The sequence below is a fragment of the Flavobacterium facile genome, from assembly GCF_036321945.1.
In the GTDB taxonomy this organism is placed as follows: Bacteria; Bacteroidota; Bacteroidia; order Flavobacteriales; family Flavobacteriaceae; genus Flavobacterium; species Flavobacterium facile.
On record NZ_JAZAYT010000035.1, the window covers coordinates 519,044 to 576,714 of the forward strand.

Below are 57,671 nucleotides of genomic sequence, written 5' to 3' on the forward strand. Positions count from 1 at the left end.
ATTTAACGATGTAAAACGAATCGTATCGCCAATTAAATAGCGCCATAAACCGGAATTAGTAGTAATAACTAAAGCATAATTTTTTCCAATTTCTACTTCGCTCAACGGAATTACTTTTTGATCTTCTTTTCCGAATGTATCCATTGGAATAAATTCGTAAAAAATACCATAATCTAACATTAACAATAATTCGTTAGAATCATTTCGATCTTGTAATGCGAAAAATCCTTCAGAAGCATTATAAATTTCATAATATTTGAAATCTGATTTAGGAAATAAATTTCTGTATTGCTCTTTGTAAGGATCAAAACTCACTCCTCCATGAAAATATACTTCCAAATTGGGCCAAATTTCTAAAATATTAGTTTTATTGTTTTCTTCTAAAGTCTTGTTTAGTAAAACCATCATCCAACTCGGAACTCCGGCTAAACTGGTAACATTTTCTAAACTACTTTCTTTAATTATGGCTGGTAATTTGGTTTCCCAATCACTCATTAGTGAAGTTTTATTGCTCGGTGTAGAGCTAAATTCCGCCCACATTGGCATGTTGTCAATCAAAATTGCAGATAAATCTCCAAAAAAAGTATTGTTGTTTTCATATAATTCTTTGCTGCCACCTAAGCGTAAACTTTTACCAGTAAAAAGTTGAGAATCTTCATTATTGTTCAAATACATGCACAGTAAATCTTTACTAGCTTTATAGTGATTGTTATCTAAAGCTTCAGAACTAACGGGTATAAATTTGCTTTTTGCATTAGTAGTTCCACTAGATTTCGCAAAATATTTGATGTTCGAATTCCAAAATATATTTTGTGCACCTTGGCGGGTTTGTTCAATGTAAGGTTCTAGTTCTTCGTAAGTTGAAACGGGAATTCTTTCGTTAAAAGTATCGTAGTTTTTTATGCTGTTGTAGTCGTATTTTTTTCCTAATACTGTATTTTCAGCAGATCTTAATAAGCCAAATAATAGTTCTTCTTGAACTTCGATAGGATATTTCGTAAACAATTCAATTTGATGAATACGTTTTTTTAAAATCCACGAGGCAATCGAATTTATTATGGTTATTGGCATTTGAGTATCGGTATTTTTATAACTTTACCAAAAATAATAATTTTTATATCAATTACAATTTTTATGACAACATTTGAAGGAACGTTAACAAAAATGGAAACCGAAATGGGTACTCCAATTCAATATTATTTAATTTTTGATTCGAATTTTATTAATGTTAATCAGTTAATTAATAAAGATATAGAAATTACGCACAAAGGTTATCAGTGTTTAAATTGCAAGAAAGCGAAGAAAATTTGGCGACAAGGTTTTTGTTACGATTGTTTCTCTACGATTCCATCTGCCGCCGATTGGATTATGAAACCCGAATTAAGCACTGCGCATTTAGATATAGAAGATAGAGATTTAGCTTACGAAAAACGCGTACAATTGCAACCACATACGGTTTATTTAGCCTTATCAAGTGAAGTGAAAGTTGGAGTAACAAGAAACACGCAAGTTCCTACACGTTGGATTGATCAAGGAGCAGTGCAAGCATTACCAATTATAGAAACACCAAATAGATATTTAGCAGGAGTTGCCGAAGTAGCCTTAAAAAATCATTTTGCTGATAAAACCAATTGGCAAAAAATGTTAAAAAATGAAGTGCCTGTTGTTAATTTATTTGAAGAAAAAAGCAATCTAAAACAATGGTTGCCTGAAGAAATAGTACCTTATTTTATTGAAGAAGATAAATTATACAATTTTGATTTTCCAGTAAATAAATATCCAATAAAAGTAGCTAGTTTAAATTTAGAAAAAACTCCAAATTTCAAAGGAAAAGTAGTCGGAATTAAAGGACAATATTTAATTTTCGAAGACGGAACTGTCTTTAATGTAAGAACCTATGAAGGTTATGTAGTGAATTTGAAGTTTTAGTTCTCGTCAGTTCGAGTGATTTTTGATTCTCTCATGCTTAAAATGAGAGAATCAAAAATTCTATCGAGAATAATAAAAGTTTTCTTTAAAAAGTATATTCTAAACCAACTCCAAGAATTTGTTTCCATTGTACTCTTGGACCTTCAGTAATTTGAACTCCACCAACTTCTCTTTTGTTTTTAATGTCGTTATCATATAATAAGTGCGTTCCTATGTTGGCTCTTACATATTTGTTTACAACCATTTCTAATCTAAGTTGCCAATCGATATCAATATTCCCAAAATCTTTTAAATAATCGGTATATAAAGTAGCTCTTGTGTCTAGCATGATGTTGTTCATGATTTTTGTTTTGTACTGACTGTTAATTAAAGCTCCTAATTCTGTTCTGTGACGTTTTCCGTTTTTCACAATTATGGTTCCTGTTTCATCATAAACAGCTTTATCAACTCCAAAAGCACCGCTATTAGATAATCTTCGGTCTAAAACTAATGTTGTTTTTTCCGTTAAAGGCGATAAATAAATATTAAAACCTAAATCTTTTCTAGAATATTCTGCTCCAACTCCTAAGAAAATATAAGCTGGTGCAAAAGGTTTTGAAATTGCTTGTTCTACATTTGGATAACTATAACCATTAGCAAATTGCGTTAAAAAACTAAATTTCCCTCCATAATACCAATTGCTGATGGTATCTCTTCTGTAACCTAAAGTGGAGTTTAAATTAATTTGATCGTCTGTTTTTCTAAGATCTTGACTTTCTTGTTTGTTAATTCCATAACGAATAATTAACTCGTTGTCCCATTTTTTATTATCATTTAAATAGTTTCTGATGAATTGCCCTTTAGCTAACCCAGAAATTGAATTATTTCCACCGGCAGACCAGTTTACGAAAGTAATTTGTGTGAAATCAATCCCTACTTTATTAATTTTTTTCCAATGTGAAATGGTGTCTGGTTTTTCAGTTCTAATAATTTGAGAAAAAGAGATAGTTGAAAAAACTAATAGGGTGAAAAATAAAATTCTTTTAATCATGATTTGTATCAATAAATAATTGGGTTAAACTTAAAGTGTCTAATTGAGTTAATTCAAATAATTGTTTTACAGTGCCATGTTCAATAAATGTATCCGTAACACCGCAATTTATAATTTCGTTTTTATACTTATTTTGTGTGGCAAAAGTATTGATTATACTACCTAATCCGCCATTTATAGTTCCTTCTTCAACTGTTATAATTGTAGAATGGTTGGCAAAAATACTTTCTAATTTTTCAATATCCAAAGGTTTAATCCATCCGACATGAAAATGAGAGTAATTTTCTGATTTTCCAGTATTTGCAATTGCTTTTGAAACGTTATTTCCTATTGTTCCTGTTGATAAAATTGCAATTTTGTTTCCTTCTTGTAAGGTTTGAATTTTTCCAATTTCAATTTTTGAAAAAGGTTGTTTCCAATCTACAATTTCACCTTTTCCTCTTGGATATCTTATCGCAATCGGATGGTTTAATCCTAACGAAGAAGTATATAAAATATTGCGTAAATCAATTTCGTTCAACGGAGCATAAATCATCATGTTTGGAATGCAATTCATATAAGCAATGTCAAACAAACCGTGATGTGTGGCACCATCTTCACCTACAAAACCTGCTCGATCTAAACAAAAAATAACGGGTAAGTTTTGTATCGCCACATCGTGAATGACTTGGTCATAAGCACGTTGTAAAAAAGTAGAATAAATATTGCAGAAAACGGTTAAACCTTGAGTTGCCATTCCAGCTGCTAGAGTTACGGCGTGTTGTTCGGCAATTCCAACATCAAAAGCACGATCAGGAAAAGCTTCCATCATGAATTTTAATGAACTTCCAGAAGGCATAGCTGGTGTAATTCCAACTATTTTTTTATTTTCTGTAGCTAATTCGACTAAAGTATGTCCGAAAACATCTTGATATTTTGGTGCTAAATTTTCATTTTCAGGCTTTAAAATCTTTCCAGTTAACTTGTCAAACTTTCCAGGCGCATGAAATTGTAACTGATTTTCTTCTGCATACGATAATCCTTTGCCTTTTGTGGTAATGATATGTAAAAATTTCGGACCTTTTATGTTGCGTAAGCGTTTTAATTCTGAAAGTAATTTAGGTAAATCATGTCCGTCAATAGGGCCAGAATAATCAAAATTTAACGATTTGATTATGTTGTTTTCTTTCGGGTTTTTGCCTTCTTTTACAGCTGTTAAATAGTCTTTCAAAGCGCCAACACTTGGATCAATTCCCATGGCATTGTCGTTTAAAATCACTAATAAATTGGCATCGGTAACACCAGCATGATTTAAACCTTCAAAAGCCATACCGCTGGCAATAGAAGCATCGCCAATAACTGCAATATGTTGTTTTTCTAAATCGCCATTAATTTGAGAAGCAATGGCCATTCCTAAAGCTGCTGAAATAGAAGTAGAGGAATGTCCCACACCAAATGTATCGTAAACACTTTCTGAACGTTTTGGAAATCCTGAAATTCCGTCAATTTCTCTGTATTTATGAAAAATTTCACGTCTCTCCGTTAAAATTTTATGCCCGTAAGCTTGATGGCCGACATCCCAAACTAATAAATCATTTGGTGTATCGAAAACATAATGCAAAGCAACTGTTAATTCTATCACACCCAAACTTGCGCCCAAATGTCCTTCTTTTTGAGAAACGATATCGATGATAAATTCTCTAAGTTCATTGGCCACTTGCGGTAACTGACTTTCAGAAAGTTGTCGCAAATCAGTTGGTGTCGTAATATGTGAAAGTAAATTTTCCATTTGTGCAGCAAAAATACAATAATGTTTGTAATTTTGATAACGAACAAGTAGCAGATGTATATTTAAATTAGCCACGAATTCACGAATTGATCTATTTACAGTAAAATTAGGATCGACAAAGTCGATTAATTATTCGAATTTTTACTATTAAAATATTTCAATCTAATTAGTAATTCGAGAATTCGTGGCAAAATCAAAATCAAGATAAAATTTGGAAAATATATTTACCGACGAATATTTTATGAAAAAAGCACTTCAGGAAGCTGAAATTGCCTTTGAAAAAGACGAAATTCCAGTAGGAGCGGTTATTGTTGTAGATAATACCATTATTGCTAGAACCCATAATTTAACCGAGTTATTACACGATGTTACCGCTCACGCCGAAATGCAAGCGATAACCAGCGCCGCTAATTTTTTAGGTGGAAAATATTTAAAAGGTTGCACGTTGTATGTGACTTTAGAACCTTGTCAAATGTGTGCAGGCGCTTTGTATTGGAGTCAGATTTCTAAAATTGTGTTTGGTGCGACGGATGAAAAACGTGGATATATGACTATGGGAACGCAAATTCATCCGAAAACGGAAGTGGTTTCAGGCGTTTTAGAGAAAGAATGCGCGGCTTTAATGACGAGTTTTTTTCAAAAAAAGAGATAAAACTTGGCATGTGGTTTGATATATGTTTAATCAGAAAATATAACTAAAATCAATCTTTTAAACTAAACTAAGAATGGAAATTACAGAAAGAATGAAGTCTTCGGCAATTATTGGAATTGCTATTGTTGCCACAGCGTTTGTGTTGGGAACTGCTTTTAAAAAGCGAAATGAAAATTTAGATTCCATTTCCGTAATTGGTTTGGGTACGAAAGATTTTGTTTCTGATGAAATTTTGTGGAGCGGAAGTTTTACCACAAAAAGTTATGATATTAAAGAAGCTTACAATAAAATGATTGCGGATCAAAAAATCGTGTCTAATTTCTTTTTAGGAAAAGGGTTTAAATCTGCTGAATTTAGTTTTGGTGCGGTACAATTCAATAAAAAATTCAGAGAAGTTCGTATAGAAAATGCCGAAAATCAATACAATACCAAATACGAACAAGTTTTTGATGGGTATGAAGCGTCACAAACGATTACCTTCTCAGCAAAGAAAAATCCAGATTTAATGAAACGTATTGAAGCGGTTTCTGGGAAAACTTCTGAACTAATTAATTCGGGTATCGAATTATCTTCTAATTCTATTCAATATACATATTCAGATTTAGCAAGTTTAAAACAAAGCTTAATTGAAAACGCAACTAAAGATGCTTACGAACGCGCCGAAAAAATTGTAAAAACCGCTGATGGCGATTTAGGAAAACTAAAAACAGCAAGTATGGGTGTTTTCCAAATTACAGGTCAAGGTTCAACGGAAGATGATAGTTATGGAGGAAACAACGATACGTTTAGCAAGAATAAAACAGCTAGAATTACGGTGAGGTTGGAGTATGAGTTGGAGTAATTTTAGTGTTCCGTTTTAGATAAATAAAAAAACCGCTATTCTTTCGAGTAGCGGTTTTGTTTTTATAAAATTTCTTTTCCTTGGTTATCAAAGAAATGATATTCTAGGTACGTGTAAGCGTCACGAGGTATAATTTTCACCCATTTCTTATGTTCAAAAAACCATTTTGAACGTAAGGATGGAAAACCTTTTGTAAGGTATGCGGCCACAAAAGGGTGCACATTAAGTACAACTTTTTTATGGTCTTTGATAATGCTTTCTAGGTTAGCTTCTATTTTGTCAATTATTAAAATTGGCGCTTCAACCTGTCCGTTTTCGTTCGGGTTTTCTTCGTTGGTTTCAATGTTAACTTCTGGTCTAACTCTTTGTCTAGTAATTTGAACTAATCCAAATTTACTAGGAGGCAAGATTTTATGCTTCGCCTTATCGTCACTCATTTCTTCTCTTAAGAAATCAAACAATATTTTTCTATTGTCTGGATTTTGCATGTCTATAAAATCGACAACAATAATTCCTCCCATATCTCTTAGTCGTAACTGACGTGCAATTTCTCCTGCAGCAATCATGTTTACTTCCATGGCAGTATCTTCTTGATTTTGTGCTTTATTTGATCGGTTTCCAGAGTTTACATCGATAACGTGTAACGCTTCTGTGTGTTCGATAATTAAATAAGCACCTTTACTCATAGAAACTGATTTTCCAAAAGAGGTTTTTATTTGTCTTTCTATATTATACTTCTCAAATAGAGGTAAATCTTTCGATTGATAGTGTTTTACGATAGACGCTTTATCCGGAGCTATTTCTTGCAAATATTCCTTCGTTTGTAAATACAAATCTTCATCATCTACTTGAATACTTGTAAAAGTATCGTTAAAAATATCTCTTAGCATAGAAGATGATTTTGTCAATTCTCCTAATACTTTTGAGGGATGATGAGCGGTTTGTAATTTTTTACACATTGTAGTCCAACGTTCTAGCAATGTTTCTACATCTTTTTCAATCTCAGTTGTTTTTCTGCCTTCGGCTACTGTTCTCACAATAACCCCAAATCCCTTTGGTTTTATCGATTGTAGTAATTTTTTTAAACGATCTTTTTCGGCTCTGTCTCCAATTTTTTGTGAAATGGAAACTCGGTCAGAAAAAGGAACTAAAACTACATATCTTCCTGCTAAAGAAATCTCAGAACTAATTCTTGGTCCTTTGGTTGAGATTGGTTCTTTAACGACTTGAACTAAAATCGATTGATTGGCGCTTAATGTGTCCATTATGGTGCCATCTTTATTGATTTCAGGTTCAAAAGGGAAATTTTTGAGTGAATAATCTTTTATTTTACCTGCGCTTACAAGTTTAATAAATTTCATCAAAGAACCTAGGTTTGGACCTAAATCATGGTAATGCAAAAAAGCATCTTTTTCATGACCTAAGTGCACAAAAGCAGCGTTTAATCCGGCAACAGGTTTTCTTATTTTTGCAATAAAAATATCGCCAACCTGAAACTGATTACTATCGCTAGCCTCTTTTTCTTTGTGTAATTCAATTAGTTTTCCATCTTTTAATAAGGCAAAATCTACTGCGTCTGAACTAGATCTAATAATTAATTCTTTGTTCATGCTGTATCTTTTATATCCGAACATTTTTGTTTGATTATTCGATTTTACATTACAGTAATTTCGAACTCTCTACTTATTGCTAGGATGGATTAAACAATTTAGGTAAAATACCCAATAGAATTGTAATGCAAAAATGAGTTTGTCAAAATTGTATTCAATTCATAATTCAATGAACGTTTATCATTTGAGCCTAGAGTTTTAATCTTGTAAAGCTCTAAGCTTAAATGATAATTTTTCTTTTTTAAACAAAGAAAAGTAGTTTTTAGACTACTTTTTCTTTTTGTGACGGTTAGCTCTCGCTCTTTTTTTACGCTTGTGAGTAGCTACCTTATGTCTTTTTCTTTTTTTACCACTTGGCATAATGTGTAGTTTTTATGATTAATAAATAATATTATACAGTTACTTCTGTCTTTTCTTTAACGCTTTCAACAAATACTTTAGCAGGTTTAAATGCTGGAATGTTGTGGGCAGGGATTTTGATTGTTGTGTTTTTAGAAATGTTTCTTCCTGTTTTTTCAGCTCTTGTTTTAACAATAAAACTTCCAAATCCTCTTAAGTAAACGTTATCACCAGTTTCTAATGAATTTTTTACTTCTTCCATGAATGATTCTACAGTAGCTTGAACGTCACCTTTTTCAAGGCCTAATTTTTCTGAAATTTTTGCTACGATGTCTGCTTTCGTCATTTTCTTGCGTGTTAAATTTTATGTGTATTTTTTTGAGTGTGCAAATATATGAATTAAAAAAATACAAATTCAAACTTAATGAACTAAAATTTAACCGTATAAATGATTTATTTTTACGGCTTTATATTTTCATATGCGTTTTTCAACTAAAATTATCGATTGGTATAACCAAAATTACAGAGACTTGCCTTGGCGAAACACCACTGATGCTTACAAAATTTGGCTTTCAGAAATTATTTTGCAGCAAACAAGAGTGAGTCAGGGTTTGCCATATTATATTAATTTTATTCATGCTTTTCCAACCGTAAATGATTTGGCAAATGCTGATGAACAACAAATTTTGAAGCTTTGGCAAGGACTTGGTTACTATTCTCGCGCCAGAAATCTGCATTTTACAGCTAAATATGTTATGGAAAATCACAATGGGATATTTCCAAATTCATACGAAGAATTACTAAAATTAAAAGGAATTGGAACGTATACAGCTGCTGCAATTGCGTCTTTTTCTTCTAATGAACCGGTGGCGGTTTTAGATGGAAATGTTTTTAGAGTGCTATCACGAGTTTTTAATGTAGATTACGATATTTCTCAAAATTCCTCTAAAAAATATTTTATTGATTTAGCTACAAAAGTGCTTTCTAAATCGGAACCCAATATCCACAACCAAGCGATAATGGAGTTTGGAGCCTTACAATGTGTGCCGAAAAGCCCGAATTGTTTGGAATGTATTTTTAATGATAGTTGTGAAGCTTTTAAATTAAAAAAGGTTTCTGAATTACCTGTAAAATCAAAAAAAGTTAAAGTTACGAAGCGGTTTTTAAATTACATATTAGTTAAAGATGCTTCGGAAAACTATGAAATGAATAAAAGAACGGAAAACGGCATTTGGAAAAATTTATACGAATTTCCTTGTATCGAATCGGAAAGTGAAATGGAGGAAAATGATATTTTGACCCAACTAAAAGATAAATATTTAATTACAAACTTCCATTATTTTGATTCGTTTGACGTGTTGCATAAATTATCACATCAACATTTGAATATTAAATTTTATAGTATTGAAATTGAGAATTCTATAGATAAAAGTTACACTTTTCAAGAAGTAAAGCAATTACCAGTGCCAATTGTGTTGCATAATTTTATAGAAAAAATTGCAATCTAAATAATATTTAGTATTTTTGATAAAAAGATACAAGCCATGAACGGTACATTAAATAAGGTTATTCTAATAGGACATTTAGGAGACGAAGTAAAAATGCATTATTTTGATGCGCAAAGTTGTATTGGGCGATTTCCTTTAGCAACAAATGAAGTGTATATCAACAAATCTACAGGTGAAAAAATCACTTCTACAGAATGGCATAATATTGTGGTGCGAAATAAGGCCGCGGAATTATGTGAAAAATACCTTTCTAAAGGAGATAAAATTTACATTGAAGGTCGTATTAAGTCACGTCAATGGACAGCTGATGACGGAACTACAAAATATACAACTGAAATTCAAGTTACAGAATTCACTTTCTTAAACACGAAAAAAGATTCAGATTTATCTAAAGCACCAACAACCAATCCACCAAGTTCTAAAGATGTGAATTTTGATTCGCTAGAGTAATTTTTTAGATTTTTTAGAATTGATTATAGATAATAGAAAGAATATAGAGAATAGGTTTTAAAGATAATTTGTCTTTTTCTGTTTTCTATGTTCTTTTTTAATAAAATAAACCAAAATGAAAAGTTCCCTTTTTTTTACCATATTGTTTCTTTCCTTGCTTTCTTGTGGCGATGAAAAAATGCCAAAACCAACTGGGCAATTAAGTTTAGAATATCCACCAGCAAAATATAAGAAATTTTCAAATTCTTGTGGTTTCGATTTTGATAAAAACGAATTGACAGAAGTAAAAGTAACCTCTAATTGTGGATTGGAGATTCATTATCCAAAAATGAAAGCTACGGTGTATTTGACTTACAAACCGGTTCAAAATAATTTAGAAAAACTACTTACTGACGCGCAAAAATTAACCTATGAACACGTAATTAAAGCCAATGATATTGCGGAGCAACCTTATGTGAATTTAGACAGAAAAGTATACGGAATGTTTTATCAAGTAGGAGGGAATGCTGCCACTAACGCGCAGTTTTATGTGACAGATAGTACTAAAAATTTCGTAACAGCAAGTATGTATTTTTATTCAAAACCTAATTTCGATTCCATTCTTCCTGCTGTAGATTATATTAAAAATGATATGAAGCAAATTATTGAATCTATTAAATGGAAATAGTTTTAATGTTCTAATTTTTGTAAAAAATCAATAGCAGAAATAGGTTTCGAAATGAAATTTTTAACGTATTTGTGTTTTTTGGATTTGTTAATTTCAGTAGAATCAATAGATGAAGAAACCATATAAATATTTAATTTATCTTTAAAATTGTATTTTTCTAAGGCTTTTAAGAATTCCCAACCATCTAAAACGGGCATGTTGATGTCCAGAAAAATAATATTTGGCATTGGTTCATTATTGTTTTCTTTCTCAATTAAAGCATCTAAAGCTATTTGGCCATTTTCAAAGTTTAAAATCGTTTCAAATTTACCAAGTTTAAGTAAAATTTTTTTAAACAGCAGCACAAAAACAGGATCGTCATCTATTATGTAAGCAAGGGAATAGTTTTGTGTCATCTATTTAGGTTTGAATTAGCAAGCAGTTATAAAATTAATTTGAAGACACTTCCTTCGTTAAGATTGCTTTCCGCTTTAATAGTTCCGCCTAAAACATTTACTTTGTTTTTAGTCATAAAAAGCCCTAAGCCAATAGCGTCTGGATTGTTATGAAAAGTTTTATACATTCCGAAAATCTTATCTTTATTTTTAATCAAATCAATACCAATTCCGTTATCTTCAATTAGAATAACTGTTTTTCTTTTTTCTTTTTGAGCTGAAATTTTAACAAATGGTTTTCTTTTTGCTGATTTATATTTTATGGCATTAGAAATTAAATTTGAAAGTATACTCTCAAAATAAGTGGGAATGGTATTTAGTTTTAAATCAGTAGAAATGTCAATTTCAATAGTAATTTTTTCTGAATCAATTTGTTCTTCAAAAGTACTAAGAATTTTGTTTATTTCTATCAGAATTGAAATTTCTGTTTTGCGCTTTTTTGAGGTAAACTGAAGGTCTAAAGTTTCGTTTAAATGCGAAATGGTTTCTGAAAGTTTGTTGTTGCTCTGTTTGAGTAATTTAAAGTATTCTTTTTGTTCTGAAAAGTCTTCTGTGTCTTCAATTAAATCAATTAACATAGTCATATTACTCGTGTTGGAACGAATATTATGAGATACAATATGTGTAAAATCGGCTAATTTAGCATTCAAATCTTTAGAAAGAGAAAAGAGTTTATTGGCTTTTTCTTCAGCTGATTTCATTTGCGAAATGTCCCGTGAAATGATTAAGTATTTGGTGTAATTTCCTTCTTCATCATACAAAACACTAGCGGCATCTTCTCTCCAAAAATATTTTCCATTTTTTCCTCTGACTCTAAATTGGTATTTGAAGTATTTGTTTTTTTTGGCTAAATTGCTGTAAATATATTCCTTGGTAGGTTTTTCATCTTCTTTATGCATGTAATGAAAGATGTCGTAAGTGGTAAAAGTGGTTATTTCTTCTTGGTTAAAACCTAACATTTCTGCATAAGATGGTGAAGCATAAGTTACATGATGGTTTTCAATTAAAACAAATCCATCATTGGAGTTTTCGGTGATTAAACTTATTTTTCTTTCGGTTTCTAATAATTGTTTTTCAACTTCACGTCTTTTTCCTTGTTCAATCATTAGATTTAAAATATCACATAAAGAACGTGAAAATGCTAAATCAGATTCAGACCACACGCCGTTCTCTTTATTGTGTTCACAACAAAAAACTCCAATTAATTCACCGTCTTTTCTGATGGGTAAATCGAGCATATTTTTAATTCCATATGGAATTAAATATTCGTCTTTAAGTTCTTGTGTGTGAATGTTTGTATGCACATTATCGGCAATAATGGCAATTCCATCTTTTAATGCTTGAAAGTAAATGGGAAAATCATTTGAAAATAATTTAGCCCCAAAACTATGAACTCTTGTTGTAATATCAAATAGATCTTTGCAAACTAAATTATGTTTTTCAATTTCCCAATAACTGGCTCTTGTTATGTTTAAACCTTTAACGGCAGTTTCAGTAATTGTTTTGTAAATTTCTTCAATGTTATTATAATCTAAAAATGAAGATTTGTACATTTTAATTAGTAAATTAAAATGCTGATGATTAAATAATAATCCGTCATTAATTTCACTTTTAGGCATATGAAATAATTAGTTTAAATAAATTCCTTATAAAATTAGTGAAAATATCTTTAACATATTTTATTTTAAAGTGAATTTTCTGATAAGAAAAAAGGATTTTTTTAGATATTAAATTTTAGTTTGAAGCAGTTAAATATAAAAACTATTAACAGAAATAAATTAAGTTCTGATAAGAGTTGTTGTGCGAAATTATTTTGCTACTTCAGATAGTTTTATCGTTTTGCCACACATTTCTGAAGTTATTTTGAAAATTACATTTCCTTTTTTACCTTCATTTGCCCAGCGCACTTCTTTTCCAATATTACAACCAATACTAGTTTTGGAACCTTTGTTTAAAGATACAAATCCGGTTCCAGTATGAATGCTTATTTTCTCTTTTGAGTCGTTAATTAAAGAAAAACTAGATTCAATGTTTTCTGATCTAATAATGGCATTGTTTTGTTTGATGTTTACTATATTCAATCCAATAATTGAAAAATAGAAGGTTAATAAAAGTGCTTTCATAGGTATAGTATTTAATTTTTAATAATTTTATGATTTCCAACTTGTTCTGATTCTAAAACTAATAAATAAATTCCAGTTGGTAAGTTTTGAATTGGCAAATGCTTGTTTTGAGTTGCTGAAAGTAACTTTCCATCAAATGAAAGCAATTTTATTTTCTAAAACCCTTCTTTTTTAAAATTTGCCAAAGACAGATTTTCTAATTACTGCGTTGAAAAGTTTGTATCCTAAAATGTAACGTAATATTCTCATGAAATTCGCATCAAAACCTATAGTATATCTTCTGAAATTTTTGTTTGGATTTGAAGCAATTGCAAATAACTTTTCTACGATTTGTTGCGGTAAATCGGCGTTTTTTCCGGATTTTTTTTCTAATAAATCTGAAATTTTATTCATTAGTTTATTGTACGAATCAATTTCTGTTGCATCAGATTTTACCACATTTTTTTGAAAAGATGTTGGTGCATTTCCAAATTGAACGGTTGAAACACTAATTTTAAAATCAACCAATTCATACGCCATGCATTCCGAAAAACTTTCCACTGCTTGTTTTGTAGAATGATAAAAGTTCCCAAGTGGTAAATTTACCAATCCAGCAACGGACGTAATATTTATAAATTGTCCGAATTTTTGTGTTCTAAATGTTGGAATAAAAGCACGGCATATTTTTACGACTCCTAACCAATTAACATTTACAATAGTATCTATTTTTTTATCTTCAGAAAGTTCTACGAAACTTCTGTAGCCCATTCCGGCGTTATTAATTATGGTATCAATTTTGGGATGATTCTGTAGTATTTTTTCTGTTGCCAAAGCGATACTTTCAGTTGAAGTGACATCCATTTCATAGCAAAATATATTTGGTATGTTTTTGAAATCTTCACCTTCGCTTGCAAAAAGTAATGTGGCTATAACGTTCCAGTTATTTTTAGCAAAATACAATGAAGTTTGTTTGCCAATTCCACCACCAGCACCAGTTATTAATACAGTTTTCATCTTAAGATTTTATTAATATTTTAATTTAGTCATTAAAATATATCGGGCAATTTTTGCTTGTTTGTTACTAATGTAAGCAGAACCATTAGGTTTAAATTTTCTCGGGTTTGGTAAAATAGCAGCAATTCCTGCAGCTTGCATTCGCGTTAAACTTTTGCAGTCTCTGTTGTACCAATGTTGTGTTGCGGCTTGAGCGCCATATATACCGTCGCCCATTTCGATGCTATTTAAATAGACTTCTAAAATGCGTTCTTTTCCCCAAATGAGTTCAATTAAAAAAGTATAATACGCTTCTAATCCTTTTCGGATATAACTTCTTCCTTGCCAAAGAAAAACGTTTTTAGCGGTTTGTTGCGTGATTGTGCTTCCGCCTTTTAATTTTCTTCCTTTGAAGTTTCCAACTGCGGCTTTTTGTATGGCTTTAAAATCGAAACCACTATGTTCGAAAAAACGTCCATCTTCACTAGCAATTACTGCTTTTTGTAAGTTTTTAGAAATATCTTCTAATGGCACCCAATCGTGTTGGGTTTCAATGTCTTTTCCATCTGCAGAATTTTCAAAATAACGAATCGCCATTAATGGAGTAAATGGAACAGGAACAAATTTATATAATACTACAAAAAACAGACTGATAATATTAAACCACATAAAAGCCTTCCAGAAGAAACGCATGAATTGACCGAAAAATCCTTTTTTTTCAGTGCTTTTAGGTTTTGTTGGTTTTGCTTTAGGTTTTGGAGTTGTTTTTTTTATTGCCATTTATTCTTTAACTATTTTTACCGTTTTTGAGTTGTTTTCTAAATTAAGTTTTAATAGATAAATTCCTGTAGGTAACTTATCAATATTAATTTGAAAATCATTCATTTCGATTGTTTTCTTTTCAATTGCTTGACCACTTATATTTGTAATTTCATAACTATTAATAACATCAAAATTATGAATATTGATTAAATCTTTTGTTGGATTTGGGTATACTTTTAAATTCTTAAAACTAAATTCTTCAGAACTTAAAAAATTAGTAATTTCTATGTTGTCAATTATAGCATTGTCACCTGTTCCACTTCCTGATTTTCCAATGTGTTGTAATGAGATATAAACATCATCATTTCTGTATGCTGATAAATCAAATTCATGTGTAAGATAACTATCAGAATTATTAGTTGTTGGCATAATAATATTTCCAACTTGATTTCCATTTACTACAACTCTAAACAAAGATTCGTTATTGTTGGTATTGAAAGTTTGTTTTAAATCAAATTTTAATACTAAAGGATTTACTGTAGGCGCATTTATTTTGAAATTTATTTTTGATATGCTTGATTGATTTTTTCGCCAATCGCTTCCGTTAAAATTTTCAATTATTGTTGTTCCACCATTCATTTTTAATTTTAAATTCCCTAAAATAGTTGTTTGTATAATATTTGAATTTGTAGCTTTTTCTAAAATCAATTCATTATTAGTGAAGTTGTTGTTGTAAATTACAGGATTACTTATTAGGTTACTATATCCTTCAACAAGATTGAAATTGTCTAAAACAATATTGCTAGTAGCTGATCCACTAGTTGTTGTTATAAGAAAAGTAAATGTTCCGTTTTCAATTGGTGTGTAGAAAAATGAATTTGTATTGTAATCGTATTCGCTAAGAATTCCATTTCTTGACAAACTAGATTCCATATAATGGGTCTCATTACCTTTTCCAACTGAAATACTAATTCCTTGAGAATCATATTCGTATGCTTTTCTCGCGTCGATGCTAAATTTATAACAGACACCTGCAATTAAATTAAATGATGGAGATGTTATAGTTGGTTTTCCGTTTGAATTACACCATATATATGATGTATCACCATTACCGGTTAAGAGTTGGTCAGGATTATAAAATGAATTTGAATAAATAGTTTGATTAGTGTTTTTGGATATAAAACCTGGTGTTAAAACGTTCATGCATGATGGTAAAATATTAGTTCCATAAGCACTTAATTGATTAAAATTTTCCAACCAAGGAATTGAGTAGGGCTGACAAGTAGTTTTGATTATTTTCGGTCCAATTAAGTCGGAATTATTTCCATTACAAATGGTATGAAAGTAAAAATCATAAGTGCTTGATTCGTTTAATCCTGAAATTAAAATTTCATTTTGAGTAGTAGTTACTATTTGACCACTTCCAATAGTGAAACCTTGAATTCCATATTCTATTTGTACATTTTCTCCATTTAAATTATCCCATTTAATGTTTGTTGCGGTATTAGTAATACTTGAAAATTGAATGTTAACGGGTTCTTTACATGTATTTATAGTTGAATATTTAAAATCATCGATACTAACTGATTGAACGTTATTTGTTGTTAGTTTTCTATCAACTTTAATTGCAATCATTTTGTTCGAACCTGTATAACTTGAAAAATCTACTAGAATTTCTTTTCCATTCAACGGAATGTCTGTTAATTGAAATTGTTGAAATGCTTCAAAGGTATTTAAATCTAAAGGATTGCTTATTGTGCCTACTGTTATTGGTTTGTTAGTACTGAAAACCCAAAATTTAATTTTTTTGTTATTATCAAAATCTGCTAAATATGGAGAAATAAGAAACATGTCTTTCTCTGTATTATAATTTGTTATATATGCAGCATTTGGTGAACTTGTATAATTATTTATATGTCTACTAGTTACTCCACCTCCCATGCTTTGGTTGGAATCTGTATTAATTGTCCAACAAAAGTTTGTTAAATACTCATAATTAGTGGCGTTATATTGGTCGAAATTTTCATTAAATGGACTGTTAACATAACATGATAATTTAAAACTATATAATTCGCTCCAATTAATTGTGCTTGAACATAAATTTCGGACTCTAAATTGGTAACTCGTATTAGTTGTTAATCCAGATAAAGTAAATGGTTTAGTTGTAGTGGAAACAAGAGTTCCGGTACCAGGTGTAAATCCGACTGGCCCATATTCAATTTCGCAATTTATTGGATTATTATTATTATTGGTGTTCCAATTTAATAGTACACTGTCAGAATTTGTTTGTGTTGCGCTTAATGAACTTGGTTTAGTACAATCATTAAGTAAATATTCAAAGTCATCAATATAAAATACATTGTTTGAAGTTGTAGTGTTTACTAATCTAATACCAATAAATTTATCAGAGCCATAATATTCGGAAAAATCAACAACATACTTATTCCACTGGTTTATGGTTAAATTCGTTGTGATGTTTTTGTATGGAGTAAATGTTAAATAATCATCTGGATCTGAAAGTGTTCCTACCTGAATTGCATTTACAGTAGTTGAAGATAAATATCCCCAAAATGAAATTATTCTTTCATTGTTTAAATCAGAAAATCTTGGGGAAACTAATATTTTTTTAGAAATATTATTTAAAACATGATAGGATGAGGTATGATGTACTCTGATTGATTTACTTCCCGAATGTGTTTGATTATTTACAGCAGGTACATAAGATATTTGAGAATCAGCTGAAAAGAAGTCTTCTCTAATTGGTGCTGTTAATCTAGACCAACAAGTATTGGTATCGAAATTTCCACTTTCAAAATTATCGGTATATCCAATTGTAAAACCTTCACATTTTGATTTAAATGTGCCTCGATCTGACCAATTACTATAATTAGTTCCGCATTTACTTCTTACATAAAAATCATAAGTAGTATCAGGTAATAAATTAGTTAAAGTAGTTGGATCTGTAATTGTAGTAATTGTTGTTCCTGAGCCAATAGTAAATCCACTAATTCCATATTGTATTTCCCATTGACCAGTATTGATATTGTTGTAATTTTCCCATTTTACAACAGCTGAATTATAGGTAATTTTTTCATTTTGTAAATTTACAGGTTCTTTACAAATAGGTGTGTTTTCATATTTGAAATCATCTATATGAAAAATAGAATTATATTGTGAAATATCGCCTCTAATAGCTATATAATTATGATTTAAACTCGTGTTATAATTGTCAAAATATACAATATGTTCTTTCCAATAGTTGTTTACTTGAAATCCATTAACTTCATTCATTTCAAGAGGCGAAATGGTTTTAATTGGAACAAATGTTGTAGCGTCATTTGGATTGGACATTGTCCCAATTGTTAATGTGTTTTCAATATAATCACCATTCCCATCAGATACTAAATAAAATTTGATTCTTTTATTAGTATCTAAATCATTGATATAAGGTGTTATTAAATAATTTGCTTGGGTTGTAGAATTTTGTTGTATTCTGATGTACTTGCTTCCTGTTCTTGCGGTTACATTTGTGTTTCCACCAATCGGAGCTTGATAAATACCATTATTTATCAATTTCCAACATGGATCTATATAAGGTTTTTCTAGAAATGAAGTTTCATAACCTGCTGAAATTTGAGAACAGACTGTTGAGAATGATTGTATTGGTGTCCAATTTGAATATAGATTTGGAGCACAGTTTGCTCTTACTTTAACTTCGTATGATGTATTTCCGGTTAAATTTTGTAGAATATAAGTATTGCTATTTACTGTAAAAGTTTCAGTTATATTGTTGGTAACATTTTTTAAATTTATCTCCCAAGAATTTTGTGCAACATCCGCATTAAAGTTTATTGTGGCATTGTGTTCATCAACGTTAGTAACATTTAAATTAGTGTTATCGAAACAATTTACAGATTGCTCATAACTAAAGTTATCAAAATAAACATCACCACCATTACCATTAGTTTTAATTGCAATGTAATTATCTGAACCTGTATAGTTATTCATAAATACTTCAACTTTCTGAAATGAAGGGCCTTGAAGTGTTACAGTTTTTAAAGGATGAAAAGTAGTTTGGTCGTAAGGATTAGACATAGTTCCTAAAACGACACTATAACTTCCTTGATAACCATTACCATAAATTGAAAATTTCTTGTCCGTTGCTAAATCTGAAATCTTAGGGGAAACTAGCAGTGAGCCATAGCCTGACTGCCAAAAACACAATAATGATTTTCCAGTATTTCCATAGGTGATATAATTACTTTCAATAATATTAGAATTATTTAATGCAGTTGTGTTTTGTAATCTATATCCTCGCCAACCTTCATCTAAAGCAGAAGTATCAAAATTAAAATTATAGCCTGTTGTTTTAGGTGCAATTGTTTGATAGGAGCTATTTGTTGTGTAGTCTGAACCCCATGTATAGTACCCAGCAATATTGTAATAACCAACACTTATGTCCCAAGATATAAATGGATTGAGTTTTATTACTGCACTACTTGAGTTTTGGATTTGTGGACCTTGTATGTAGTTTGATGTTCCAGTTGGCTTATATTTATAAGACCACCACATACCAGAGATTCCGTTAATTGTAAGATTTCCGGAAATATCAAAAGTTGCTGTTTGTGAAAAAGCAATATTAGTTAATAATAATAATAAAAATAATCGTAAAGTTTTTTTCATGAATTTTATATTAAATCTGCTAATTCTTGTCCGATTAAGCTGCCAATGGCAACGCCCATTCCACCCATTCTGACACCGCAATATACATGGTTGCTAATTTGTTGTACAATTGGTTTTTTTGAATTTCCAATGCCCATAATTCCGCTCCAGCGATGTTCAATTTCAAAAGGAGTGTTAGGCAAAATTACATTTTTTAGTAAATCTTGCAAGCGATTTTGAATTATTTCAGTAGTTTCTAATGTAGTTGTGGTTTCGCCTTCAAAATCGAGGTTTCTTCCACCGCCAAAAAGGATGCGATTGTTAATGTTTCTAAAATAATAATACCCTTGATCTAAATGAAATGTTCCTTTGATATGTAAATTTTCTATGGGTTTCGTTATTAAAACTTGTGCTCTAGCTGGTTTGACTTCATTATTTGTCAATTCCGCAGCGAAACCATTCGTAGTAAAAAGTAGTTTTTTGGTTTTAAAAGTTACGTCGTTTGTTATAATTTCTACACCATCATTCAAATCTTGATGTTTTGAAACCGTTTGATTGTTTAAAATAAGAATATTGTTTTGAATGGCTTTTTTTAATAGCGCCTGCATCATATTTCCTGTGTCAATTTGACCTTCAAATTCATTGAAAATTAAATATTCAAAGGTGTTTTTGAAATCAAATCTATCGAAAACTTTTGAGTACACTTCCGACTTAAATAACGGACGAACAATATCGTTTATGAAAGGAATTTTGGAAATGCAATCGTTGTAAAGGGCTTCGTCTTCTTTTAAGAACAATTCGTAACCACCAAAAGGTTTGTAGTTTATGGCTTCGTCACCTAAGTTTTTACGAAGTAATTGTAAACCCGAAAATCTTTTTTGAATTAATTGTATGACTTCTTCTTCAGAATGCGATTTTAAATCGTCAATAATTTCAGATACACTTCCGAAACATGCAAAACCAGCATTTTTGGTGCTCGCACCTTGCGGTAAAATGCCTCTTTCTAAAATTAAAATCTTAGCATTAGGAAATCGTTCTCTCAAGCGAATTGCCGTATGTAAACCGACAATTCCGCTTCCAACAATGGTGTAATCAACATTGGAGAACCAATTTTTTATTTCCCAATAGCTTAATTGCATAACTTATTTTTCTAAGAGAAATTAGTTCAAACTACTCATCGCCAGTTTCATCAAGACTTTCTAATTTCTTGTTTTTTATTGCTTTCATTACTAAAGGTAGCGTTGTAGCAACAACTAAAATAATGATAATTTTTTCGATATGATGTTTTAAATCGATATCAAATCTTTCTAAAAATAAGCCATATAAATAGTGACCAGAGAAAACTAAAATAAATGACCATAAAATAGAACTCAATACATTATAAAACATGAATTTGCTTTTTTTCATGTGAACAATTCCAGCAATAATAGGTACGAATGTTCTAACGATTGGTAAAAAACGCGCGAAAACTATCGCCACACCACCATGTTTTTGAAAGAAACTTTCTGATTGGTATAAGTATTTTTTCTTGAAGAAAAAGCCATCTTCTTTTTGATATAAATTTTTCCCATAAACAGATCCAAACCAGTATCCAAAAATATTTCCTATAATTCCAGATAGTGCGATTAAAGTCGCGACTATAAACACAGGTGAATAACCTTGTGGTAAAAACGTTAAAGGTGCTGATAAACCTTCAGCATATATTCCTGATAAAAACAACAAACTATCTCCAGGAAGAAAAAACCCAATGAACAAACCTGTTTCAGCAAAAATGATAAATAAAACTACGTAAATCCCAATAGGAACACCACCTAATTCTAAATTAATATAAAATTCTGGATTAAAAAGTTGTGTCCATTTAAATTCTTGGTCAATTTCTTGAGCTTGTATAAAAAAGTTCGATTTTAAAATATTGAATAGGTCTGAATTAAATTTCATTTGTTTTATTTTTTTAGCGGTAACTTATGTATCGCTATTTATTTTCCGTGTTTATTTTGAAAACCTTTAGTCGTTAGCGATTTCATTATTCGCTTCGTGTTTCGATTCCCATTTATCAATTGCTGCTGTTGAAAGTGCGTTTCCTAATACATTTGTCATACTTCTTGCCATATCACAAAAATGGTCAATTGGTAAAATTAAAGCGATTCCTTCTGGCGGAATACCAAACATCGCACAAGTAGCAACCACAACAATTAATGAAGCTCTTGGAACTCCAGCGACTCCTTTACTAGTTAGCATTAAAACCAAAAGCATGGTAAGTTGTTCTGGCACCGTCATTTCAATTCCGTAAACTTGAGCAATAAAAATACTGGCAAAGGTCATGTACATCATACTTCCGTCCAAGTTAAAAGAATAACCTAGAGGTAATGTGAACGATACGATTTTAGGTTGACAACCAAAACGCTCTAATTCTTCTACCATTTTCGGGAAAACCGCTTCTGAACTTGTAGTTGAAAAAGCAATTAACAAAGGACTTTTAATTCGTTGTAACAATACAAATAATCGTTTTCCTAAAATGATATAGCCAACAGTCAATAAAATCAACCAAAGCACAATAATTCCGACTAAAAACGCACCTAAATATTTAGCGTAAAGTTCAAAAACTTCAAAACCGTGTTTCGCAATTGCGCTGGCAACCGCACCTAAAACTCCTAATGGCGCCGTCCACATAATGTATGAAACCATTTTTAAAACTACATGAGCCGTTGTGTCTAATAATTTGATGATTGGTTTTGCTTCTTTTTTGCTGAATGCTGCCAAAGCCACACCAAATAAGATAGAAAAAATTACAATTTGTAAAATTTCATTGGTGGCAAATGCTTCAAACAAACTACGAGGAATAACGTGTTTTACGAATTCTTCTAAGGAGAAACCTTTAGAGTTTTCTAGTAATTCTGACGCCGCAGATGTGTCATCTAATTGTATAGAAGTTCCTTTCCCTGGTGCGAAAAAATTCACCAAAACCAATCCTAATAATAACGAAATTAAAGAAGCAGAAATGAACCAAGCCATGGCTTTTCCTCCAACTCTTCCGACCATTTTCATGTCGCCCATTTTAGCAATTCCAACTACTAAAGTGGAGAACACTAATGGCGCAATAATCATTTGAACCAAACGAATGAAAACAGTACCAAGTAATTTTATGTTTTTTGAGAAAGAATCAATTGAATCAGGATACTGATAATGTACAATTCCACCTAAAGTTACACCAATAATTAGTGATATGATGATTAGTATGAATAGTTTATTATTTTTCATAAAAGTAAATTTATTTTTTAGAAGTAGATATGAATTGCATCGCCTTTTATTTATGGGTATTTGAATTAACAAACTTCCATTTGTGGCGATTTTAAAACATATTTATTTTAGAGCGTGAAAATAGTTATATTTTTTCAAAAAAGTGCTACTTTTAACCTCGTTTTAAAATTTATAAGTATGAAAAAATATATTTTCTTCATTTTCAGTGTAATAAGTATGAGTTCAAATGCGCAACAAATCATGACGCCAGAAAAATTATGGCAATTAGGTAGAGTTACTCCAATTGGTATTTCTAAAGATGGGAAGTCATTAATATATAAAGTTGGAACGCCAAATGTTCAAGAAAATAAAATAAATTCTAAATATTTTTCAGTACCAGTTGGTGGTGGAAAAGAAACACTTTTAGAATCAATAGAAGGGTTAGTAGTTGATAAAAATATTTCTAAAGATGGTTCTAAAAAATTAGTTGATAAAGCCGTAAAAGTTGAAAAATTATTAGGTTCAGATTTGTATCCAGAATTATCTAAAACTACGGCGCAAGTCTATGAAAGTTTAGATTATCGTCATTGGGATACTTGGAATGACGGAACGCATAATCATGTTGGCTATTCTGAAAATAAAAAAGATGCAGCTTTCATAGATATCATGCCAAACGAACCTTATGATTCTCCTCAAAAACCGCATGGTGGTGATGAAGATTATATTTGGTCGCCAGATGGAAGTAAAATCATTTATGTTTGCAAGAAAAAAGCAGGAACAGCTTATGCTACAAGTACAAATACCGATTTATATGAGTACGATTTAGCTTCAAAAACAACTAAAAATTTAACAGAAAGTAATTTAGGTTACGATACACATCCATCATTTTCACCACAAGGCGATTTGTCTTGGTTGCAAATGAAACGCGATGGCTTTGAAGCCGATAAAAATGATATCATCGTTCGTTTTAAAGGAATGGATATTAATTTAACTGCGGCTTGGGACGGAACGGTTGAAAGTTTTGTTTGGAGTAATGATGGTAAAAAAGTCTATTTCATTGCGCCAGTTTTAGGAACAAAACAATTGTTTGAAGTTAATTTTCCTGGTGTAACAAGAATTGCAGTTACAGTAAGACAGTTAACTGATGGTGATTTTGACGTAAATGGAATTGTAGGTTTTACAGGAACTTCAGTTTTAGTAACAAAAACAACTCACAACATGGCAACTGAAGTGTTTTCATATGATTTAAAAGCAAAATCTTGGAAACAAATCACACATGTAAATGATGAAGCGTATTCAAAAATTGCAAAATGTACTTCAGAAAAACGTTGGGTAACAACAACTGATGGCAAAAAAATGTTGGTTTGGGTAATTTTACCTCCAAATTTCGATAAAACAAAAAAATATCCAACCCTTTTATATTGTCAAGGTGGCCCGCAAAGTGCTTTATCGCAATATTATTCTTTCCGTTGGAATTTTCAAGTAATGGCCTCTCAAGGTTATATTGTGGTAGCACCAAATAGAAGAGGAATGCCTGGTCATGGTGTAAAATGGAACGAACAAATTTCAGGAGATTGGGGCGGACAAGTTATGGACGATTATTTATCAGCCATTGATGATATTTCTAAAGAATCGTATGTAGATAAAACCAGAATTGGTGCTGTTGGTGCGAGTTACGGCGGATATTCAGTATTTCAATTAGCGGGAATTCATAAGAACAGATTTAAAACTTTTATTTCTCATTGTGGAATTTTCAATACAGAAAGTATGTACGGAACTACAGAAGAAGTTTTCTTTACGAACTGGGATTCTGGAGGAGCATATTGGGAAAAAGATAATAAAATCGCACAGAAAACTTACAATGAATTCAATCCAATTAAATTAGTAAACAATTGGAATACATCAATACTAATTATTCAAGGCGGAAAAGATTACCGTGTGCCAATCGGACAAGGACAAGAAGCTTTTCAAGCCGCACAATTAAAAGGAATCAAAAGTAAATTTTTACTATTTCCAGATGAAAACCATTGGGTGTTAAAACCTCAAAATGCTTTAGTTTGGCAAGGTGAATTTTTCAAATGGTTGAAAGAAACGCTTTAAATAAAAATGTTTCAAGTTTCAGGTTTCAAGTTACAAAAACCTGAAACTTGAAACTTGAAACTTGAAACAAATAACTTGAAACAAATTTTATGCAATCATACAACATCATAATTATAGGCGGTGGCGCAGCCGGTTTCTTTGCAGCGATAAATATTGCAGAGAAAAATCCGCAACTTAGTGTGGCGATTCTCGAACGAGGAAAAGAATGCTTAACTAAGGTTAAAATTTCTGGTGGTGGGCGTTGTAATGTCACACATGCGTGTTTCTTGCCCAACGATTTAGTCAAATTTTATCCGCGTGGCGAAAGAGAATTAAAAGGTCCGTTTTCGCAATTTTGTTCTGGTGATACCATTGATTGGTTCGAAAAACGTGGCATCGAATTAAAAATCGAAGAAGACGGAAGAATGTTTCCAATTACGGATGATTCTCAAACCATAATTGATTGTTTCGAAAAAGAAGTAAAGAAATTAGGAATCAAAGTATTCACTTCGCAAAGTGTACAATCTTTATATTTTAATAAAGATGAACAATGGAAAATTGAAACCCAACACGATGTTTTTGTAGCCGAAAAAATTGTTGTAGCCACTGGAAGCAATCCTAAAATTTGGGAAATGATGCATCAAATGGGTCACGAAATTGTAGAACCTGTTCCTTCATTATTTACGTTCAATATTACCGATAAAAGAATTAAAGATTTAATGGGACTTTCGGCGCAAGCCAGTATCAAAATTAAAAATTCTAAATTAGCTGCTTCCGGACCTTTATTAATCACACATTGGGGACTTTCAGGTCCAGGAATTTTACGACTTTCCGCTTGGGGAGCCAGAGAATTACATGATAAAAAATATTGTTTCGCTTTGCTAGTTAATTGGCTGGATGAGGTTTCTTTTGATGAAGCTGTTGAAAAATTAAAAGACATAAAAGAAGAACACAATAAAAAGCTAATTGGTAAATTTTGTCCGTTCGACTTCCCAAAACGTTTATGGGAAAATATCGTTACGGCTTCTGATATTGCTTTAGATTACAAATGGGCTGAGGTGACGAACAAGCAAATTAATAGTTTAGCGAGTCAATTAACGCAAGCCGAATTTCAAGTCAACGGAAAAAGTACATTTAAAGAAGAATTTGTAACCGCTGGTGGAATTGATTTAAAAGAAATTAATTTTAAAACCATGCAAAGTAAAATCTTGCCAAAAGTATATTTCGCTGGTGAAGTGGTCAATATTGACGCAATTACTGGTGGATTCAATTTTCAGAATGCTTGGACCAGTGGTTTTATAGTTGCTGAAAATATTTAAGAAAAATAAAGCATAAAAAAACCTCGATATTTTCGAGGTTTTTTTGTTTCTAATTTAGACTTCTCTTCCACCTTCTAAGGTGTTTTGCCAATCTTTTAATTCTTGCCATTTGCCTTCGTAAGCCAGTTTAGATTGTCGTGGCCAAGTATTTGGATCGTGAACATTATATCTTTCTCCAGCTTTGCTTAATATTTCTCGTAATCTATCTACAGAAGTTTCTCCTAACGCTTTCCAAGTTAAAATACCTGATGTTTTAAATAATTCTTCGATTTTCGGACCAATTCCTTCTACAATTTTCAAATCATCTTGTTTGTATGATTTTCCATAAACTGCTTTTGCAGCAGCGGCATCAAAAGTAAAATTCGAATTGCTTTCATTCGCGTTTCCAACAAAATTACTTGCTTTTGCAGAGGTGTTCAGTTTTAATGTATCAATTTCTGCTTGAAGTTTAGCGTTTTTTTGTTTGCAATTGTCTAAATCTAATTTCCATTTTTCATCAGAATTTCCACCAGATGAACCAGAAGATTTTTTACCAATTAAGTAGCCAACGATTCCAAAAATTAATCCTATTAATGCAAATTGTAAATAATAATCCATAATTGAAAGTTTTTGTGTTTGACTTCCAAAAATAAGAAATATTTTAATTAAATGGTTAAAATTCAGTATATTATAAAAAAAATTTAGAAATTATTTAAATAATATATACTAAATGTTAGTAAAGTCGCGAAGGAAACCCAAGCAATATATGGAATAAATAATTTTGCCGCAGTTGCATTTATTGGTTTGAATAATTTATAGCATTCTAACATAACCAATAGCAATAAAATAATTTCAATTGAAGCTAATAATAGGTTGTGTAAGCTAAAAAATAAATAAGACCACAACGCATTCAATCCTAATTGAAGGATGAAAAATTGTAAGGCCACTTTTACTTCTTTCTGTTTGTTTTCAATTTCGTTCCAAATTAATCCAGCCGCAATTCCCATGAAAATGTAAAGCATCGTCCAAACCGGTGCAAAAATCCAATTTGGCGGATTAAAAACTGGTTTTACAAGTGTTGGATACCAAGTAGTAATAGAAGATTGTGTAATTTTTCCAGAGAAAAAACCAACAGTCAAACAAATAATGATACAGTACGAAATTCTTAAATATTTTTTCATTTGAAAATTTTATTCAAAGATATCTAAAAGTTATGACTTATGCTTCTGACTTCTAACTTCCTTTTCTATCTTTGTGAAAAATATTTTTTATGTATTCTAATTCTGATTTTATTCTTTCCAATTATAATTCATTAGAAACTGCTTCTTTTTCATGGAGTGCGCCAAGTAATATCGCATTGGTAAAATATTGGGGAAAAAAGGAAAATGGAGACCAAATTCCAGCAAATCCTTCTATAAGTTTTACTTTGAAAAATTGCAAAACGATTACGTCTGTAGCGATTACTTCGAAAGTAGAGAAAGAAAATTTCTCGTTCGATTTACTGTTTGAAGGACAGCCAAAAGAAGATTTCAAGCCAAAAATTCAAAAGTTTTTCGAAAGAATTTATATTTATTGCCCTTATTTAAAAGACTATCATTTCACAATTGATACACAAAATACGTTTCCTCATAGTTCTGGAATTGCTTCTTCTGCTTCAGGAATGGCAGCAATTGCTATGAATATTATGAGTTTAGAAAAAGCCATAAAACCTGAAATTTCAAATGATTATTTTCATGCAAAAGCTTCTTTTTTAGCGCGATTAGGTTCTGGTAGTGCTTGTAGAAGTATTATCGGAAATGTAGTAGCATGGGGAAAAAATGAAACCATAAAAAACAGTTCTGATTTATTTGGTGTAGAATTTACTAACATTCATTCAAATTTTCATAATTTTCAAGATACGATTTTGTTAGTCGATAAAGGTGAAAAACAAGTTTCAAGTACGGTCGGACATAATTTAATGCACAATCATCCATTTGCCGAACAACGTTTTGAACAAGCGCACGACAATATTGCGAAAATTGTTACGTTATTAGAGTCTGGAAACGTATCGGAATTTATGAGCTTGGTTGAAAGTGAAGCCTTGACTTTACACGCCATGATGATGACATCAATGCCCTATTTTATTTTAATGAAACCCAATACATTGGAAATTATTAATAGAATTTGGAAGTTCAGAAACGAAACGCAAACTCCAGTTTGTTTTACCTTAGATGCAGGTGCAAATGTACATGTTTTGTATCCTGAGAATGTAAAAGAAAAAGTGTTGCAATTTATTCAGGACGAATTAGTTGGCTATTGTCAAAATGGTCAGTATATTTGCGATGAAATTGGAAATGGCGCACAAGATTTAAAATAATTTTATATCTTTACGTAAAGACGATCAAAAATGGATATTCAATTAGAAAAATTAGAGTTGATGAAATTGTTGTTGGAAACAGAGAATCCTTCAATCATAAAATCTATAAAAAAAATTTTTCAGAAAGAACGAAAAGATTGGTTTGATGATTTGCCAAATTATGCGAAAGAAGGAATTAATGAAGGTTTAGAAGATATAAAAAATGGACGAGTTCATTCTTACGAAGAAGTAAAAAATGAATTAGGCTGGAAATGAGAAAATTACAATTCTCAAACAGAAGTTTAAAAGAGATTAAAAATATAGTAGAGTATTTAAATTCAAAATGGTCTGAAAAAACAAGTAAAAAGTTCTTAAATAAATTAAAAGAAAATATTGATTTGATTCAGATAAATCCTGAATTGTTTCCAATTTCTGAATTTGAAGAATTAAGGAAATGTGTAGTTTCAAAGCAAACCACTGTTTTCTTTATTATTGAAAAGAATAAAATTTATATTGTTTCAGTATTCGATACCAGACAAAACCCAAATAAAATAAAAGAATAAAACATATGAAAGGACCACTTTTTTACTCAAAAATATTACTCTTCGGAGAATACGGAATCATTCAAGATTCTAAAGGACTTTCTATCCCATATAATTTTTACAAAGGCGCACTGAAGTCAGATGAAAATCCGACAGAAGAAGCCAAAAAATCAAACCAAAGTTTAGTGAAGTTTGTCGCTTATTTAAAGCAAATGCAAACAGAACAACCTGAGTTGGTAACTTTCAATATTGATGTTTTACAAAACGATGTAAACGACGGAATGTATTTCGATTCTAGTATTCCTCAAGGATACGGAGTGGGAAGTAGTGGTGCTTTAGTCGCGGCTATTTACGATAAATATGCTACGAATAAAATTACCGTTTTAGAAAACTTAACTAGAGAAAAATTATTGCAATTAAAATCCGTTTTTTCTAATATGGAATCATTTTTCCACGGGAAAAGTTCTGGTTTAGATCCATTAAATAGTTATTTAAGTTTACCAATACTTATCAATTCTAAAGATAATATCGAAGCAGCTGGCATTCCGAGTCAATCGGCTACTGGAAAAGGTGCTGTGTTCTTATTAGATTCAGGAATTGTTGGAGAAACCGCTCCAATGGTAAATATTTTCATGGAAAATTTAAAAGACCAAGGTTTTAGAAAAATGCTAAAATCGCAGTTTATAAAATATACCGATTCTTGTGTGGAAAACTTCTTACAAGGCGATATGAAATCGTTATTTAAAAACACTAAGGAATTATCTAAAGTGGTTTTAAGTAATTTCAAACCAATGATTCCAGAGCAATTTCACCAAATTTGGCAAAACGGAATTGAAACCAACGATTACTATTTAAAATTGTGTGGTTCTGGTGGTGGCGGTTACATTTTAGGTTTCACGCAAGATTTCGAAAAAGCTAAAGTATCATTAAAAGATTATAAATTAGAAATGGTTTATCAGTTCTAAAATTTTGTTTAAAGTTTCAAGTTTAACGTTTTTTTTATTGCGTTAATTTAACTTGAAACTTGAAACAAAATAACTAACTAAAGAAAAATGCTAAGCCGCAACTCTAAATTATTACTTACTAAAATCTTCAGTTTCTTTTCTGTGGTTCGAGGTTATAATGTATTTGTAATCGCGCTTGCACAATATTTATCTGCGATTTACATCTTAGCTCCAGAAAGAAGAGCCTTAGATGTTATTTTGGATTGGAGATTATTTCTATTAGTAATAGCTTCTACTTTTGCGATTGCTGGAGGTTATATCATCAATAATTTTTACGATGCGAAAAAAGACATCATCAATCGTCCAAAAAAATCCTATTTAGACAGATTAGTAAGTCAAAAAACGCAACTTCAGGTCTATTTTACTTTAAATTTCTTCTCGGCTTTATTGGGTTTTATTATCTCTTGGCGAGCGGCATTGTTTTATTCTGTTTATATTTTCATCATTTGGTTTTATTCGCACAAGCTGAAAAAAATTCTACTTGTTGGTAATATTACGGCATCTTTATTAGCAGTTTTGCCTTTTTTCGGAATTTTGATGTATTTCAAGAATTTCTATCATGTGATTTTTGCACATGCCATATTCTTGTTTTTGATTATTTTAATTCGTGAAATGATTAAAGATTTAGAAAATATTGAAGGCGATTTATCTAACAATTATCAAACTATTCCAGTGAAATTTGGAGAGCATTTCGCAAAGAAAATTATTTCATTATTATTAGTATTTACTGTTGTTCCCGTGTATTTTCTTATAAACGTGTACGATGTAGGGTATATGGATATTTACTTTTATGTCAGCTACATTTTACTTATTATTTTTGTTTTGAAACTTTGGAAATCGGAAGGGAAAGTAGATTATATAAAATTACATTTCTTGTTGAAAATTATTCTTTTATCAGGTGTCATTTGCATTGTTCTAATTAAACCAACTGTCATTGAAAACGGACAAAAGTTACTGTTAATTAAGTAATTAATGAATTTTAGATGGACTTCTAATTTCAAATTTCGTACTTCTAACTTAAATTAACTACCTTTGCAAAAAAATAATAGCATGAGAAAATCGTCAGGAGCGAAAAGAAGCGGTAAAACTTCAGAAAGTAAAAAACCAGATTTTAAGAAAAACGAATCAGGAAAATCATTTTCTTCAGAAAACAAGCCTGCTCCAAAGTTCAATAGAACAGACAAACCTAAACAACAAGTGGTTAAGATTAAATCTGATAAAGATGAAATCAGATTAAATAAATATGTAGCCAATTCAGGTGTTTGTAGTCGTAGAGATGCGGATATTTATATTCAAAGTGGTAATGTTAAAGTTAATGGAGAAGTAGTTACAGAAATGGGTCACAAAGTGAAATTAACCGATGTGGTTAATTTTGATGGCGTGAACATTACTCCAGAGAAAAAAGAATACATACTTTTAAATAAACCTAAGAATTTTTCAACTGAGAAGAATGATCAAGGTGCAAATAACGTTTTGCAATTGATTAAGTCACCTTCAAATGTTAGATTAGAGCCAATCGGAAGAATGGATAAAACTACAACTGGTTTGTTATTGTTTACAAATGATCCAGATATGGTTAGAAAATTTACGACGCCAAATCAACGTTCTTCTAAAATTTATCAAGTGACTTTAGATAAGAATTTGAAATATGAAGATTTAGAGAAAATTCAAAATGGTGTGACTATTGAAGGACATAAAGTTTATGTGGAAGAAGTGACTTTTATTGAAGGTGAAGCTAAAAGTGAAATTGGTGTGAAAATGAAAACTTCTAACGTAAAAGTGGTAAGAAACATTTTCGAACATTTAAAATACAATGTAATTAAATTAGACCGTGTTGTTTTTGCAGGATTAACCAAGAAGAATTTACCAAGAGGTAATTGGAGAGTCTTAACAGAACAAGAAGTGGTAAATTTAAAAAATAACTAAGAAGAATAAGAGTTTTAAAAAAAAGTCCTGATATTTGTTTATCAGGACTTTTTTTGTTTAATGAATTATCTTATTGAGTATTTTAGTTCCATTTTTTAAAGTGATTTCTAAAAGTAAAACTTGATTGTTTTTGTTTAATTGAATTTCAAAATTGGTTGTGTTGCCATTCTGTTTTTTAATTTCTTTTCCTAAAACATCATAAACAATAACTTGAGAAATTTCTTTTTGAGAAGAAGAAATTTTAATCGAGTTTTCATCTGAAATAGAAATTACATGGTTTTCTTCAACAATTATGTTTTTATCTTTTTTATATACGATTTCAAATCGGTTATTGAAAATTCCTTCTTCAGACATGAAATAATAAGGTTGAGATAAATCTGAAATGCTTCCTGTTGAATTGTCTTTTAAATATACTTTTTGAGAAGTAAAAACCCCTTCTTTGTTTTCGAAAAAGACAGCATACAAACCTTTGTTTTTGATTTTTAATCCTAAATAAACAACGTCGTTTTCTGAAAAGTTGCCTTTTCCCTGAATCACATATTTTTCCTCGTTTAATATTGAATATAACATGGAATCATCGTACTCGAATATTTTTCCATCTATACCTAAATCAAAATCATTTGTGGCTTTTTCTGTATATCCAACAAGAATTTGATTGTAGTTTTTGTCTGAACTGGATAAGTTTAATCGGAATTTATCATCACTATTATTTTGTTTAAAAAACTGAGTATTCATAGTGTTGTAGCGCAAAGCATTATGAAACCAAACATTTTCATTTTCTGAAGTGTAAAGGTAAAATCCTTGACCAGGTTTTATAGAGCCTTCAGGAATTGCTCCGCCCGCAGCTGAAGCCACTCCGCCCAAAGTGGTGTAAGAAGCAAAATTATTTACAGTGTAAATTCCACCAACGGCTTGACTAGTATGTGTCCAAAAGTATAGGTTTTCAACAGTTCTATTCGTAGCAATAAAATGACTTCCTTCAATAGACGCTGCATAAGGATTTCCAACTAAATTATATCCTAATTGAATGGGGTTGAAATATTCTCCATTATTTGGAATACCAGTAAATTGCCCATTGTAAGAACTTGCAGTAGAAGCCGACCAAGTATTAGGACTTCTAATTAAATAGCCTTTTCCGGTTGTGAAATTATTTGTTGAAGGGTTAATTGCAGTGTATGCGGTTGGAGTAGTTGTTGCACCTGGATTGTAGGTGTAAAATCTATTTGTTAATGTTTGTGGAGAAAAACTCAATAAATTTTGATTTGCCACAGGAGAAGACCAAGCGGTATAATCTAAACGTAATATGTTTGCGCTATTTTTTAAAACCGTAATATTTCCTGTATTTGTACTATTATTAATTTGAACTAGGTTAGCATTGTTTTCAACTGTAAAATTCGCGGTTGAAGCTACATTAATTCCTCGTACAATTGTAAAAACATGGTTAGTTTGTAGGATTACTTGTGCGGTTCCTGTAATATCTAAACTACAAGCATCTAAATTACCTGATGAGGTATAATTGCCTGAAATTATTGATTTTACGTTTTTATTTGGCACTCCGTTATTCCAAGCCGTTCCGTTCCAAGTTGTTGTTGTCGGACAAGTTAAAATGTTCCAAGCATCAGGCGATTGTGGCCCGTTCCAAATCATTGTGGCTAAATAGGGATTGTCAATAAACGGATTTCTATTTCCTTGAATACCTTCTAAAACATTGTTTCTTGTTTTTTCAAACTGACTAACTGGATCTTCTTCATTCCATTCTAAAAAGATATCTGGCATATCAACATTATATGTAGTAGTTCCGCTTCCAACATTTGTAGCTAAACATTGAGTAGGATATCGTAGATACATATACATCATCATTCTAGCTATATCACCTTTCCATTCATCGCCTGGATACCAATAAATACCTACATTTCCAGCATCACCTTCACCGTCTGCATACAATCTGTTACCTCTGTCTGCATTAAAAGTAACATCGGCTGCCCTTATGTGGTGTGCGTCTTCACCAGCATCACTGCTAGCGCCACTACCGCCATCAACTAGAGCTGGAGTTCCAAGTGATTTAGCATAACAATGTTCTCTGTTCCATAATAAAGCACACAAACTAGTTCCGCTACAAATGTCGTTTATGCCTCTGTTTCTGTCGTTTACAGTATTGCCATCAAAATCATTATATCCATAAACAAGAATAGCTTTTGTTGCATCATTCGGGTTTTTGTCAGCTGCTTTAAGTGCATTCCAAACTCCAGGAGAATAACTAATTTTTGTGGTATGTGTAGTTGTGATTAAATTTCCTAAAGCGGTTTTTAAGGTATTTCCACTTTGAGTAAAATCAATTGAACTATAGTAAGCAGGTATTTGTGCAAAACTAAAGTATGAAATCAATAATAAAAATAAATATTTCTTCATTTTATTTGAATTTGAGGGAATGCAATGTATGATTTTTTTTTAAATTTTTATGCAACTGTTTGAAAATATAATATATATTTGTACATCTTTCAAATTAAAAACACAAATGAAAAAAATATTTTCAATACTTGCCCTTACATTATTATTGGTTTCTTGTGAAAACGATGTTAAAACTAATTCACCAGCTTTTCAAGGCGAAAAAGATAATGTCTTTTGGCGTGCTGCAGATTCAAAAGTAACAATTAATGCTGGAGGAACAATTTCAATTAATGCTTATACAGATAAAGAATTAGTAACTATTGAAGTTCCTAATACTGTTGGAGTTCATAATCTTGGAACTTCAAATACAAACATAAGTGCTTCTTATTCATACAATAATGAAGGAACAGTGTTGTTTTACGAGACGTCTTTAATTGAAGGTCCTGTTTATAAATTAGCAGGAGTAGTTGCTAACGGTTCTGGATATGCAAGTTTGAATGCTAGTAATGTTACTACAACTGGAGGTTCAGGAAATGGATTAACTTTGAGAATAACTACAAATACGGCAGGTGCAGTAATTGGTGCTACTATAGCAAGTAGAGGTACTGGTTATGAGCCAGGTGATGTTGTAACAGTTAACGGTGGAAATGCAAATGCAACTGTAAGAATATTAAGTGTAATGAAAAGTAACGGAGTTGTTGAAATTGAAAAAATTGAAGGAAATGCTTACACAGGAACATTTAGTTTCAATGCAGTAGATGATAATGGTAATGTAGTTAATTTTAATAAAGGAACTTTTTATAAAGTACCAGCTTACTAAAATTTCTTAACTTATATATAACATCTAACCACTTCATTACGAGGTGGTTTTTTGTTTTTGTTAATAACTAAAATTGCCTTAAAAAAAGATAAATTGTACTTTTGAAATCTTCCTTTTTTTAGGAGTTTTTAATTTAGAATTCTATTATGTATTTAATCTTTGATACCGAAACTACAGGTTTACCTAAAAGTTGGTCTGCGCCAATTACAGATACCAACAACTGGCCTCGTTGCGTGCAAATTGCTTGGCAATTACATGACGAGATGGGAAACCTTATCGAACATCAAGATTATTTAATTAAGCCAGAAGGGTATAATATTCCTTTTGACGCCGAAAGAATTCATGGAATTTCTACTGATTTAGCCGCTCAAGAAGGTCACGATTTAAGTGAAATTTTAGAAAAATTTAATATCGCTTTATCGCAGTCAAAATATATAGTTGGACAAAATGTTGGCTTTGACGTGAATATTATGGGTTGCGAATTTCATCGTTTTGGAATTGCAACTGATTTAACCAAAATGCCCGTTTTAGATACGTGTACGGAAACTACAGCCTTATTATTAAAATTACCTGGTGGTCGTGGTGGAAGATTCAAATTACCAACTCTAACAGAATTACACGAATTTTTATTTAACGAAAAATTCGCAGAAGCCCACAACGCAACTGCCGATGTAGAAGCTACAACGCGATGTTTTTTAGAATTAGTAAAACGTGGCAATTTCAATTCCAACGAATTACCCGTTTCTGAAGAATATTACACCGCTTTCAGAACTAACAATCCAGAGGTAAAACCAATTGGTTTAAAACACGTTAATTTAAAACAAGCTTCGACAAGCTTACGCGAAAAATTACAGCAACAACTTCCAAAAGATATTGAAATCTTACCAGAAAATTTGGAAGATATTTCAGATGTTGCCTTTGCACATTTGCACAATCATTCTCAGTTTTCAGTTTTGCAATCGACTATTTCAATTCCGAAATTAATTGAGAATACGGCCAAACAAAAAATGCCAGCCGTTGCTCTGACAGATATTGGAAATATGATGGGTGCTTTTCAATTCGTGAGCGGGATTTTAAATCATAATAAATCAGCAGAAGCTAAAAATGTAGCATCAGTTGAGGCTGGTGAACAACCAACAGAAACGATCATCAAACCCATTGTAGGTTGTGAATTCTTCGTGTGTAACAATCACAAAGACAAATCGAATAAAGACAATGGCTATCAAATTGTTTTGTTAGCAAAGAATAAAAAAGGCTATCATAATTTAGCGAAACTATCTTCAAAAGCATATACAGATGGTTTTTATTACGTGCCTCGTATCGATAAAGAATTAATCAAACAATATAAAGAAGATATCATTGTTCTGACTGGAAGTTTATACGGAGAAGTGCCAAATAAAATTCTAAACATCGGAGAAAATCAAGCGGAAGAAGCTTTATTGTGGTGGAAAGAGCAATTTGGTGAAGATTTGTATATCGAATTAATGAATCACAATCAGGAAGATGAAAAAGCGGTAAATACTACGCTAATTCAATTTTCTAGAAAACATAATGTAAAGCTAATTGCCACAAACAATACGTTTTACATCAATAAAGAAGATGCCAACGCACACGATATTTTATTATGTGTAAAAGATGGTGAAAAACAAGCAACACCAATTGGTCGTGGAAGGGGTTACCGTTTCGGATTACCGAATCAAGAATATTATTTCAAGTCGACAAATGACATGAAAAAATTGTTTCCGCAAACGCCGGAAGCGATTAGTAATGTGCAAGAAATTGTAGATAAAATTGAAATTTATTCGCTTTCGCGAGATGTATTACTTCCGAAATTTGATATTCCAGATGAATTTCAAGTTGCAGAAGATTTAACTGATAAAGGTGTTCGTGGTGAAAATGCATATTTACGACATTTAACGTACGAAGGTGCCAAAAAACGTTATGGAGAAATCACAGATAAAATCAGAGAACGTATCGATTTTGAATTATTAACGATTAGTAATTCAGGTTATCCAGGTTATTTCTTAATTGTACAAGATTTCATTGCCGAAGCCAGAAAAATGGATGTTTCAGTTGGGCCTGGTCGTGGTTCTGCAGCAGGTTCGGTAGTAGCCTATTGCTTGTGGATTACGAATATTGATCCAATGTTGTATAACCTGCTTTTTGAGCGTTTCCTTAATCCCGACCGTGTATCGATGCCCGATATTGATATCGATTTTGATGATGAAGGTCGTGGTAGAGTAATGGATTATGTAATTAAAAAATACGGTTCGAACCAAGTAGCGCAAATTATCACCTATGGTAAAATGGCTACGAAATCAGCCATTCGTGATACAGCTCGTGTGTTAGATTTACCATTGTTCGAAGCAGATAGAATTGCCAAATTAATTCCAGCGATGATGCCAGGAAAATGGAATTTGGCACGTTTTCTTTCTGAAAAAGAAGAAGACGTAAAAAAAGCCGTTCGTTCTGATGAATTCGATAGAGTTAAAGAATTAATCGAAATTGCTAATCAAGGCGAATTGTCTGGAGAAACTATTCAGCAAGCTAAAATATTAGAAGGTTCCCTTCGAAATACTGGAATTCATGCTTGTGGTGTAATTATTACGCCAGATGATATTACGAATTTCGTACCAGTAGCTTTAGCAAAAGATTCCGATTTATACGTTACACAATTTGATAATGCCGTTGCCGAAAGTGCTGGATTATTGAAGATGGACTTCTTAGGTTTAAAAACTTTAACGCTTATAAAAGACACCGTTAAACTGGTAAAGTATAAGCGTGATATCGATTTAGATCCCGATACATTTCCTATCGACGATAAAAAAACGTACGAATTATTCCAACGTGGTGAAACGGTCGGTATTTTTCAGTACGAATCGCCAGGAATGCAGAAATACCTGAAAGATTTAAAGCCAACGGTTTTTGGAGATTTAATTGCGATGAATGCATTGTATCGTCCAGGTCCGTTAGAATATATTCCCTCTTTCGTTCGTAGAAAAAATGGTTTAGAACCTATTGCGTACGATTTAGATGCGTGTGAAGAATATCTAGCAGAAACCTACGGAATTACAGTATATCAAGAGCAGGTAATGCTTCTGTCGCAGTCGTTAGCAGGCTTTACTAAAGGTGATGCCGACGTACTTCGTAAAGCGATGGGAAAAAAAGACAAACCTGTCTTAGATAAAATGAAGCCTAAATTCGTCGCGCAAGCGGAAGAAAAAGGACATGATGCCAAAATATTAGAAAAAATTTGGAAAGACTGGGAAGCATTCGCGAGTTACGCATTCAATAAATCGCACTCAACATGTTATGCTTGGATTGCCTATCAAACAGCCTATTTAAAAGCGCATTATCCTGCAGAATATATGGCGGCGGTGCTTTCTAATAATATGAATGATATCAAATCTGTTTCATTTTTTATGGAAGAATGTAAACGTATGGGCTTAGAAGTTTTAGGTCCGGATGTGAATGAATCGTTCTATAAATTTACGGTAAACGATAATAATGCGATTCGTTTCGGAATGGGAGCGATTAAAGGTGTGGGAGAAAATGCCGTAAAAACTATAGTTGAATGTAGAAAAGAAGCGCGTTATAAATCTATTTTCGATTTAGCCAAACGTATCGATTTACGTGCAGCCAATAAAAAAGCATTCGAAAACTTAGCGTTAGCTGGTGGTTTTGATGAATTTGGAGAGACGCATAGAGCGCAATATTTCCATTCTGATGGTGATAATATTACGTTTTTGGAAAAAGCAATGCGTTTCGGTGCGAAGTTTCAAGAAAATGAAAATTCTTCTCAAGTAAGTTTATTTGGTGATGCTTCTGATGTTCAAATTGCCGAACCAGTTGTGCCACCTTGTGAAGAATGGAATACTTTAGAGAAATTATCTAGAGAAAAAGAAGTAGTTGGAATTTATATTTCAGGTCATCCTTTGGACGATTATAAATTTGAAATGAAATATTTCTGCAATACCAAGTTGCAAGCTTTAAGTAATTTAGAACCTTTAGTGGGTAAAAATTTATCGTTTGGTGGAATTGTTTCGAATGTGCAACACAGAACTACACAACAAAATAAAGGTTGGGCGACTTTCAATATCGAAGGCTATGAAGAAAGTTTCGAATTTAAAATCTTTAACGAAGAATACCTGAAATTTCGACATTATTTGGTTCAAAGTCAGTTTGTGTTTATTAAGATTTTCGTTAAAGAAGGTTGGGCAAATAAAGAAACGGGTAAAAAATCGGATCCGAGAATTAACTTTTCGCACATGCAAAGTTTGCAAGATGTATTGCCTGATTTTGCTAAAAAACTTACCATTCAATTGCCAGTTGAAGAATTAAAAGAACAATTAATTTCAAAATTGAACGAACTTTTTTCCAACCATCAAGGCGATTTAAATGTGACTTTCGAATTGTTAGAATTAGAAAAAGTAAAACGATTTGTGAAACGAGAAATTGAAATCGATGAAGACCTTCAAGATGAAACCGTAATTGATTCTGATGATGAGATAGAAACTGCTGCTGAAATTATCGTAGAAAATCAGATGGAAGAAATTGAAGAAACGATTATTAAAAATAAGCTCGAAATGCCAAGTCGAAAATTAAAAATCAATATTTCCAAAGAGTTGTTAGAAGGTTTAGAAAAAATGCAAATCAATTTTAAGTTGAATTAAGTAAACTATCTAACATAATTTTGTTTTTATCGGCACTAAATTTGTATTATCATTTAAAAATAAAATTATGAAAAAGTTTCTTTTAATCTTTTTAGCAATAACATCATTTGCTTCGGCACAAATTGCTGATACAGCAGAAGATATTTCGCCTTTATTAATTGGTGAAAAAATACCAAAACAAGATTTGGTTTCGATAGATGAAAAATTAGTTTCTACATCTGAAATATTCAATAAAAAAACGGTTTTGATAGTGTATCGTGGTGGTTGGTGTCCGTATTGTAATTCGCAATTAATGGATATGCAAGAAATTGAAAGTCAAATCATTGGATTGGGTTATCAAATTGTGGCGGTTAGTCCGGATTCTCCTAAGTTTTTAAAAGAAACAACAACAGAAGATAAATTAAATTATCAGCTTTTTTCAGACAGTGATGGGAAATTTTCACAAGCTTTAGGAATTGCTTTTAAAAGAGAAAAGCCTAAATTAGAAAAATATTCTGAAGGTAAAAATCCTGGTTTTTTGCCAGTTCCAACTGTTTATGTTTTAAATGAAAATAGAGAAATTGAATTCATGTATATCAATCCGAATTATTCAAAAAGATTGAAGGGCGATTTGTTATTATCAGTGTTAAAAAACTTATAAATTGATTTTTCTAATTACTTAATAGTTAAAAGAAATCATAATTTTTTTCACACCTTAAATATATTTTTTACTTTCGCAGTATAATAATTAAAGTATAAAAAAAACTAAATATAAAAATATGGCATTAGCAATTACAGATGCTACTTTTGAAGAAGTAGTATTGAAATCAGATAAACCAGTAGTAGTAGATTTTTGGGCAGCTTGGTGTGGACCATGTAGAATGGTTGGACCGGTTATTGACGAAGTAGCTACTGAATACGATGGTAAAGCTATCGTTGGTAAAGTAGATGTAGATGCAAATCAAGAATTTGCTGCAAAATACGGAGTTAGAAACATTCCAACTGTATTGGTTTTCCAAAATGGAGAAGTAGTTGGAAGACAAGTTGGTGTAGCACCAAAGAAAACATATACAGACGCTATTGACGCTTTGTTATAATAGCTAAGTAGATAAATACTTAAAAGGTTCAATGTAAGTTGAGCCTTTTTTTATGCAACTTTTTTAACTTCAAGAATAAAACTATATATTTACGATATGAATTTAGAATCGCAACTTGAAAAAATATCACAGTTTAAAAACTTAGAACTTTTGGCCAATCAAATCGTCGAAGGTTTTATTTCTGGTATGCATAAAAGTCCATTTCATGGTTTTTCTGCCGAATTTGCCGAACATAAAATTTATAATCAAGGCGAAAGTACCAAACATATCGATTGGAAGTTATTTGCCAAAACCGACAGATTATATACGAAGAAATATGAAGAAGAAACCAATTTGCGTTGTCATATAATTATTGACAACTCTTCTTCTATGCATTATCCTAAGTTAAAAGACAATCAGTTGTTTTCTGAAAGTAAAATTGGTTTTTCTGTATTAGCGTCAGCGGTTTTAATGAACTTACTTAAAAAACAAAGAGATGCTATAGGTGTTTCAGTGTATTCGGATACCTATGAATATTACGCATCTGAAAAAGGAAGTGAACGTCATCACAGAATGATTTTGAATCAATTCGAAAATATTTTGAATTCTCCTAAAGAATCTAAAAAAACAGATACGATTACATTTTTACATCAAATTGCAGAAAAAGTACATCGCCGTTCTATGATTGTTTTGTTTACCGATATGTTTATTGGTGAAGATAATGAGAAGCTGTTTAAAGCTTTACAACATTTAAAACACAACAAACATAAAGTGGTTTTGTTTCATGTTTATGATAAAAAAACAGAGCTAAATTTCAATTTTGACAACACACCACGAAAGTTTATTGATGTAGAAACAGGTGAAGAAGTCAATTTATTTGCCGAAAACATGAAAGAAAGTTATGAAAAAGTAGTCAAAAACTATTTCGAAAACATTTCTAATACCTGTTCAGCATACAAAATCAAGTATGTTCCAGTTTCAGTGGATGAAAAATTCGAAAAAATTATTACTACATATTTGGTTGAAAAACAGAAGTTTGGCTAAAAATTTAAAAAAATATATAATATTTTTTGCCAAAACATTTGCAGGTTTCAAAAACTGTAGTATATTTGCACTCGCATTACAGCAACGGTTTGGTAGTTCAGTTGGTTAGAATACCTGCCTGTCACGCAGGGGGTCGCGGGTTCGAGTCCCGTCCAGACCGCAAAATTTGGGAAGCACTTCAGAAATGAAGTGCTTTTTTGCCCAAATATCTTGAGGTTCAAGATTAAGGTAGTTGTGTTGTTTACCCGAGAGATCGGGAAAGGTTTAGTAGTTAGACCAATGAAAAGCTTTCCATTTTTGGGAAGCTTTTTTGATTTAACACTATTTCTTATTCTTCGAAAAATTTTAAAAGTCAAGTACAACAAGCTTAGTTTTATTGTAAATACTTTCAAATAAAGAAAAATTTTATATCCTAAACACTTCTAATTTTACTTCTAAATGCTTTTATTTTAGCGTTATTATTTTTTATTTGTTCATTCATTAGTTTTGTTAGTTTCTGATTATCAGTTTGATGGTGCTTGTTTGAATTTTTGTTTGTGAAAAATCGAATTTGGTTGTTTTTTTTAAGTAAAATAATTCTATATTTGCACTGCATTACAGCAACGGTTTGGTAGTTCAGTTGGTTAGAATACCTGCCTGTCACGCAGGGGGTCGCGGGTTCGAGTCCCGTCCAGACCGCAAAAAAAAAGCTCTTCAGTTTTGAAGAGCTTTTTTTATTTATCCCAATTTAATTCACCCAAATTTCTAAGTTTTTAAAAGTAATCCAAATAAAAATTCCAAATAAAACTAAAGCATAAAACACTTTCATGAAAGTTCCGGCTAAAAAGCCAATGAAAGAACCAAAAGCAGCGTTTAAAGCTCGTTTTTTGTCTTGAGAGTTGTAGATAAGTTCTCCAATGAAAGCACCTAAGAACGGACAAATTAAAAAGGCAAAAGGTATCGGTAAAAAGATTCCAACCACTAAGCCAATATTCGTTCCCCAAATGCCGTAATTACTGCCGCCAAACATCTTCGTTCCTTTAGCAGGAATGAGATAATCTAAAATACTTAAAACTATAGTTAAGACTAGCGTAATTCCTAATAACCAATAATTGGTTTCAATTCCAGGAACGAAAAATAAACACAATAATCCAAGCCAAGATAATGGTAAACCTGGCAAAACGGGTAAAATACTACCTATAATTCCACCAATCAGTAAACAAATTCCTAAAATCAATACAATATATTCCATAAAAGTGTATTTTTGAAAATCTAAAAGTATAAAAAAATAAATGAACAAAGTAATTGCTTTATTCTTGATACTCTCGCTACAATCGTGCCAGTTTTTCGATAAGAAAGTGCCCGACGAAAAGGTGTTGTTAGAACAAGAACTCAAAAAAATCAATTGGGAGCAAGTAGACGAATTCCCCTCTTTTTCGGAATGCGATTCGATAACGGATAAAGACAGTCAGCAAAGTTGTTTTTACGAAACGCTTTCTATGCAATTGCATTCGAAATTAAAAGACGATAGCATCGCAAAATTGTTTCCGCAATTAGATACGATTCAAGTAAAAGTGGTAATTTCTTCTAATTCTACTTTGAATTTCGAACCGATTATTTCAGATTCAATTACGTATAACAAACCACAATTAGACAGTATTTTTCAACTGCGATTAACCGATTTTCCAAAAATTAACCCAGCGATAAAAAGAGGTGTTCCTGTGAAAACCGAATTTCAAATGCCGGTGGTTTTAAAAAAGAAGTAGTTTTTTTGGAGCTATTTCCTGCTATCCGCTATATTTTTTGTTTTTGTTCCCTTTTAATGGTCACAAAAACAAAAAGATGCCGCTACTATCAGGGCTAAAACTGTCTATCCTTCCAGTCAAATTTCCCGAACAGCGCTTTTACAACAACTAAAACGGTAAAAAAAGGATAAACTAAAAAACTGGACAAATAGTTTTTGAAAGGCAATCTAAAATAAGAAGCACTAAATTTCAAGAACATAAAATCAATTCCAAATTTCAACACCCAAAAATATGTTGTAAATTTTATTAATTCGAATTGATAAAAAGGCGCAACTAACAAAAGTAATCCACTTAAATTAGTCAAAAAGACAATAATTCCTAAAATTTTCGGATACCAATTCGCATAAGCTGAAGTTTTACTTGCCCATCGCACTCTTTGATGGATTAAGGTTTTCCAAGAATCGCAACTTTTAGTAAAAACGATATTCAAATTACCTAAATACGATATTTTATCAGGAGCCGATTTCAAAGCTTTTTGCAATAAAAAAACATCATCACCACTCGCCAAGTTATTGTTGCCTTTAAATCCGTTTAAGTCTTTAAAGAAAGTTTTTTCATAAGCGAAATTCGCACCATTACACATAAAAGGTTTTTCAATTCCGAAACTTCCAGCTGTCACGCCTTGTAAGCTTAAAAAATCATTATTTTGAAAATCGTGTAAAAATCCAGTTTCAGATACATAACCAACAGAACCTATACACATTTGAGCTTTCGTTTCTTGAATTTTTGCATCAAAAATGGCTAACCAATTTTCAGGAACTTCACAATCGGCATCAGTAGTTACAATCCAATTGTATTTCGCTATTTGAATTGCTGTTTCAATCGCATCTTTCTTTGGAGAATTGCTTTTCCTTTGGTTTGGAATAATTTTAAAATCGTAAATCGCACTTCGTAAATCGTACTTTTCTTCCGATTCATCATCTACTAAAATCACTTCAAATAATTCTGTTGGATACTTCAATTTCTCAATCGAATTTAAAAGTATTGGTAAATTCTCAGCCTCATTTCTAAAAGGCACAACTATCGAAAAAGTAGTTTTTGGTGAAGAAGATTCTATTGTGTTTTGCTTATTCATTTTCGAAATGCCAAAAGCCAATTGAGTAATCAAAGCCGCATAAAGGAATAAAAGTAGCGCAAATAAAATCATAGAAATTTAGTGACTTTGAGTGTTCGTGGAATCATCTCGCGTTTTATAAATCAACACAAAATAACTTCCAATGACAACCGGAAGTACCACATTTAACAACCACATAAAAGTACTAATAAATAAAACAACATATTCATCAATGTTCAATTTTTCGAAAAACCAAATCGCCACACCACCTTTTACTACAAAATCTAAAAATTGAAAAGAAGGTAAAGAACTGGCAATAAAATAAACAGCAGTAATGGTTGCCATCAAAGTGAAGTAGTCAATTTGGATACCAAATAGCAAAAACAAAAAGTAGTATTGGTGCGAAAATGTCAAATATCTAGTAATGGCTAATAAAATATTTTTCTGATGGATTTTCTTCGGAATTTCTGTTATTTTTTCTAAAAACAAAGCAATGGAATAGCCTTTTATATTTGCATTCTTCGTTAAGAAAAGAAAAGTTAAAACTAAAAACCCAATTCCGATTAATATGAAAAAGTATAACGTGTAACCTAAATATAGCAAACCAATCAAACCAAAAATAATGCTCAAAACCATTTGAATGCCGTTGCAAATCAAGTTTAAAAACAAAACACGTTTAGTTTCTGTTTTTGGAAAATAAAGTGCTTTTCCTGCATATTCCCCAATTCCGTTTGGTGTAAATAAACCAGCAGTAACGCCTGCTAAAACTTGTTTGGTAGCCGTGAATAAAGAGATTTTCTCCATCACTAAAACTAAATTCTTCCACTTCAAAATCTCTAAAAAACGATTCAAAACACTAAAACATAACATAAAAAGTATCCAGCCAATAGTAAATTTATGTTGTAAAATATCTGAAAATTGTTTCCAACTCAGTTTATCATCGTGCGCTAATTTGTCGTAAATAAAATAAAAGGCACCAAAAACAATGACCAGTTTTATTATAAGTGTGAGATATTGTTTAGTTTTGTTTGAAATCATTTTGCAAAGAAACAAAACTTTGAACTTGAAACCTTAAACCTGAAACAAAAATTTTGTCAAACGAACGCATCATACTCGGCATCGATCCTGGAACTACTATTATGGGTTTCGGACTTATTCGTGTCGTGAATAAAAAAATGGAGTTTATTCAATTAAATGAATTACAACTCAATAAAATGGACGATCATTATATGAAGTTGAAGCGTATTTTTGAGCGAACCATCGAGTTAATCGACACCTATCATCCAGATGAAATTGCTATTGAAGCACCATTTTTTGGTAAAAACGTACAATCGATGTTGAAATTAGGAAGAGCGCAAGGTGTGGCTATGGCGGCAGGTTTGTCACGAGATATTCCCATAACAGAATACGAACCGAAGAAAATAAAAATGGCCATTACTGGAAATGGAAACGCCAGTAAAGAACAAGTTGCGAAAATGTTGCAACAATTATTAGGTCTAAAAACATTACCTAAAAATCTCGATTCTACAGATGGTTTAGCTGCCGCGGTTTGTCATTTTTTCAATACAGGAAAAGTGGTTGGTACGACGAGTTATTCCGGTTGGGACGCTTTTGTGAAACAGAATGAAACGAGAGTGAAAAAATAAAAAGAACATTAAAAATTTGGCACAATAATTTTTTAGAATAGAAGTTATTAGTTCTAATAAATCATTTTCAAATGAAAAAAACATTTTCTCTTTTTTTACTATTTTTCAGTTTTGTACTCTTTTCACAAAACACCATTTCAAAAAGTATAATTTTATCGGATCCACCCATTTCTAAGGATTTTAGTTTTTTACAAGAGGAATTAAAAGATGTTCAAGTTGTAATGCTTGGAGAAATCAGTCATTTTGATGGCAATGTTTTTGAAACCAAAACCGAAATTGTAAAATATTTGGTTGAGCATATGGGTTTCAATGTAATTGCATTTGAATCTGGAATTTACGATTTATGGAAAGCACAAGAAGATGTTAAAGAAGGAGCAAATTGCAAACAAGTTTTTAGGAATTCGTTGTTTTCTATGTGGGGAAAAAGAAAAGAGTTTCAAAGTTTTGTCACGTTTTTTGAAAACAATAAAGGGAACTTAAAGCTTTTCGGATTTGACCATCAAATTACAAGTGTAAATGGTACTGTAAATTTATCAAATGATTTATTTAGTTATTCAAAAAGCATAAATCACACTATAAAATTGAACAAGGAAGATTTTAGTTTGCTTTTAGAATCTATTTCCAATTCTACTATGTTCGATGAAAGTGATATTTCATATCCAATTTTTTCTTCAGAATTAAATAAATTGAAGCAAAAATTAAGTCAGCAAAAAAACTCAGAAGAAAATTTTTATTGGACCCAAATTGTAAACGGATTATTAACATTAGGTGAAGATGCTTTTACGCGTCAAAATTTCACAAGTGCTTTCAATTGTACAGGTATAGACAATATTAGAGATAAGCAAATGTCTGAAAATTTATTGGCTTATTTAAAGCAAAATCCGGAAGCAAAAATTATTTGTTGGGGAGCCAATCAGCATTTTGCTAACAATTTGCAATCTGTAAAAACGCCTATTATTGAAGATTTTGTTCCTATGGGTTCTTATGTTAAAACTGCTTTGCAAGGAAAAATGTATAGTTTAGCAGCAATAACAACTAATGATTCTGTTTTTCTTCAAAATAAATGGCATAATACTCCAATTAAGGAAGGTTCTTTTGAGGATGTTTTGAATAAACAGTTTAAGAATAATCATGTTTTTATTTCTGCAAAACAACTCGAAATAAATAATATAAAAGAAAACAGACTTTTTAGTCCGATAACATTTATCGAAGGAAAATTAAGTGAATTTCATGATGGTTATCTGTATTTTCCTAAAGCTACTTTGTCAACAATTGATGAGTATGAAGATGTAATTCTTGATACAACTGAAGAAAAAGAAATTGTAAAAAATAAAACTTCTATAAACTTAAATATTAAGGATAGACCAAACGAAACCTACATTGAAGAAGTTGTTATTTATAGTAAAAATACACCTTATCAAATTCTAAAAAAAGCTATTGGAAGTCTAGATAAAAATTATCCAGATAAAGGATTTAGTTCGGATTTAAAAACTAACATTTTGATAAAAGTTGCAGATACGACTTGTGTTGATGCAGATGTTTCGGCGCAACAATATGATTTAGGTTATGTAAATCGTGAATTTAGAAACACGAAAAAAGTATTGGAAACAAAATGGAAGGTGAATCAAAATTTTGAAACAGAAAGTTTTAAAGAATATCATGGATTGATGTATAATAGTCCTATTCAATATGCTCCTTTTTTAAAAACAAACAAGTTTAAGAAGTTTCTATTAAGCATTGAAGGAACAACAAAAATAAACAATGAAGAAGTTTTTGTTATTCAGTTTTCTTCTCCACGAAATCATTCTACATTCACAAGGCGCGTTTATTTAAGTAATTATTCAGGCTATATTTACATTAATAAATCGGATAACGCTGTTGTGAAAATTATTGAAAATTGGCAAGTAACAGATTTTCCTGTTTCGTTCCGAGAAGGTTATGTTTTGAAAAATAATTTAGTAAAATATACAAACAAAGAATATGTAAACGAAACCACAATAACTGAATTTGTAAAAGAGAATAATTTGTATTTTATTAAAAATGCTGCAAATATTGTATCTGGAAATTTATATAATGATTCTGCTGAAAAAGCAGATTATGAAATTACAACAACATCAACTTGGAATAATTTTAATATTTCTAACCCAAGAATAATTAAAACAAATAACGAAGTGCTTTTATTTGAAGTAAATAAATAAGTTAGTATGTCTGTGCCTTTTTTATTGGCACATCGTCAAATTGAACATTGAAAATTAATTAAAATGTCAGGAATCTACATTCACATCCCTTTTTGCAAGCAAGCTTGTCATTACTGCGATTTTCATTTTTCGACTTCCATGAAGAAGAAAGACGAAATGGTTTTGGCGTTAGCGAAAGAATTAGAATTACGTAAAAACGAATCTCAAAACGAAACGATTGAAACTATCTATTTTGGTGGAGGAACACCAAGTGTATTGACGATTGATGATATACGATTTTTGATTGATACGGTTTACAAATATTTTAAAGTAATTGAGAACCCAGAAGTTACACTAGAAGCGAATCCGGATGATTTGGATGAAGAAACGATTCTTCAATATGCGAATTCGCCAATAAACCGTTTGTCAATTGGAGTTCAGTCGTTTTTTGAAGACGATTTGTTGTTGATGAATCGCGCACATAATTCGGCGGAAGCTAAAAAATGTTTAGAATTTGCCACACAACATTTCGATAATATTTCCATAGATTTAATTTACGGAATGCCTGATATGAGTAACGAAAAATGGTTGCAAAATATTGAAACGGCGCTAAGTTTTAATATTCCACATATTTCCAGTTATGCGTTAACTGTGGAACCAAAAACGGCTTTGCATAAAATGATAAAATCAGGTTCAATTCCGACTTTAGATGATGATTTGGCCCAACAACATTTTCATATTTTAATCGACAAATTACAAGAAAACGGATTTGTACATTACGAATTATCGAACTTTGGGAAACCAGATTACTTTTCAAAAAACAACACGGCCTATTGGTTGGGTAAAAAATATATTGGAATCGGTCCGTCTGCTCACAGTTATAATGGTCAAAGTAGAAGTTGGAATATCGCCAATAATTCTTTGTATTTGAAAGCCATCGCAGAAAATAATTTACCTTCAGAAACTGAAACTTTATCCAAAACCGATCAGTATAACGAATACATTATGACCGGTTTACGAACCATTTGGGGTGTTTCTTTAGAAAGAATTGAAACGGAATTCGGAACCAAATATTTAGATTATTTACAGAAACAAGCAGAGAAGTATATTTCAGACAATTTGTTAATAATTGAAAATAATGTTTTAAAAACGACTAAAAAAGGAAAGTTTTTGAGTGATGGTATTGCTTCCGATTTATTTTTATTAAATTTGGAATAGTCTAACCGCAAGGTTCGCAAAGTGAGGCGCAAAGCTCGCAATTAAAAAATTATATACGCCAAAATCAATTATTATGTTAGAAAACGAATTATCAAAAATTGTTTTTGATGCAGCATTAAAAGTGCATCAAAATTTAGGACCAGGACTTTTAGAAAGTGCCTACGAAGAATGTTTATATTATGAATTAAAGAAAACGGGATTAAAAGTAGAGAAACAAAAAGCGTTACCTTTAATTTATGAAGAAATAGAACTAGATATTGGTTACAGATTAGATATTATTTTAGAAGACAAATTAATTATTGAAATTAAATCTGTTGAAGCATTAAATAACGTTCATTTTGCTCAATTATTAATGTATTTAAAATTAACAAATTGTAAACTTGGTTTACTTATAAATTTCAATGTTAAATTAGTAAAAGACGGGATAAAAAGAATTGCAAATAACCTTTAAAAAAATCTTTGCGAACCTTGCGTAATACTTTGCGAGCTTTGCGGTTAAAAAAAATGAAAGCTACTATAAACAACTTCAACATCGACTTATCAAAACCCATTGATATTTCCTTACCATTATCCAATACCAATGCGAATCCGATTGCTTGGTATATTGAAAAACCTGTAATTGAACCCGTGACTTTTGAAAATTGGATAGGAAAAGTTTCTGAAGGAAGTTCGACGAATTTCAATAATATATTTTTCAACCCGCACGGACATGGCACGCATACTGAGTGTTTAGGACATATTACTACAGAATTTTATTCAATCAATCAATGTTTGAAGCAGTTTTTCTTTATGGCGGAATTGGTTTCGGTTCAACCTGAAAAAAGAAATGAAGATTTCGTCATTACGAAAAGTCAAATTGAAAATTCTCTTAAAGGCAAAACTCCAGAAGCGATAATCATTCGTACCATCCCAAATCTAACAGAAAAAAAATCTAAAAACTATTCACATACGAATCCGCCCTATTTATTAGAAGAAGCGGCAACTTTTATTCGAGTAATCGGAATTAAACATTTGCTTATCGATTTGCCAAGTGTGGATAGGGAAGAAGACGAAGGAAAATTATTGGCGCACAAAGCGTTTTGGAATGTGAAAGACACAACCATATTAAATGAAGATGCCCGTTTAGATTGTACGATTACAGAATTGATTTACATAGATGATTCGGTTTCAGATGGAATGTATTTACTGAATTTACAAATTGCTTCTTTTGAGAATGACGCGAGTCCGAGTAAGCCTGTTTTATATTGTTTAGAAGCTAATCACTAATCACTCAAATATGAACATTCAGCAACTATACGAATTTTGCCTATCAAAAAAAGGTGTAACGGAGCATTTTCCTTTCGATGAAGATACTTTGGTGTTTAAAGTGGGCGGAAAAATGTTTTGCTTAACTTCTTTAAAACAATGGGAAAAAGACGAACCAAGTTTAAATTTAAAATGCGATCCAGATAAAGCAGAAGAACTTAGAGCAGAATATGAAGCGATTAAACCTGGTTATCATATGAGTAAAAAACATTGGAACACTGTTAGTTTTCATTCCGATGTAAACGATAAAATGATATGCGCCTTAATTAATGATTCCTATGATTTGGTTTTTAGTAGTTTAACAAAAAAAAATCAATCGGAAATTATGTAACGTCACTTCTAGTAATTCTAATTTTTTTTTATAATTGTATCGAGAAGTAGAAAATTAGGCATTACTTTTGATAAACATACATCAATAAATTACAATAAATTAATTATGATAGATAATTTAAAAAAAATATTAAACGAAGACCAAGATCCTAAAGCTATTGAGAAGATCACGTCTAAATTAGAAAATTTATTAATGTCTAATGAAGAAGTGGGTTATATCGCTGTTCAGAAAAAACCAGCTATTACAGTTTTTCCAGATAGTATTGTTGTCACAAACAAACGTATTATTTTATGTAAACCTAAAAACTTAGGATTATCAATGGAATTTATGGATTATGATTGGGATGATATTGCTGGAACTTTTGTAAAAGAAGGTTTGCTAGGTTCTGATTTTACCTTTTCAACTAAAACGGAATTAACGCATACGGTTGATTATTTGCCAAAAAATCAAGCGCGTAAATTATATACCTATGCGAAAGAACAACTGGATGTGTTGAAAAATGGAGTAGCTATACCTGATGTGAATTTAGTTCCGGATACAGAAGTGGAGTCGCAAGTTGAAGATGTTGTAGCTGAAGAAGTAATTCATTTTGCAGAAATACTTCCAACTCCAAATGATGTAATTAGAGATACTGAAATTGAAGAGCCTATTCCTCCTCACACAAAAAAGCTTTCTGATTTATCTAAAGATGAATTGTTTGACAAACTAAATAATTATAAGAAGCTGTTGGATAATGGTTTAATTCTTCAAGGAGAATACGAAAGGTTAAAAAATCAAATTTTACCATTATTGTAAAATTTAAAATAAAGTAAAAAACCGACAATTTCTAAGTTGTCGGTTTTTTTTATGAAATTAAAAAAGTAGTAAAAACAAAAAACCCCGACAAAGTCGGGGCTTAAGTGGTACCTCCAGTACCATTTATTTTAAATCTCTTAAATTCTTAATTATTGTAACTTAAACTTAAAAAGCTTGTATTTAAAGCTTTAGATTATTGTTTAATGTTGTTTATATTAATTAAATTTAAGAAGGTTGAATTTTTAAAGCACCCTTTTAAACACCCTAATTATATTTTTACTATATTTGTGTATAGTTTAAATGATATGATTAAAACAATTGAAAATTCAAACGGGATAGTTAGATTCGCTTTCAAAGAAGCAATTAAAAACCTTGAAATTGATAAGAAGAAAGAAAGTTTAATTTTTCTTCATTTTTCCTATGGCGGAAGTAGATTTAAATACTCTACAGGTTATAAATCTTGTTTTGTAGATTGGGATTTTGATAAACAAAGAATAAAACAAACAAAGTCTAATATTATTAATGCTGTTGAAGTTAATGAGTTTTTAAGTAAAATTGAAAATGTTATTAAAAAAGAATATTCTCGTTTAATAGCTGAACAAATAATTATTACAAATGCAGTTTTAAAACAGTTTTTAGACACATATACAAACAAAAATATTGTTGTTGATAATTCTAAACCTATTACTTTTTTTGAGTTTTGTGAAGACTTTTTAGAATTGAAATCAAAAGAGATAAGCCCAATAACAAAACGTTCTTATAAGCAAACGTTATTAAAAGTTAAAAACTATGGAATTGAGAACAATGAAAAAATAACTTTTAATTCTTTTGATAAAACTTTTGTTTTAAATTTCATTGAATATTTACAAGATAATGATTTTTCACAAAATACTATTTCCAAACATTTAAAGAATCTTAAGACCTTTTTAATGGAGGCTAACCAAAAAAGGTTAATTAATAATATTAATTTTAATATAAAAGATTTCAGTTTAACACCTGAAGAAACAACTGCAATATATTTATCTGAAGCGGAGTTAAATAAAATGTTAGAATTAGATTTGTCTGATAAAAAACATTACGAGCTTGCGAGAGATGTGTTTTTAATTGGTTGTTTCACGGGGCAAAGGGTTTCTGATTATAATGGTCTAACCGAATCATCTATTAAAAATATTAACGGGAGAGATTTTTTTTCTATAAATCAAAAAAAGACTAAAGCAATTGTAAACTGTCCAATAACTGTAAAAATTAGACAGATAATGGATTTAAGACATAATGGAATGCCTCCAAAGAAAATATTAGAAAAAGACTTAAACAAATACATTAAGAAAATAGGAGAAATTCTAAAGTTCAATGAAAAGATTGAATGTGTTTATAGAAAAGGCGGTAAAGAAATAAAAAAGTATATTCCTAAGTATGAATTGATTCATTCTCATACTGCAAGAAGAAGTTTTTGCACAAATATGTATTTAAAGAAAATGCCTATGTTTGATATTATGCACTTTTCAGGTCATAAAACAGAGCGAGAATTTATAAAATACATTCGTATAGTCGGAGAACAACGAGCGTCAAGTATAGTTGAAATGGGTTATTTTGATTAAGAAAACGATTTTAATTATTTTGTTTTCATCAATCTTTAAGTTGATTTTTTTAACTTTAATTAAATCTGTAAGTTTAAAAAAAATATTTATTATCAATCTATAAGTTGATTTTTATTTTGTTTTTTAAATTTATAAGTTTAAATTTGTATGTTGATTATCAAGATTAGAACTTATGAAAGATAAAAAAAGAATATTGTTAATAGAACAATTAGATGCAAAACTTTCATGTTTTAGGGAAGTTAATGACGTTGTTTTGCCTTCTTCTGGCTGGGTGAAATCCATTAGAACATCTTTAAAAATGTCACTTCGCCAATTAGGAAATAGAATGAATATAAGTCCACAAGGTATTGGGGATATGGAAAAAAGAGAAGCAAACGGAACTATTACTATAAACACATTGAGAGATTTGGCTCGAGGGTTAGATATGAAACTAGTTTATGGATTTTTGCCGAATAAAGGTTCAATTGAGGAAATGATTGAGCAACGTGCGAATGAAATTGCAAGAGAGATTGTAGGTCGTACACACGTTACAATGACTTTAGAAGACCAACAAAATTCTAAAGAACGAATTGAAAAAGCAATAAAGCAAAAAACAGAAGAAATAAAATATGAAATGCCTAAGTATTTATGGGATTAAAGATAGAATATGTTAACGGGCAAACGTCTTTGAGCGAGGAAGAAATGGAAGGGTTAAAAATTTCTTCTATTTCAACACGTGGCGAATTAGACGAGTTTGAACAACTCAATATACAAAAGGCAATTGAATGGACTTTACGGTTAAAAATTAAACCTGAACAATTATTTTCAGAAAAATTCATAACAGATTTGCATAAAAAAATGTATAGTGATGTTTGGAAATGGGCGGGAGATTTTAGAAAATCTGAAAAAAATATTGGAATAAAAAGTTATAATATTGGCATAGGGTTAAAACAATTGTTAGATGATGGGTTGTATTGGTGTCAAAACAAAACTTATTCTAATGAAGAAATAGCTATTAGATTTAAACATAGATTAGTAAGTGTTCATTGTTTCCCTAATGGAAACGGAAGACATTCCAGGTTAATGGCTGATTTAATTATGACTAAATTGTTTAATGAGAGTTATTTTACTTGGGGTAATAGTAGTCTAGTAAAGGCTAATGAAACAAGAGAAAAATATATAAATTCATTAAAAGAGGCGGATAATCAAAATTATAAACCATTAATAGAGTTTGCTAAATCGTAATAAAAACAGTTAATATGAGAGAATTAAATAATGAAGAAAGATTACTTGACTTTATTGCTTTTATACTTGCTGACTATTCAGAACTTTTGGATAATGTCAATTATTTTTTTTGTGAAAATTATTCAAAAGAAGTTTTATTAAAATATGACAAGAATAAAGAAAGCAATATTTATAAGTTTTATTTAAAAGAAACTATTGATTTTGAATATTTAAATACTATTACAAATGTCAATTATCAATTTAACTTTACAGAACTTGATAAAGTTAATTTAATTAAATATATAAATGATAATTATAGACATGGTTATCCTGATGACTTTGAAGATGGTCTAATTACTGGAGGAAATTTAAAAATTAATATTGATAAAGAACAATTTGATTTGTATTTAGAGGAGTATACAAGTTTGTGTGAAATTAATAAAACTGTTTATATTTCTTATTTTAAATATAACTTAATTGAAAGTGAAGATGCAATTTTAAATTATTTAAGAAAAGAACATATTAAAATTAAAACGGTGTTTAAAAATTCTTTTCAAATAAATTCAGAATTAAAATTAGAATTTGTAAATTATCATAAAGATAAATATAAATTAAGATATTTAGAATCATTTAATGATAATAAGTTCTTTTATATTGTTAATAAAAATGAAAATGATGAATTTGTTTTAAATTTTAAGATTTCTCTCTTAAAACAATTAGTAAATATCAACGAAATAAATATTGATATGGATTATTCAAAAGATGATATTGATTATGAAAATAGTTTAAATGAAATATACTATAATTTATTTTTAAATTGTTTTGAAGGCAAGCCGCTTTCTAGAAATGAAGAAGGAAATAATAAAATTTATAATAGTTTATTGGATGATAAAAAAGATTATATTGAATATTTAAATAAAAAAGGCTTTACTAGCAATGATATAAATAATATATTAAACATATTATCAAGTAATTCTTTATCAGAACTTGGTTTTAAATTTATCAAGAGATATAATCTCAAAAAAGTCGAGACTTTTGTTATACTATATTGTTTCTACGTTTTCGATTTTTTTAATGAAGTCAGAGATAATAGATTAGAAAAAATAATTGATTTTGATGAAGTTGTTAAATTTCAATCTTTAAATGTGAAATTAGACAAAGAACAATTTAGAAAATATTACAAAGACATAAATAATAATAAAGGTAAACATTATCCATTTTCAAACTATGAGGAAACAATTAAATTATTTACAAATGATGATATTATTTATAATAAAAGTATAATTAAACAAAAACCAAAAAATCAAAACATAAATTTTTTCTAGAAAATAATTTCCCTATTCTTTCCCTATTTTCCCTGTTCTTCTATTTGTATCATAAATATAAAACAATAATTTATGATTTTACAAAAAGAAAATTTATTAGTTCAACTATCAGTTGGAGATTTACAACAACTAATTTCAGACGTTGTTAAAAATGAATTGCAAAAAATTACTGATGCAATCAAACTAAATCCTAAAGAATCAGATAAAGAAAATGATTTCTTAACTAGGGAAGAAACGGCAAATCTTTTAAAAGTCTCAACAACCACATTGTTTTTGTGGAATAGGGATTCTATTTTAAAAGCTAAAAAAATAGGGAGACGTGTCTATTATTCAAAATCTGAAGTTTACAATAAACTAAACCTTATAGCAGTTGCTTAAATAAGGTGTCTTTTAGCGGTTTCTCGCTACAATTACTTAACATACATAAATAACAACAAGCGTTGTAAAACCCTCGCTGGAATACCTATGTCCAAAAATTAAAAAATTATGAATCAATATTTTATATTAAAACCAAAAAATCTAAACATTGAAAGTTTAGTTAATAAATACAAACCAAATTTTGACTTAAAAATTGATTATGTCTACTTGATAGTATATTTAGTTTTGTTTTATGGAAATAAAAAAAACAATAGTAAACAGGTTTGTTTAAGTTCAAAATTTCTCGAAAAATTAATTGGTAAAAATTACAATAAATACATTGATTTTCTTCTTGAAAATTATCCAGTTTCGGGAAATATATTGAATGGTTACAGGTATACTAAAGGAAAACCATTTAGTTACAAATTAACCGATTATTATTTTGAAAGTGGTTTTGAACTTTATTCAATTACAGATAATAAATTAGTAAATAGAGTTAAAAATATTTTTAATAAATCTATAAATGAAAACATTAGAACACATTATTATTATTTGATGAAGTATTTTAATAACAAAAAATTAACTGTTTTTAACCCTTTTGAAGCAATATTGAAAACAAATGATTTAGTAACTGAAAAGCGCCTGAGAAATGTGTTAAATTTAATCGATTTTCTTAATCGCGAACACAAGCTAACTTTAAAAACTGCAACCGATGGACGAGTACATTCTA

The 57,671-nt window shown here is 30.6% G+C and carries 54 protein-coding genes and 2 tRNA genes (2 of these 56 running past the window's edge); 35 read left to right on the forward strand and 21 right to left on the reverse strand.

Annotated elements, in window-relative coordinates:
- Positions 1 to 1,071, reverse strand: partial view of a GH3 auxin-responsive promoter family protein gene (locus UEQ13_RS14865; RefSeq protein WP_329807126.1) — the 5' portion only. Its footprint begins 438 nt before the window's first position; the window shows 1,071 of its 1,509 coding nt (coding positions 1-1,071); the start codon lies at positions 1,069 to 1,071; the stop codon falls past the left edge of the window.
- Positions 1,072 to 1,134: 63 nt separating this feature from the next.
- On the opposite strand from UEQ13_RS14865, the gene UEQ13_RS14870 reads away from it, so the two are divergent.
- Positions 1,135 to 1,929 carry a DUF2797 domain-containing protein gene (locus tag UEQ13_RS14870; RefSeq protein WP_329807127.1) on the forward strand — a complete coding sequence of 265 codons (795 nt, stop codon included), beginning with the start codon at positions 1,135 to 1,137 and terminating at the stop codon, positions 1,927 to 1,929.
- An 85-nt stretch (positions 1,930 to 2,014) separates the two neighbouring features.
- On the opposite strand, the gene UEQ13_RS14875 is transcribed toward UEQ13_RS14870, so the two are convergent.
- Positions 2,015 to 2,959 carry a DUF3078 domain-containing protein gene (locus tag UEQ13_RS14875; protein WP_329807128.1) on the reverse strand — a complete coding sequence of 315 codons (945 nt, stop codon included), beginning with the start codon at positions 2,957 to 2,959 and terminating at the stop codon, positions 2,015 to 2,017.
- Complete coding sequence (locus tag UEQ13_RS14880) at positions 2,952 to 4,727, reverse strand: 1-deoxy-D-xylulose-5-phosphate synthase (protein ID WP_329807129.1); 1,776 nt, start codon at positions 4,725 to 4,727, stop codon at positions 2,952 to 2,954. Before UEQ13_RS14880 ends, UEQ13_RS14875 begins: the two co-directional genes overlap by 8 nt.
- Positions 4,728 to 4,938: 211 nt before the next feature.
- Here UEQ13_RS14880 and UEQ13_RS14885 point away from each other — a divergent pair, with 211 nt between their 5' ends.
- Entirely contained in the window at positions 4,939 to 5,379 is a 441-nt protein-coding gene (locus UEQ13_RS14885) for a nucleoside deaminase (RefSeq protein WP_329807130.1), read from the forward strand.
- 73 nt (positions 5,380 to 5,452) lie between these two features.
- Positions 5,453 to 6,220 (forward strand): SIMPL domain-containing protein, encoded by a 768-nt coding sequence (locus UEQ13_RS14890; protein ID WP_329807131.1) that lies wholly within the window; start codon positions 5,453 to 5,455, stop codon positions 6,218 to 6,220.
- 62 nt (positions 6,221 to 6,282) lie between these two features.
- On the opposite strand, the gene UEQ13_RS14895 is transcribed toward UEQ13_RS14890, so the two are convergent.
- A complete protein-coding gene (locus UEQ13_RS14895; protein ID WP_329807132.1) occupies positions 6,283 to 7,830 on the reverse strand; it encodes a ribonuclease E/G in 1,548 nt (515 codons plus the stop codon).
- A 391-nt stretch (positions 7,831 to 8,221) separates the two neighbouring features.
- Complete coding sequence (locus UEQ13_RS14900; RefSeq protein WP_091314983.1) at positions 8,222 to 8,515, reverse strand: HU family DNA-binding protein; 294 nt, start codon at positions 8,513 to 8,515, stop codon at positions 8,222 to 8,224.
- A gap of 133 nt (positions 8,516 to 8,648) precedes the next feature.
- Between UEQ13_RS14900 and mutY the strand changes: the two genes are divergently transcribed.
- The 3 genes from mutY to gldD all read left to right on the forward strand — a co-directional run bounded on the left by mutY (position 8,649) and on the right by gldD (position 10,794).
- Positions 8,649 to 9,677, forward strand: coding sequence for an A/G-specific adenine glycosylase (mutY, locus tag UEQ13_RS14905; protein ID WP_329807133.1), 1,029 nt, complete (start codon positions 8,649 to 8,651; stop codon positions 9,675 to 9,677).
- A gap of 36 nt (positions 9,678 to 9,713) precedes the next feature.
- Positions 9,714 to 10,127, forward strand: coding sequence for a single-stranded DNA-binding protein (locus tag UEQ13_RS14910; RefSeq protein WP_329807134.1), 414 nt, complete (start codon positions 9,714 to 9,716; stop codon positions 10,125 to 10,127).
- A gap of 115 nt (positions 10,128 to 10,242) precedes the next feature.
- On the forward strand, positions 10,243 to 10,794 hold the full coding sequence (gene gldD / locus UEQ13_RS14915; protein ID WP_329807135.1) for a gliding motility lipoprotein GldD: 552 nt from the start codon (positions 10,243 to 10,245) through the stop codon (positions 10,792 to 10,794).
- 2 nt (positions 10,795 to 10,796) lie between these two features.
- Here gldD and UEQ13_RS14920 read toward each other — a convergent pair whose 3' ends face one another.
- The 10 genes from UEQ13_RS14920 to UEQ13_RS14965 all read right to left on the reverse strand — a co-directional run bounded on the left by UEQ13_RS14920 (position 10,797) and on the right by UEQ13_RS14965 (position 23,005).
- The gene (locus UEQ13_RS14920) at positions 10,797 to 11,189 is read right to left on the reverse strand and encodes a response regulator (protein WP_329807136.1); all 393 of its coding nucleotides are present in this window, start codon (positions 11,187 to 11,189) and stop codon (positions 10,797 to 10,799) included.
- Positions 11,190 to 11,215: 26 nt separating this feature from the next.
- Positions 11,216 to 12,847 (reverse strand): GAF domain-containing sensor histidine kinase, encoded by a 1,632-nt coding sequence (locus UEQ13_RS14925; protein WP_329807137.1) that lies wholly within the window; start codon positions 12,845 to 12,847, stop codon positions 11,216 to 11,218.
- A gap of 189 nt (positions 12,848 to 13,036) precedes the next feature.
- Complete coding sequence (locus tag UEQ13_RS14930; RefSeq protein ID WP_329807138.1) at positions 13,037 to 13,351, reverse strand: hypothetical protein; 315 nt, start codon at positions 13,349 to 13,351, stop codon at positions 13,037 to 13,039.
- Between the two features lie 11 nt (positions 13,352 to 13,362).
- The gene (locus tag UEQ13_RS14935; protein ID WP_329807139.1) at positions 13,363 to 13,497 is read right to left on the reverse strand and encodes a hypothetical protein; all 135 of its coding nucleotides are present in this window, start codon (positions 13,495 to 13,497) and stop codon (positions 13,363 to 13,365) included.
- A gap of 25 nt (positions 13,498 to 13,522) precedes the next feature.
- A complete protein-coding gene (locus UEQ13_RS14940; RefSeq protein ID WP_329807140.1) occupies positions 13,523 to 14,344 on the reverse strand; it encodes an SDR family NAD(P)-dependent oxidoreductase in 822 nt (273 codons plus the stop codon).
- Positions 14,345 to 14,356: 12 nt separating this feature from the next.
- The gene (mtgA, locus tag UEQ13_RS14945; protein ID WP_329807141.1) at positions 14,357 to 15,103 is read right to left on the reverse strand and encodes a monofunctional biosynthetic peptidoglycan transglycosylase; all 747 of its coding nucleotides are present in this window, start codon (positions 15,101 to 15,103) and stop codon (positions 14,357 to 14,359) included.
- Entirely contained in the window at positions 15,104 to 19,768 is a 4,665-nt protein-coding gene (locus UEQ13_RS14950; RefSeq protein ID WP_329807142.1) for a fibronectin type III domain-containing protein, read from the reverse strand.
- 5 nt (positions 19,769 to 19,773) lie between these two features.
- The gene (locus UEQ13_RS14955; protein WP_329807143.1) at positions 19,774 to 20,886 is read right to left on the reverse strand and encodes an NAD(P)/FAD-dependent oxidoreductase; all 1,113 of its coding nucleotides are present in this window, start codon (positions 20,884 to 20,886) and stop codon (positions 19,774 to 19,776) included.
- 31 nt (positions 20,887 to 20,917) lie between these two features.
- On the reverse strand, positions 20,918 to 21,685 hold the full coding sequence (locus UEQ13_RS14960) for a DedA family protein (RefSeq protein ID WP_329807144.1): 768 nt from the start codon (positions 21,683 to 21,685) through the stop codon (positions 20,918 to 20,920).
- 66 nt (positions 21,686 to 21,751) lie between these two features.
- The gene (locus tag UEQ13_RS14965) at positions 21,752 to 23,005 is read right to left on the reverse strand and encodes a dicarboxylate/amino acid:cation symporter (protein WP_329807145.1); all 1,254 of its coding nucleotides are present in this window, start codon (positions 23,003 to 23,005) and stop codon (positions 21,752 to 21,754) included.
- A gap of 177 nt (positions 23,006 to 23,182) precedes the next feature.
- Between UEQ13_RS14965 and UEQ13_RS14970 the strand changes: the two genes are divergently transcribed.
- Together UEQ13_RS14970 and UEQ13_RS14975 are read left to right on the forward strand one after the other, a co-directional pair.
- Positions 23,183 to 25,084 (forward strand): S9 family peptidase, encoded by a 1,902-nt coding sequence (locus tag UEQ13_RS14970; protein WP_329807146.1) that lies wholly within the window; start codon positions 23,183 to 23,185, stop codon positions 25,082 to 25,084.
- A gap of 89 nt (positions 25,085 to 25,173) precedes the next feature.
- A complete protein-coding gene (locus tag UEQ13_RS14975) occupies positions 25,174 to 26,382 on the forward strand; it encodes a BaiN/RdsA family NAD(P)/FAD-dependent oxidoreductase (RefSeq protein WP_329807147.1) in 1,209 nt (402 codons plus the stop codon).
- Positions 26,383 to 26,436: 54 nt separating this feature from the next.
- Here the strand turns inward: UEQ13_RS14975 and UEQ13_RS14980 are convergent, their stop codons facing one another.
- Both UEQ13_RS14980 and UEQ13_RS14985 read right to left on the reverse strand, forming a co-directional pair.
- Positions 26,437 to 26,979: a hypothetical protein gene (locus tag UEQ13_RS14980; protein ID WP_329807148.1), complete on the reverse strand. Its 543-nt coding sequence runs from the start codon at positions 26,977 to 26,979 to the stop codon at positions 26,437 to 26,439.
- A gap of 83 nt (positions 26,980 to 27,062) precedes the next feature.
- Positions 27,063 to 27,542, reverse strand: coding sequence for a TspO/MBR family protein (locus UEQ13_RS14985; protein ID WP_329807149.1), 480 nt, complete (start codon positions 27,540 to 27,542; stop codon positions 27,063 to 27,065).
- Between the two features lie 89 nt (positions 27,543 to 27,631).
- On the opposite strand from UEQ13_RS14985, the gene mvaD reads away from it, so the two are divergent.
- The 6 genes from mvaD (at position 27,632) to UEQ13_RS15015 (ending at position 32,168) form a co-directional block, all read left to right on the forward strand.
- Positions 27,632 to 28,717 (forward strand): diphosphomevalonate decarboxylase, encoded by a 1,086-nt coding sequence (gene mvaD / locus UEQ13_RS14990; protein WP_329807150.1) that lies wholly within the window; start codon positions 27,632 to 27,634, stop codon positions 28,715 to 28,717.
- 30 nt (positions 28,718 to 28,747) lie between these two features.
- Positions 28,748 to 28,972: a hypothetical protein gene (locus UEQ13_RS14995; protein ID WP_329807151.1), complete on the forward strand. Its 225-nt coding sequence runs from the start codon at positions 28,748 to 28,750 to the stop codon at positions 28,970 to 28,972.
- Complete coding sequence (locus UEQ13_RS15000; RefSeq protein ID WP_329807152.1) at positions 28,969 to 29,259, forward strand: type II toxin-antitoxin system RelE/ParE family toxin; 291 nt, start codon at positions 28,969 to 28,971, stop codon at positions 29,257 to 29,259. Before UEQ13_RS14995 ends, UEQ13_RS15000 begins: the two co-directional genes overlap by 4 nt.
- 5 nt (positions 29,260 to 29,264) lie before the next feature.
- Positions 29,265 to 30,203 carry a mevalonate kinase family protein gene (locus tag UEQ13_RS15005; protein WP_329807153.1) on the forward strand — a complete coding sequence of 313 codons (939 nt, stop codon included), beginning with the start codon at positions 29,265 to 29,267 and terminating at the stop codon, positions 30,201 to 30,203.
- 87 nt (positions 30,204 to 30,290) lie between these two features.
- On the forward strand, positions 30,291 to 31,211 hold the full coding sequence (locus UEQ13_RS15010; protein WP_329807154.1) for a geranylgeranylglycerol-phosphate geranylgeranyltransferase: 921 nt from the start codon (positions 30,291 to 30,293) through the stop codon (positions 31,209 to 31,211).
- An 81-nt stretch (positions 31,212 to 31,292) separates the two neighbouring features.
- A complete protein-coding gene (locus tag UEQ13_RS15015; RefSeq protein WP_329807155.1) occupies positions 31,293 to 32,168 on the forward strand; it encodes a pseudouridine synthase in 876 nt (291 codons plus the stop codon).
- Positions 32,169 to 32,225: 57 nt separating this feature from the next.
- Here UEQ13_RS15015 and UEQ13_RS15020 read toward each other — a convergent pair whose 3' ends face one another.
- Positions 32,226 to 34,577, reverse strand: coding sequence for an endonuclease (locus UEQ13_RS15020; RefSeq protein WP_329807156.1), 2,352 nt, complete (start codon positions 34,575 to 34,577; stop codon positions 32,226 to 32,228).
- 106 nt (positions 34,578 to 34,683) lie between these two features.
- Between UEQ13_RS15020 and UEQ13_RS15025 the strand changes: the two genes are divergently transcribed.
- The 7 genes from UEQ13_RS15025 to UEQ13_RS15055 all read left to right on the forward strand — a co-directional run bounded on the left by UEQ13_RS15025 (position 34,684) and on the right by UEQ13_RS15055 (position 42,826).
- The gene (locus UEQ13_RS15025; protein ID WP_329807157.1) at positions 34,684 to 35,376 is read left to right on the forward strand and encodes a DUF6252 family protein; all 693 of its coding nucleotides are present in this window, start codon (positions 34,684 to 34,686) and stop codon (positions 35,374 to 35,376) included.
- 146 nt (positions 35,377 to 35,522) lie between these two features.
- Positions 35,523 to 40,049, forward strand: a complete 4,527-nt coding sequence (gene dnaE, locus UEQ13_RS15030) for a DNA polymerase III subunit alpha (RefSeq protein ID WP_329807158.1) — start codon at positions 35,523 to 35,525, stop codon at positions 40,047 to 40,049.
- Positions 40,050 to 40,116: 67 nt separating this feature from the next.
- Positions 40,117 to 40,689: a peroxiredoxin family protein gene (locus tag UEQ13_RS15035; RefSeq protein ID WP_329807159.1), complete on the forward strand. Its 573-nt coding sequence runs from the start codon at positions 40,117 to 40,119 to the stop codon at positions 40,687 to 40,689.
- Positions 40,690 to 40,807: 118 nt separating this feature from the next.
- Complete coding sequence (gene trxA, locus UEQ13_RS15040; RefSeq protein ID WP_329807160.1) at positions 40,808 to 41,125, forward strand: thioredoxin; 318 nt, start codon at positions 40,808 to 40,810, stop codon at positions 41,123 to 41,125.
- Positions 41,126 to 41,221: 96 nt separating this feature from the next.
- A complete protein-coding gene (locus UEQ13_RS15045; RefSeq protein ID WP_329807162.1) occupies positions 41,222 to 42,148 on the forward strand; it encodes a DUF58 domain-containing protein in 927 nt (308 codons plus the stop codon).
- An 86-nt stretch (positions 42,149 to 42,234) separates the two neighbouring features.
- Positions 42,235 to 42,308, forward strand: a tRNA-Asp gene (locus UEQ13_RS15050).
- 444 nt (positions 42,309 to 42,752) lie between these two features.
- Positions 42,753 to 42,826 (forward strand) — tRNA-Asp (locus UEQ13_RS15055).
- Positions 42,827 to 42,875: 49 nt separating this feature from the next.
- Here UEQ13_RS15055 and UEQ13_RS15060 read toward each other — a convergent pair.
- The gene (locus UEQ13_RS15060) at positions 42,876 to 43,379 is read right to left on the reverse strand and encodes a DUF456 domain-containing protein (RefSeq protein WP_329807163.1); all 504 of its coding nucleotides are present in this window, start codon (positions 43,377 to 43,379) and stop codon (positions 42,876 to 42,878) included.
- Positions 43,380 to 43,419: 40 nt separating this feature from the next.
- Here UEQ13_RS15060 and UEQ13_RS15065 point away from each other — a divergent pair, with 40 nt between their 5' ends.
- Complete coding sequence (locus UEQ13_RS15065) at positions 43,420 to 43,893, forward strand: hypothetical protein (RefSeq protein WP_329807165.1); 474 nt, start codon at positions 43,420 to 43,422, stop codon at positions 43,891 to 43,893.
- A gap of 94 nt (positions 43,894 to 43,987) precedes the next feature.
- Here the strand turns inward: UEQ13_RS15065 and UEQ13_RS15070 are convergent, their stop codons facing one another.
- Positions 43,988 to 45,007, reverse strand: a complete 1,020-nt coding sequence (locus tag UEQ13_RS15070) for a glycosyltransferase family 2 protein (protein ID WP_329807167.1) — start codon at positions 45,005 to 45,007, stop codon at positions 43,988 to 43,990.
- Between the two features lie 78 nt (positions 45,008 to 45,085).
- Positions 45,086 to 46,024, reverse strand: a complete 939-nt coding sequence (locus UEQ13_RS15075; protein WP_329807168.1) for a hypothetical protein — start codon at positions 46,022 to 46,024, stop codon at positions 45,086 to 45,088.
- A 53-nt stretch (positions 46,025 to 46,077) separates the two neighbouring features.
- Between UEQ13_RS15075 and ruvC the strand changes: the two genes are divergently transcribed.
- The 13 genes from ruvC to UEQ13_RS15140 all read left to right on the forward strand — a co-directional run.
- Positions 46,078 to 46,632 (forward strand): crossover junction endodeoxyribonuclease RuvC, encoded by a 555-nt coding sequence (gene ruvC, locus UEQ13_RS15080; RefSeq protein ID WP_166125504.1) that lies wholly within the window; start codon positions 46,078 to 46,080, stop codon positions 46,630 to 46,632.
- A gap of 71 nt (positions 46,633 to 46,703) precedes the next feature.
- Entirely contained in the window at positions 46,704 to 48,830 is a 2,127-nt protein-coding gene (locus tag UEQ13_RS15085; RefSeq protein WP_329807170.1) for an erythromycin esterase family protein, read from the forward strand.
- Between the two features lie 63 nt (positions 48,831 to 48,893).
- Complete coding sequence (gene hemW, locus UEQ13_RS15090) at positions 48,894 to 50,027, forward strand: radical SAM family heme chaperone HemW (protein WP_329807171.1); 1,134 nt, start codon at positions 48,894 to 48,896, stop codon at positions 50,025 to 50,027.
- Between the two features lie 73 nt (positions 50,028 to 50,100).
- A complete protein-coding gene (locus UEQ13_RS15095; protein WP_329807173.1) occupies positions 50,101 to 50,478 on the forward strand; it encodes a GxxExxY protein in 378 nt (125 codons plus the stop codon).
- Positions 50,479 to 50,531: 53 nt separating this feature from the next.
- Positions 50,532 to 51,293, forward strand: a complete 762-nt coding sequence (locus tag UEQ13_RS15100; RefSeq protein WP_329807175.1) for a cyclase family protein — start codon at positions 50,532 to 50,534, stop codon at positions 51,291 to 51,293.
- A 10-nt stretch (positions 51,294 to 51,303) separates the two neighbouring features.
- Entirely contained in the window at positions 51,304 to 51,663 is a 360-nt protein-coding gene (locus tag UEQ13_RS15105; RefSeq protein ID WP_329807176.1) for an MmcQ/YjbR family DNA-binding protein, read from the forward strand.
- Between the two features lie 105 nt (positions 51,664 to 51,768).
- On the forward strand, positions 51,769 to 52,458 hold the full coding sequence (locus UEQ13_RS15110; RefSeq protein ID WP_329807177.1) for a PH domain-containing protein: 690 nt from the start codon (positions 51,769 to 51,771) through the stop codon (positions 52,456 to 52,458).
- A 305-nt stretch (positions 52,459 to 52,763) separates the two neighbouring features.
- Positions 52,764 to 54,056, forward strand: a complete 1,293-nt coding sequence (locus UEQ13_RS15115; protein WP_329807179.1) for a site-specific integrase — start codon at positions 52,764 to 52,766, stop codon at positions 54,054 to 54,056.
- Positions 54,057 to 54,228: 172 nt separating this feature from the next.
- The gene (locus UEQ13_RS15120; protein ID WP_329807180.1) at positions 54,229 to 54,693 is read left to right on the forward strand and encodes a mobile mystery protein A; all 465 of its coding nucleotides are present in this window, start codon (positions 54,229 to 54,231) and stop codon (positions 54,691 to 54,693) included.
- On the forward strand, positions 54,684 to 55,280 hold the full coding sequence (locus UEQ13_RS15125; RefSeq protein WP_329807182.1) for a mobile mystery protein B: 597 nt from the start codon (positions 54,684 to 54,686) through the stop codon (positions 55,278 to 55,280). Before UEQ13_RS15120 ends, UEQ13_RS15125 begins: the two co-directional genes overlap by 10 nt.
- A 14-nt stretch (positions 55,281 to 55,294) precedes the next feature.
- On the forward strand, positions 55,295 to 56,584 hold the full coding sequence (locus tag UEQ13_RS15130; protein ID WP_329807184.1) for a hypothetical protein: 1,290 nt from the start codon (positions 55,295 to 55,297) through the stop codon (positions 56,582 to 56,584).
- Positions 56,585 to 56,656: 72 nt separating this feature from the next.
- A complete protein-coding gene (locus tag UEQ13_RS15135; RefSeq protein ID WP_329807185.1) occupies positions 56,657 to 56,962 on the forward strand; it encodes a helix-turn-helix domain-containing protein in 306 nt (101 codons plus the stop codon).
- Positions 56,963 to 57,070: 108 nt separating this feature from the next.
- Positions 57,071 to 57,671 carry the 5' end (the start) of a hypothetical protein gene (locus UEQ13_RS15140; RefSeq protein WP_329807187.1) on the forward strand. 827 nt of this gene lie beyond the right edge of the window, so the window shows 601 of its 1,428 coding nt (coding positions 1-601); its start codon is at positions 57,071 to 57,073; its stop codon lies off the right edge, out of view.

What these genes read in the sequence shown, in the direction of transcription:
- mtgA (WP_329807141.1), bottom strand. Translation starts at nt 15,103, where the DNA reads ATGGCAATAAAAAAAACAACTCCAAAACCTAAAGCAAAACCAACAAAA.
- trxA (WP_329807160.1), top strand. Translation starts at nt 40,808, where the DNA reads ATGGCATTAGCAATTACAGATGCTACTTTTGAAGAAGTAGTATTGAAA.
- UEQ13_RS15065 (WP_329807165.1), top strand. Translation starts at nt 43,420, where the DNA reads ATGAACAAAGTAATTGCTTTATTCTTGATACTCTCGCTACAATCGTGC.
- UEQ13_RS14870 (WP_329807127.1), top strand. Translation starts at nt 1,135, where the DNA reads ATGACAACATTTGAAGGAACGTTAACAAAAATGGAAACCGAAATGGGT.
- mutY (WP_329807133.1), top strand. Translation starts at nt 8,649, where the DNA reads ATGCGTTTTTCAACTAAAATTATCGATTGGTATAACCAAAATTACAGA.
- UEQ13_RS14930 (WP_329807138.1), bottom strand. Translation starts at nt 13,351, where the DNA reads ATGAAAGCACTTTTATTAACCTTCTATTTTTCAATTATTGGATTGAAT.
- UEQ13_RS15020 (WP_329807156.1), bottom strand. Translation starts at nt 34,577, where the DNA reads ATGAAGAAATATTTATTTTTATTATTGATTTCATACTTTAGTTTTGCA.
- UEQ13_RS14900 (WP_091314983.1), bottom strand. Translation starts at nt 8,515, where the DNA reads ATGACGAAAGCAGACATCGTAGCAAAAATTTCAGAAAAATTAGGCCTT.
- UEQ13_RS14890 (WP_329807131.1), top strand. Translation starts at nt 5,453, where the DNA reads ATGGAAATTACAGAAAGAATGAAGTCTTCGGCAATTATTGGAATTGCT.
- UEQ13_RS15035 (WP_329807159.1), top strand. Translation starts at nt 40,117, where the DNA reads ATGAAAAAGTTTCTTTTAATCTTTTTAGCAATAACATCATTTGCTTCG.
- UEQ13_RS15100 (WP_329807175.1), top strand. Translation starts at nt 50,532, where the DNA reads ATGAAAGCTACTATAAACAACTTCAACATCGACTTATCAAAACCCATT.
- UEQ13_RS15110 (WP_329807177.1), top strand. Translation starts at nt 51,769, where the DNA reads ATGATAGATAATTTAAAAAAAATATTAAACGAAGACCAAGATCCTAAA.
- UEQ13_RS14895 (WP_329807132.1), bottom strand. Translation starts at nt 7,830, where the DNA reads ATGAACAAAGAATTAATTATTAGATCTAGTTCAGACGCAGTAGATTTT.
- UEQ13_RS15015 (WP_329807155.1), top strand. Translation starts at nt 31,293, where the DNA reads ATGAGAAAATCGTCAGGAGCGAAAAGAAGCGGTAAAACTTCAGAAAGT.
- UEQ13_RS14950 (WP_329807142.1), bottom strand. Translation starts at nt 19,768, where the DNA reads ATGAAAAAAACTTTACGATTATTTTTATTATTATTATTAACTAATATT.
- UEQ13_RS15005 (WP_329807153.1), top strand. Translation starts at nt 29,265, where the DNA reads ATGAAAGGACCACTTTTTTACTCAAAAATATTACTCTTCGGAGAATAC.
- UEQ13_RS14940 (WP_329807140.1), bottom strand. Translation starts at nt 14,344, where the DNA reads ATGAAAACTGTATTAATAACTGGTGCTGGTGGTGGAATTGGCAAACAA.
- UEQ13_RS14920 (WP_329807136.1), bottom strand. Translation starts at nt 11,189, where the DNA reads ATGACACAAAACTATTCCCTTGCTTACATAATAGATGACGATCCTGTT.
- UEQ13_RS15135 (WP_329807185.1), top strand. Translation starts at nt 56,657, where the DNA reads ATGATTTTACAAAAAGAAAATTTATTAGTTCAACTATCAGTTGGAGAT.
- UEQ13_RS15130 (WP_329807184.1), top strand. Translation starts at nt 55,295, where the DNA reads ATGAGAGAATTAAATAATGAAGAAAGATTACTTGACTTTATTGCTTTT.
- UEQ13_RS14980 (WP_329807148.1), bottom strand. Translation starts at nt 26,979, where the DNA reads ATGGATTATTATTTACAATTTGCATTAATAGGATTAATTTTTGGAATC.
- UEQ13_RS14910 (WP_329807134.1), top strand. Translation starts at nt 9,714, where the DNA reads ATGAACGGTACATTAAATAAGGTTATTCTAATAGGACATTTAGGAGAC.
- UEQ13_RS14985 (WP_329807149.1), bottom strand. Translation starts at nt 27,542, where the DNA reads ATGAAAAAATATTTAAGAATTTCGTACTGTATCATTATTTGTTTGACT.
- UEQ13_RS15115 (WP_329807179.1), top strand. Translation starts at nt 52,764, where the DNA reads ATGATTAAAACAATTGAAAATTCAAACGGGATAGTTAGATTCGCTTTC.
- UEQ13_RS15085 (WP_329807170.1), top strand. Translation starts at nt 46,704, where the DNA reads ATGAAAAAAACATTTTCTCTTTTTTTACTATTTTTCAGTTTTGTACTC.
- mvaD (WP_329807150.1), top strand. Translation starts at nt 27,632, where the DNA reads ATGTATTCTAATTCTGATTTTATTCTTTCCAATTATAATTCATTAGAA.
- UEQ13_RS14975 (WP_329807147.1), top strand. Translation starts at nt 25,174, where the DNA reads ATGCAATCATACAACATCATAATTATAGGCGGTGGCGCAGCCGGTTTC.
- UEQ13_RS15025 (WP_329807157.1), top strand. Translation starts at nt 34,684, where the DNA reads ATGAAAAAAATATTTTCAATACTTGCCCTTACATTATTATTGGTTTCT.
- UEQ13_RS15120 (WP_329807180.1), top strand. Translation starts at nt 54,229, where the DNA reads ATGAAAGATAAAAAAAGAATATTGTTAATAGAACAATTAGATGCAAAA.
- gldD (WP_329807135.1), top strand. Translation starts at nt 10,243, where the DNA reads ATGAAAAGTTCCCTTTTTTTTACCATATTGTTTCTTTCCTTGCTTTCT.
- UEQ13_RS15075 (WP_329807168.1), bottom strand. Translation starts at nt 46,024, where the DNA reads ATGATTTCAAACAAAACTAAACAATATCTCACACTTATAATAAAACTG.
- UEQ13_RS15045 (WP_329807162.1), top strand. Translation starts at nt 41,222, where the DNA reads ATGAATTTAGAATCGCAACTTGAAAAAATATCACAGTTTAAAAACTTA.
- UEQ13_RS15125 (WP_329807182.1), top strand. Translation starts at nt 54,684, where the DNA reads ATGGGATTAAAGATAGAATATGTTAACGGGCAAACGTCTTTGAGCGAG.
- UEQ13_RS14965 (WP_329807145.1), bottom strand. Translation starts at nt 23,005, where the DNA reads ATGAAAAATAATAAACTATTCATACTAATCATCATATCACTAATTATT.
- UEQ13_RS14875 (WP_329807128.1), bottom strand. Translation starts at nt 2,959, where the DNA reads ATGATTAAAAGAATTTTATTTTTCACCCTATTAGTTTTTTCAACTATC.
- UEQ13_RS15000 (WP_329807152.1), top strand. Translation starts at nt 28,969, where the DNA reads ATGAGAAAATTACAATTCTCAAACAGAAGTTTAAAAGAGATTAAAAAT.
- UEQ13_RS15105 (WP_329807176.1), top strand. Translation starts at nt 51,304, where the DNA reads ATGAACATTCAGCAACTATACGAATTTTGCCTATCAAAAAAAGGTGTA.
- hemW (WP_329807171.1), top strand. Translation starts at nt 48,894, where the DNA reads ATGTCAGGAATCTACATTCACATCCCTTTTTGCAAGCAAGCTTGTCAT.
- UEQ13_RS15060 (WP_329807163.1), bottom strand. Translation starts at nt 43,379, where the DNA reads ATGGAATATATTGTATTGATTTTAGGAATTTGTTTACTGATTGGTGGA.
- UEQ13_RS14995 (WP_329807151.1), top strand. Translation starts at nt 28,748, where the DNA reads ATGGATATTCAATTAGAAAAATTAGAGTTGATGAAATTGTTGTTGGAA.
- UEQ13_RS14925 (WP_329807137.1), bottom strand. Translation starts at nt 12,847, where the DNA reads ATGCCTAAAAGTGAAATTAATGACGGATTATTATTTAATCATCAGCAT.
- UEQ13_RS14955 (WP_329807143.1), bottom strand. Translation starts at nt 20,886, where the DNA reads ATGCAATTAAGCTATTGGGAAATAAAAAATTGGTTCTCCAATGTTGAT.
- UEQ13_RS15070 (WP_329807167.1), bottom strand. Translation starts at nt 45,007, where the DNA reads ATGAATAAGCAAAACACAATAGAATCTTCTTCACCAAAAACTACTTTT.
- UEQ13_RS14970 (WP_329807146.1), top strand. Translation starts at nt 23,183, where the DNA reads ATGAAAAAATATATTTTCTTCATTTTCAGTGTAATAAGTATGAGTTCA.
- UEQ13_RS15095 (WP_329807173.1), top strand. Translation starts at nt 50,101, where the DNA reads ATGTTAGAAAACGAATTATCAAAAATTGTTTTTGATGCAGCATTAAAA.
- UEQ13_RS15010 (WP_329807154.1), top strand. Translation starts at nt 30,291, where the DNA reads ATGCTAAGCCGCAACTCTAAATTATTACTTACTAAAATCTTCAGTTTC.
- dnaE (WP_329807158.1), top strand. Translation starts at nt 35,523, where the DNA reads ATGTATTTAATCTTTGATACCGAAACTACAGGTTTACCTAAAAGTTGG.
- UEQ13_RS14880 (WP_329807129.1), bottom strand. Translation starts at nt 4,727, where the DNA reads ATGGAAAATTTACTTTCACATATTACGACACCAACTGATTTGCGACAA.
- UEQ13_RS14960 (WP_329807144.1), bottom strand. Translation starts at nt 21,685, where the DNA reads ATGAAATTTAATTCAGACCTATTCAATATTTTAAAATCGAACTTTTTT.